This window comes from Paenibacillus sp. WLX1005 (assembly GCF_046603685.1).
In the GTDB taxonomy this organism is placed as follows: Bacteria; Bacillota; Bacilli; order Paenibacillales; family Paenibacillaceae; genus Saccharibacillus.
The window spans coordinates 1,747,303-1,804,973 of sequence record NZ_CP176756.1; the positions used below are offsets into that span (position 1 = coordinate 1,747,303).

38 protein-coding genes, 2 tRNA genes and 1 riboswitch (2 of these 41 only partly in view) are annotated in these 57,671 nt (G+C 47.3%); of the genes, 27 read left to right on the forward strand and 13 right to left on the reverse strand.

All coding sequences use genetic code 11. The annotated features are described in order from the left end of the window. From polA to nrdR, 5 genes are all read left to right on the forward strand, one after another. A protein-coding gene (polA, locus tag ACE3MZ_RS07590; RefSeq protein ID WP_411345847.1) for a DNA polymerase I crosses the window boundary here: on the forward strand, positions 1 to 2,197 show its 3' portion. 494 nt of this gene lie to the left of the window's left edge; the window shows 2,197 of its 2,691 coding nt (coding positions 495-2,691); the start codon falls outside the window, past its left edge; its stop codon occupies positions 2,195 to 2,197. A 58-nt stretch (positions 2,198 to 2,255) separates the two neighbouring features. Then, positions 2,256 to 3,101, forward strand: a complete 846-nt coding sequence (gene mutM, locus ACE3MZ_RS07595; RefSeq protein ID WP_411345848.1) for a DNA-formamidopyrimidine glycosylase — start codon at positions 2,256 to 2,258, stop codon at positions 3,099 to 3,101. A 9-nt stretch (positions 3,102 to 3,110) separates the two neighbouring features. Beyond that, on the forward strand, positions 3,111 to 3,704 hold the full coding sequence (gene coaE, locus ACE3MZ_RS07600; protein ID WP_411345849.1) for a dephospho-CoA kinase: 594 nt from the start codon (positions 3,111 to 3,113) through the stop codon (positions 3,702 to 3,704). Continuing rightward, on the forward strand, positions 3,704 to 4,279 hold the full coding sequence (locus ACE3MZ_RS07605) for a lytic transglycosylase domain-containing protein (RefSeq protein WP_411346727.1): 576 nt from the start codon (positions 3,704 to 3,706) through the stop codon (positions 4,277 to 4,279). Before coaE ends, ACE3MZ_RS07605 begins: the two co-directional genes overlap by 1 nt. Before the next feature lie 190 nt (positions 4,280 to 4,469). Beyond that, complete coding sequence (gene nrdR, locus ACE3MZ_RS07610; protein ID WP_411345850.1) at positions 4,470 to 5,015, forward strand: transcriptional regulator NrdR; 546 nt, start codon at positions 4,470 to 4,472, stop codon at positions 5,013 to 5,015. 181 nt (positions 5,016 to 5,196) lie between these two features. On the opposite strand, the gene ACE3MZ_RS07615 is transcribed toward nrdR, so the two are convergent. The 9 genes from ACE3MZ_RS07615 to ACE3MZ_RS07655 all read right to left on the reverse strand — a co-directional run bounded on the left by ACE3MZ_RS07615 (position 5,197) and on the right by ACE3MZ_RS07655 (position 13,849). Continuing rightward, the gene (locus ACE3MZ_RS07615) at positions 5,197 to 7,341 is read right to left on the reverse strand and encodes a serine hydrolase domain-containing protein (RefSeq protein ID WP_411345851.1); all 2,145 of its coding nucleotides are present in this window, start codon (positions 7,339 to 7,341) and stop codon (positions 5,197 to 5,199) included. Between the two features lie 184 nt (positions 7,342 to 7,525). Further along, entirely contained in the window at positions 7,526 to 8,818 is a 1,293-nt protein-coding gene (locus ACE3MZ_RS07620) for a GHKL domain-containing protein (protein ID WP_411345852.1), read from the reverse strand. Between the two features lie 16 nt (positions 8,819 to 8,834). Then, positions 8,835 to 9,575 (reverse strand): LytR/AlgR family response regulator transcription factor, encoded by a 741-nt coding sequence (locus ACE3MZ_RS07625; RefSeq protein ID WP_411345853.1) that lies wholly within the window; start codon positions 9,573 to 9,575, stop codon positions 8,835 to 8,837. A 331-nt stretch (positions 9,576 to 9,906) separates the two neighbouring features. After that, a tRNA-Leu gene (locus tag ACE3MZ_RS07630) sits at positions 9,907 to 9,990 on the reverse strand. Between the two features lie 232 nt (positions 9,991 to 10,222). Continuing rightward, positions 10,223 to 11,197, reverse strand: a complete 975-nt coding sequence (locus ACE3MZ_RS07635; RefSeq protein WP_411345854.1) for an ABC transporter substrate-binding protein — start codon at positions 11,195 to 11,197, stop codon at positions 10,223 to 10,225. 418 nt (positions 11,198 to 11,615) lie between these two features. After that, a complete protein-coding gene (locus tag ACE3MZ_RS07640) occupies positions 11,616 to 12,164 on the reverse strand; it encodes a phage tail protein (protein ID WP_411345855.1) in 549 nt (182 codons plus the stop codon). Between the two features lie 89 nt (positions 12,165 to 12,253). Further along, positions 12,254 to 12,772 (reverse strand): phage tail protein, encoded by a 519-nt coding sequence (locus ACE3MZ_RS07645; protein ID WP_411345856.1) that lies wholly within the window; start codon positions 12,770 to 12,772, stop codon positions 12,254 to 12,256. Between the two features lie 26 nt (positions 12,773 to 12,798). Beyond that, complete coding sequence (locus tag ACE3MZ_RS07650; RefSeq protein WP_411345857.1) at positions 12,799 to 13,320, reverse strand: phage tail protein; 522 nt, start codon at positions 13,318 to 13,320, stop codon at positions 12,799 to 12,801. Positions 13,321 to 13,360: 40 nt separating this feature from the next. After that, entirely contained in the window at positions 13,361 to 13,849 is a 489-nt protein-coding gene (locus tag ACE3MZ_RS07655; protein WP_411345858.1) for a GNAT family N-acetyltransferase, read from the reverse strand. Between the two features lie 200 nt (positions 13,850 to 14,049). On the opposite strand from ACE3MZ_RS07655, the gene ACE3MZ_RS07660 reads away from it, so the two are divergent. The 9 genes from ACE3MZ_RS07660 to ACE3MZ_RS07700 all read left to right on the forward strand — a co-directional run bounded on the left by ACE3MZ_RS07660 (position 14,050) and on the right by ACE3MZ_RS07700 (position 31,497). Further along, positions 14,050 to 19,605 (forward strand): cadherin-like beta sandwich domain-containing protein, encoded by a 5,556-nt coding sequence (locus ACE3MZ_RS07660; protein ID WP_411345859.1) that lies wholly within the window; start codon positions 14,050 to 14,052, stop codon positions 19,603 to 19,605. Positions 19,606 to 19,993: 388 nt separating this feature from the next. After that, positions 19,994 to 20,066 (forward strand) — tRNA-Ala (locus ACE3MZ_RS07665). A gap of 500 nt (positions 20,067 to 20,566) precedes the next feature. Next, positions 20,567 to 21,403, forward strand: coding sequence for a BglG family transcription antiterminator LicT (gene licT / locus ACE3MZ_RS07670; RefSeq protein ID WP_411345860.1), 837 nt, complete (start codon positions 20,567 to 20,569; stop codon positions 21,401 to 21,403). A gap of 126 nt (positions 21,404 to 21,529) precedes the next feature. Further along, positions 21,530 to 23,434 (forward strand): beta-glucoside-specific PTS transporter subunit IIABC, encoded by a 1,905-nt coding sequence (locus tag ACE3MZ_RS07675; protein ID WP_411345861.1) that lies wholly within the window; start codon positions 21,530 to 21,532, stop codon positions 23,432 to 23,434. Between the two features lie 283 nt (positions 23,435 to 23,717). Then, positions 23,718 to 25,196, forward strand: coding sequence for a glycoside hydrolase family 1 protein (locus tag ACE3MZ_RS07680; RefSeq protein ID WP_411345862.1), 1,479 nt, complete (start codon positions 23,718 to 23,720; stop codon positions 25,194 to 25,196). 252 nt (positions 25,197 to 25,448) lie between these two features. Further along, on the forward strand, positions 25,449 to 27,239 hold the full coding sequence (locus ACE3MZ_RS07685; protein ID WP_411345863.1) for a phosphatase PAP2 family protein: 1,791 nt from the start codon (positions 25,449 to 25,451) through the stop codon (positions 27,237 to 27,239). Positions 27,240 to 27,428: 189 nt separating this feature from the next. After that, positions 27,429 to 27,788, forward strand: coding sequence for a hypothetical protein (locus ACE3MZ_RS07690; protein ID WP_411345864.1), 360 nt, complete (start codon positions 27,429 to 27,431; stop codon positions 27,786 to 27,788). A 195-nt stretch (positions 27,789 to 27,983) separates the two neighbouring features. After that, on the forward strand, positions 27,984 to 28,820 hold the full coding sequence (locus ACE3MZ_RS07695) for a VOC family protein (protein ID WP_411345865.1): 837 nt from the start codon (positions 27,984 to 27,986) through the stop codon (positions 28,818 to 28,820). Between the two features lie 511 nt (positions 28,821 to 29,331). Continuing rightward, on the forward strand, positions 29,332 to 31,497 hold the full coding sequence (locus ACE3MZ_RS07700) for an AAA family ATPase (protein ID WP_411345866.1): 2,166 nt from the start codon (positions 29,332 to 29,334) through the stop codon (positions 31,495 to 31,497). 151 nt (positions 31,498 to 31,648) lie between these two features. On the opposite strand, the gene ACE3MZ_RS07705 is transcribed toward ACE3MZ_RS07700, so the two are convergent. Both ACE3MZ_RS07705 and ACE3MZ_RS07710 read right to left on the reverse strand, forming a co-directional pair. Then, positions 31,649 to 32,734, reverse strand: coding sequence for a polysaccharide deacetylase family protein (locus ACE3MZ_RS07705; RefSeq protein ID WP_411345867.1), 1,086 nt, complete (start codon positions 32,732 to 32,734; stop codon positions 31,649 to 31,651). Between the two features lie 123 nt (positions 32,735 to 32,857). Further along, the gene (locus ACE3MZ_RS07710) at positions 32,858 to 34,771 is read right to left on the reverse strand and encodes an adenine deaminase (protein WP_411345868.1); all 1,914 of its coding nucleotides are present in this window, start codon (positions 34,769 to 34,771) and stop codon (positions 32,858 to 32,860) included. A 159-nt stretch (positions 34,772 to 34,930) separates the two neighbouring features. Further along, positions 34,931 to 35,030: riboswitch (purine riboswitch) on the reverse strand. A gap of 486 nt (positions 35,031 to 35,516) precedes the next feature. On the opposite strand from ACE3MZ_RS07710, the gene ACE3MZ_RS07715 reads away from it, so the two are divergent. Next, complete coding sequence (locus ACE3MZ_RS07715; protein WP_411345869.1) at positions 35,517 to 36,941, forward strand: NAD(P)-binding domain-containing protein; 1,425 nt, start codon at positions 35,517 to 35,519, stop codon at positions 36,939 to 36,941. Between the two features lie 291 nt (positions 36,942 to 37,232). Here ACE3MZ_RS07715 and ACE3MZ_RS07720 read toward each other — a convergent pair whose 3' ends face one another. Next, positions 37,233 to 38,879, reverse strand: coding sequence for a GDSL-type esterase/lipase family protein (locus tag ACE3MZ_RS07720; RefSeq protein ID WP_411345870.1), 1,647 nt, complete (start codon positions 38,877 to 38,879; stop codon positions 37,233 to 37,235). A gap of 493 nt (positions 38,880 to 39,372) precedes the next feature. Between ACE3MZ_RS07720 and ACE3MZ_RS07725 the strand changes: the two genes are divergently transcribed. Further along, the gene (locus tag ACE3MZ_RS07725) at positions 39,373 to 41,616 is read left to right on the forward strand and encodes an AraC family transcriptional regulator (protein ID WP_411346728.1); all 2,244 of its coding nucleotides are present in this window, start codon (positions 39,373 to 39,375) and stop codon (positions 41,614 to 41,616) included. A 1,041-nt stretch (positions 41,617 to 42,657) separates the two neighbouring features. On the opposite strand, the gene ACE3MZ_RS07730 is transcribed toward ACE3MZ_RS07725, so the two are convergent. Continuing rightward, positions 42,658 to 43,542, reverse strand: a complete 885-nt coding sequence (locus ACE3MZ_RS07730) for a carbohydrate ABC transporter permease (RefSeq protein WP_411345871.1) — start codon at positions 43,540 to 43,542, stop codon at positions 42,658 to 42,660. 292 nt (positions 43,543 to 43,834) lie between these two features. Between ACE3MZ_RS07730 and ACE3MZ_RS07735 the strand changes: the two genes are divergently transcribed. The 11 genes from ACE3MZ_RS07735 to ACE3MZ_RS07785 all read left to right on the forward strand — a co-directional run. Beyond that, complete coding sequence (locus tag ACE3MZ_RS07735) at positions 43,835 to 44,794, forward strand: ABC transporter permease (protein ID WP_411346729.1); 960 nt, start codon at positions 43,835 to 43,837, stop codon at positions 44,792 to 44,794. 44 nt (positions 44,795 to 44,838) lie between these two features. After that, on the forward strand, positions 44,839 to 46,341 hold the full coding sequence (locus tag ACE3MZ_RS07740; protein WP_411345872.1) for an extracellular solute-binding protein: 1,503 nt from the start codon (positions 44,839 to 44,841) through the stop codon (positions 46,339 to 46,341). A gap of 22 nt (positions 46,342 to 46,363) precedes the next feature. Beyond that, positions 46,364 to 47,878: an extracellular solute-binding protein gene (locus ACE3MZ_RS07745; RefSeq protein WP_411345873.1), complete on the forward strand. Its 1,515-nt coding sequence runs from the start codon at positions 46,364 to 46,366 to the stop codon at positions 47,876 to 47,878. A 38-nt stretch (positions 47,879 to 47,916) separates the two neighbouring features. Beyond that, positions 47,917 to 49,110: a glycoside hydrolase family 105 protein gene (locus ACE3MZ_RS07750; protein WP_411345874.1), complete on the forward strand. Its 1,194-nt coding sequence runs from the start codon at positions 47,917 to 47,919 to the stop codon at positions 49,108 to 49,110. 1 nt (position 49,111) lies between these two features. Then, a complete protein-coding gene (locus ACE3MZ_RS07755) occupies positions 49,112 to 50,470 on the forward strand; it encodes a glycoside hydrolase family 28 protein (protein WP_411345875.1) in 1,359 nt (452 codons plus the stop codon). Between the two features lie 211 nt (positions 50,471 to 50,681). Continuing rightward, on the forward strand, positions 50,682 to 51,578 hold the full coding sequence (locus ACE3MZ_RS07760; protein ID WP_411345876.1) for a dienelactone hydrolase family protein: 897 nt from the start codon (positions 50,682 to 50,684) through the stop codon (positions 51,576 to 51,578). A 186-nt stretch (positions 51,579 to 51,764) separates the two neighbouring features. Further along, positions 51,765 to 52,745, forward strand: coding sequence for a pectinesterase family protein (locus ACE3MZ_RS07765; RefSeq protein ID WP_411346730.1), 981 nt, complete (start codon positions 51,765 to 51,767; stop codon positions 52,743 to 52,745). Next, on the forward strand, positions 52,733 to 54,463 hold the full coding sequence (locus ACE3MZ_RS07770; RefSeq protein ID WP_411345877.1) for a glycoside hydrolase family 43 protein: 1,731 nt from the start codon (positions 52,733 to 52,735) through the stop codon (positions 54,461 to 54,463). Before ACE3MZ_RS07765 ends, ACE3MZ_RS07770 begins: the two co-directional genes overlap by 13 nt. A 317-nt stretch (positions 54,464 to 54,780) precedes the next feature. After that, a complete protein-coding gene (locus ACE3MZ_RS07775; RefSeq protein WP_411345878.1) occupies positions 54,781 to 56,391 on the forward strand; it encodes an ABC transporter substrate-binding protein in 1,611 nt (536 codons plus the stop codon). A 76-nt stretch (positions 56,392 to 56,467) separates the two neighbouring features. Next, a complete protein-coding gene (locus tag ACE3MZ_RS07780) occupies positions 56,468 to 57,418 on the forward strand; it encodes an ABC transporter permease (RefSeq protein ID WP_411345879.1) in 951 nt (316 codons plus the stop codon). Positions 57,419 to 57,422: 4 nt separating this feature from the next. Beyond that, positions 57,423 to 57,671 carry the beginning of an ABC transporter permease gene (locus tag ACE3MZ_RS07785; RefSeq protein WP_411345880.1) on the forward strand. The gene runs 597 nt beyond the window's last position, so the window shows 249 of its 846 coding nt (coding positions 1-249); its start codon is at positions 57,423 to 57,425; the stop codon falls past the right edge of the window.

Sequence of the window (57,671 nt, forward strand, 5' to 3'; positions counted from 1 at the left end):
GCAGGAGCGCTACGGCTTGACCCCTGCCCAGATTATCGATCTAAAAGGTCTGATGGGCGATGCGTCCGATAATATTCCTGGTATCCCTGGTGTCGGTGAGAAGACCGCGCTCAAGCTGCTACACCAGTTTGGTACCGTTGAAGAAGTACTGAACAATACCGATCAGCTAAAAGGCAAAATGAAGGAAAAAGTCGAAACTCATGCGGACGATGCGCGTCTGAGCAAGGAGCTGGCGACTATTTTCCGTGAAGTGCCGTTTGAAGCAGGTTGGGATAGTATGCAATACAACGGTATTCAGGCAGCAACCGCCGTGTCCGCTCTGCAAAAGCTGGAATTCAAATCGATTCTGCAACGTCTGAATCTGAATGATGTCGCTGCTCACCCGGATGCTACGCTGGATGATCTCGATCTGGACAGTATGGAAGTGATTCAGGCACCGGAATTACATGTCGTTATCATCGACGAGAATAACACCGCTGAACTGGAGCAGGTGTTGGATACAGTAGACGTTGTGCATGTCGAGAGTCATGGCGACAATCCGCATCATGCGGAGCTAGTCGGCATTTTATTTGCTACGCCGGACAATTATTACTTCCTGACCCCAGACACATTGAAAAGTGAAGCTGCTGCTGCAATTCGCACATGGCTTGCCGATAGCTCCATTTCCAAAAATGGTCACGATCTGCATCGCGCCGATCTGGTGCTGTACTGGGACGATATCGCATTTGCCGGAGCATCGTTCGATATTCAGATTGCTGCCTATCTGCTCGATCCGACCGAATCTGGTCAAAGTCTGAGCGCACTGGCGGGCAAATACGGTCTGCCGCTGCTCGCGGACGATGAGCATGTATTCGGCAAAGGTGCCAAGTACAAAGTGCCAGAGCAGGATGTGCTGAGTCATCATATGGCACTCAAAGCGCATACGATTCGTCAGCTTGTGCCTTTGCAGCGTGAACAGCTAGAGCAGAACGAGATGACTCCGCTGTTCAACGATCTAGAGATGCCGTTATCCCGTATTCTCGCGGATATGGAAAAGCAGGGCGTTGCTGTGAATACAGACGAGCTGCGTGCGCTAGGTAAGGAATTTGAGCAGAAGATTAGCCAGCTCGTATCGCAAATTTACGAAATGGCAGGCACCGAGTTCAACTTGAATTCGCCGAAGCAACTGGGCGAGATTCTATTTGATCGTCTCGGTCTGCCTGTGAAAAAGAAAACCAAAACTGGCTATTCCACCAGTGCAGATGTATTGGAGGAACTGGCGCCGTATCACGATATTGTGCAGTACATCTTGATCTACCGTCAGATTGCGAAGCTGCAATCGACGTATGTGGAAGGTCTGCTGAAGGAGATTCATCCCAAATCCGGCAAAGTGCATACGTACTTCCGCCAGACGATTACAGCAACCGGACGACTGTCCAGCCAATATCCAAATTTGCAAAATATCCCGATCCGCCTCGAAGAAGGACGCAAGCTGCGCAAAGTATTCGTGCCTTCGCAGCAGGGATGGTCTATTCTGGCAGCCGATTATTCGCAGATTGAGCTGCGTGTACTGGCAGACATTTCGAATGATCCGGGGTTGAAAGATGCGTTTGTCCACGATATGGATATTCATACGAAGACCGCGATGGACGTATTCGGCGTGAGCGAGGATGAAGTGGACGGCAATATGCGCCGTTCTGCGAAGGCGGTCAACTTCGGAATCGTATACGGCATTAGCGATTATGGATTGTCGCAAAATCTGGGAATTACGCGCAAAGAAGCAAGTGAATTTATCAATCAATACTTTGACGTATTTGGCGGTGTCCGCCAGTATATGGACGATATTGTCGGCGAAGCGAAGAAGAACGGCTACGTCAAAACGATGCTGGAACGTCGTCGCTACTTGCCAGAGATTCGGTCATCTAACTTCAATCTGCGCTCCTTTGCTGAGCGTACTGCGATGAATACACCGATTCAAGGAACTGCTGCCGATATTATCAAGCTGGCGATGGTGCATATGGATCGTGCCTTGACCGAGCAAGGGCTGAACAGCCGGATGCTGCTACAGGTGCATGATGAATTGGTATTCGAAGTGCCAGCCGATGAATTGGAGCAAATGAAAACACTGGTGCCACAGGTGATGAAGGATGCGCTCAAGCTAAGCGTACCGCTCAAAGCAGACGTTAGCTATGGCGCTAACTGGTACGAAGCCAAATAAGATGATTCGCATGTACAGGATCGTCATAACTATAGTGATAAAGGAAAGGTGAACACTTATGCCGGAATTGCCGGAAGTAGAAACTGTCAGACGCACACTAAACACACTGATCCCCGGCAAACAGATTGAACGGGTAACCGTCTCCCTGCCGCGTATTGTCCAGCGACCGGATGATCCGCAGCAATTTGCATTGGAATTGCAGGGACATACGATTGAGACTGTAGAACGTCGTGGTAAATTTTTGCGTATCATTATGGATGGACTAGTTATGGTTTCCCATTTGCGGATGGAAGGGCGTTACGGTGTCTATCCTCAGGACGAACCTGTGGAAAAGCATACGCATGTCATTTTCCATTTTACTGATGGAACAGAGCTGCGTTACAAGGATGTACGCCAATTCGGAACGATGCACCTGTTCAAAACGGGTGAGGATATGGAGTCCAAGCCACTCATGCAGCTGGGCAAAGAGCCGCTTGACCCGGACTTTACCACTGAGCAGTTTATCCAGATTATGGGCAAACGTAAAACGATGATCAAGCCGGTGCTGCTCAATCAGGCGTATGTTGTCGGAATCGGCAATATCTATGTCGATGAAGCACTGTTCCGCGCCGGTATCCACCCGGAAAGTATTGCGGGTAACCTGAACGAGGAGCAGCTGATCCGACTGCATGAAGCGATTGTATCGACATTGAACGATGCGGTTGCCGCAGGCGGCTCTTCGATCAAATCGTATGTGAACGGACAGGGCGAAATGGGGATGTTCCAGCACAGTCTGCGGATCTACGGACGCAAGGCGCAACCTTGTCATGAATGTGGAACATTGATTGAGAAAACCGTTGTTGGTGGCAGAGGCACGCATTATTGCCCAGTATGCCAGCCGTTGCCGACACGTGTGAATAGTTGAGGTGAAGCCATGAATATAGGGTTAACCGGAGGAATCGCCACTGGCAAAAGCTCGGTGGCGTCATGGCTCGTACAGCAAGGGGCGGCGCTAGTCGATGCGGATCAGATCGCGCGCGAAGTGATGATGCCCGGACATCCAGTGCTTCAGCAGGTGAGTCAGCGTTTTGGCGCAGAGATGTTACTGGCTGACGGGACGCTGGATCGCAAACGTCTGGGTGCACATATTTTCGCACATCCTGAGGAACGGCAAGCATTGGAAGGCATTACCCATCCAGCGATTCGGGAGTTAATTTACAGTCGGGTTGCACAACTGGAAGCACAGAATCCGCAGCGTCTAGTAATCGCGGATATCCCGCTACTGTATGAATCCAAGGGTGCATATACATTTGAAGACATTATGGTCGTCTACGTACCGCGAGAGGTGCAGCTACAGCGATTGATGCAGCGGGATACGCTGGATGCAGAACAAGCGGCGCTGCGACTGGCGGCACAGATGGATATTGAACAGAAAAAGCAGCTTGCTGATATCGTGATTGACAACAGCGGTACTTGGCAGCAGACAGAGGCGCAGCTACAACAGTTCTGGAATGGCAAGGCATTATGATGAGCAAGCTCAAAACTATGCTGATCCGCAAGCGTGTACTGCTGCCCTTGTTCGTCATCGTATTATTGCTGGTGCTGTTCAACACACGCTGGATGGGACTGGTATATCCAATTCAATATAAGGATGAGATTCGTGCCCATGCTGCGGCGTATCAGGTCGATCCCTTTCTGATCGCGTCAATCATTCGGGTTGAAACGAATTACCAGCCTAGTATGGAATCGAAGAAGGGAGCGCTCGGTCTGATGCAGCTCATGCCTGACACTGCCAAATGGGCGATGGAAAAGGCACATCTGAGCGATGTGACACTGGATTCAGTCAAGCATGATGTGGATCCGAATATCGAGCTAGGCACATGGTATATCAACAACCTGATGCAGCAGTTCGGCGGTAACAAGATCGCGGTCATCGCCGCGTATAATGCCGGACCCGGCAACGTCAAAAGCTGGATCAAATCCGGCAAATGGGACGGTACGCTGGAAGATGCCAAAGATATTCCTTACGGCGAAACGAGACATTACGTCCAGCGTGTATTATATTATTATAAGCAATATACAAAGCTGTATGATGAGTTCTAAGTCAGAGTATGAGATTTGACGATCCTCATTGGATCAGTGTTCCCAAAATCAATGCAGCAGACGAACGATAGATGCAGCATACGCAGCCCACAACAGGCATCCACAAACCAACACAAAACTGTACAAGTATCATGACACGCAATCCAACAAGCCAAAGAAGCATTTGTGATGAAAGGAAGGTGACACAGCGGTGAAATGCCCCTACTGTGGTCACAATGGCACCAAGGTGCTGGATTCCCGCCCGGCAAACGACAACAAGTCGATTCGTCGGAGACGGGAATGCGAAAGCTGTAGCCGCCGGTTTACCACGTTTGAGATGGTGGAAGTGACCCCTCTGATCGTGATCAAAAAAGACGGCAGCCGTGAAGAGTTCAGTCGAGACAAGCTGCTGCGCGGTCTGATCCGCGCCTGCGAGAAGCGTCCCGTATCGGTAGATCAGCTGGATGCAATCGTATCCGAAGTCGAGAAGAGTCTGTACGCTACTGCGCTCGCAGAAGTGGAAAGTCGCGCTGTCGGCGAACTGGTGATGGAACAGCTGTATCCGGTCGATGAAGTAGCATACGTGCGCTTTGCCTCGGTATACCGCCAGTTCAAGGACATCAACATGTTTATGAAAGAATTGCAAGGCTTGCTGAGCGATGAACCAAAGAGCGACAAGAAGCCGATCCGCAAGCACGAATCGAATTCTTCGGCATCCGAAACACGTCGAGATATGGAAGATATCGAACGGGACTGATCATTGTATCATTCATCAGGACAATAGCAACAAAAAAGCATCGCTGTCACGAATCTCATGTGAGAATTCGTGCAGTGATGCTTTTTTATGATGCTTTTTTTATGATGCTTTTTGTTGATTTATGATTGTAGTGCAATAGAGAGTTGCATACGATTTGAGGACATATACAACCGTATAAACGTTATTGTTTGATCTGTAATTTGAAAACGGCATTGGCGGAGGCACCTAATACGATTTTGCCGCCTTCCGGCAAGGTTACTTGTTTGTTGCCACTATTGATGGACGAGTAATACAATTGTCCGTCCGCTGTGTATACAACGAATCCGCCTTTGGTTGGGATATCGACACTAAGCTTTTTGCCAGCAGTGTCTTTGCCAATATTGAACCATGTAGCTACATGATCAGCTGGCAGCGTTACAACGGAAGAAGCCTTGTCTGGCAGTGTATCGATGTTGTCCTCGTTAATGTACGATTGTGTGGTCGATTTGACGTACTCTTTCTTTTGCTTGGTGTAGAATTCAAGATCAAAGGTATCGCGACCGTTCATCACTGGAATTTGCAAAGTATTCACACTGTGATTGCTGTCCACGATTTTGGTTGCCATCGCATAGCTTTTGCTGTTATCGAGCGTGATCGTTTTGGTCAATACCGACGGAGCGCTGTAAAAGACCGATTGAATCAATTCATCGACATTGTAATACGTTTTGCCATCGCGTTTCGCCCATGCTTGTTGAACCGATTTGTCGAGTTTTTGCACAGGTAGCTTTTGTCCGATATACATGACCATATGCGATTGGCTGAGGTTTGGCAGATTGAGATAGCCATCCAGCTTCATATACGTCAATCCATTGGTTTGCTTCTCAAAGCTCACGGTAGCCGAGCCGTCTTCGCTGCGGAATTTGCCTTTGCCAGCGTAGATATAATCCTGTTCTGGCACAAGCCCAGACATTTGTGCGGCAACATGCAGTTTGTTATTGCTGAATGCGACGTTGAATGTTTCACCAGTTACGGCATATAGACCAGCGTATTGCTTCATTTCCGCAGGCATTGCTACCGTACTAGCAGGCTTGTCGATCTGTTGATCAGGCAGGATTTTTTTGATGCTGCCTTTTTCTTGTAACAGATCCAGCATCACAGTAGTGGCATACGCCTGATCAAATATCGACGAACCACCAGCCGAAGTGACTGCCATACTCAATCGCTCGCCCGGAATCGTAACGAGGGAAGAGTGATACAGAATCGTATCGCCGCCTTTGGTCATTGCTTTCAGACCATACCGGTCAAATGGAGAGAGATTCATCGCATCCCAGCCAAGCCCATAGTTGAAAATATTAGACGTTTCCGGCACCCAGATGCCGTTGCGATATTGTGGTTTTGCCATCTCGTCGGTCGCTTCTTTGGACAGAATATCCGTACGTTGACCAGTCAATACTTCGGCAAAACGAACAATGTCTTCAGCGCTGGCATACAATCCACCGGTGCCGAGCATATTCGTATTTTCCACTGGTAAGGCATTCACACTGTCCGGTGAACTGTACGTTTTTACCAATTTTTTGCGGTCAAATGCATCCAACGGAGTTGCGGTCGATTGTAGATTGAGCGGCTCGCTAAATTTCTCGCGGACAAACTGGCTGTACGGCATCCCGCCGACTTGCTCGACCAGCTTCTCTAGCATCTGGAAGCTATCATTGGAATAGACGGAGAATGCACCTGGATTGGCTTTTAGCTTTTCCGTTTTCATATTGTCCAGTAGGCTATCATAGTTGATCGTATTGTTGTCGTTGAACATGATACTGTTGCCATAATGACTGCCATAAAAGCCGGATGAATGATCCATCAGCATACGTGGTGTAATTTGGCGATAACGCTCATCCGCCATACTGAAGTTCGGCAGGTATTGGATCAGTGGCTTGTCGATATCGATTTTGCCTTCGTCTGCTAGTAGCATCGTAGCAGCAGTCACATACATTTTGCTAGTGGAGCCGATACCGAACATGTCGGTGCTCGTGATTTTCTGTTTGCTTTTGCGGTCATTTACGCCCGCACTGCCGGATAATACAATCTGACCATGATCCATAATCGCATATTGCATTCCGCTCATCCCATATTGCTCCAGCATGCTGTTTGCTAGCTTCTGTGCACGAGCTTGTAATGCTGCGGAAGGCTGTGCTGCTTTGTTAGTGCTAGTAGCTGTGGTAGATACTGCCGTCTGCGCCGCCGTAGTAGTGGAAGCCGTGGATGTCGCTGCTCCCGCAGGTGTTACGGTAGTCAGTAGCAGACCGCTGAGCAGGACGGAACTCATGATGCGCTGAGTAGAACGTTTCATTGGTATTCCCCTTTTCGTTATGAAGTATGATGGTTTCTCTTGAACACATCCTCAGCATAACTGCAAAGCGGACAGTAGAGTAGAAGATGGGCTGAAACGACCATCAGCACCCCTGAACGACACATTTGGGTAGCAATATGAACGTACATGAATATAAGGATACAACTCTATTGCATCGTTATGATCAGACATCATAAAAAGGCAGTACAACCATATGATCCACCTGCTTATTGTGAAACTCCATCGTCATATGACCGCCATACTTCTCGCAAATTCGCGAAATATTCGTCAAGCCCAGACCGTGATATCCATCTTGGCGCTTACTACTATCCCAATCCTCAATCTGACGATCGGTATGATTGGCAATATGGATGTACAACGCCGATTCGCTGGAATGAATCTTGATCGACAGATGACGATCTTCCGCAAGACGCACCTGTTTGCTTGCTTCTATCGCATTATCGAGCAAATTGCCAAGTACAATACACAGATCATATCGCTCGATGTGCAGCTCCGGCGTATGCAATCGCAACCGGGTATCGGTGCGGACTCCGTTGGATTTGGCAATGCTGAGTGTGTTGCTGACCAGTGCATCAATGACTAGATTGCCCGTATTGACGCGGTGATACGTTTCTTCAACTTTGCCTAGTGTAATGCGGATATGCTCCAGCGCTGCTTGTGGTTCTTGACGGCGTACACATTCTTCGATATAGAGCATATGCTGATTCGTATCGTGAATGATGCGCTTGATATCCTTAAACGCATGAACGGTTTTCTCATAATTGGCATCCTGATAATCCATTTGTCGCTGTAAGTCGCTATTCTGTCCAATTAGCCGAAACCGTTCCATCAGCGTATTGAATAGGTACACGATAAATACATTTAAAAAAAGCAATCCCAACACGGATACAACATAATATCCATTGCGAATGCTGTACATATACTGCATGTTGATCTGCCATACAGATAATAAAGGGATGATCAAAAATAGCAAATAGTATCGTTGTGGCAGTGGGTAATTGCGGCGATGTGCCAGTAAACGAATGAGTTGTACTAGCATTAACATGACTAAGAATGAGAATACAATGAGTTTGAATGAACCGACATAATTGCTACGGATGACCTCGTATGGTGTCTCGACAGAATACGAGAAGAGATCGAAAAATATCTCCACTCCCAGCGCATTCACAATCGTCTGCAATACCAGATAAACAAAGGTAAACAATAACAATGTCCCTACAGGCGCACGGTAAGACAAGGACATGGACAGAATCATCAAGACCGCAATGAGCGAAGACCATGTGGTAGGTAGATTGATCAGATAATAAACCAAGTACAGCAGGATAAAAGCGATCACATAGAGATAGGTGTGCGGTCGACGATGGTTGCTTCCAATCACTACATCAAAATACAGGCGTGTCAGCCATGCAGTAGGCAAGCCAAACAACAGAATCAATAACAAATAATAGATATACATCCATCACACCTCCATTTCAGTCCAGCTCCATAATCATGAATCGGGTACATGCATCCTTCACTTCCTTCACCCGAGAGCGACCGATGGGCAGCTGCAAGCCGTTCGACATGTATACTTCATTTCCAGCAAATTTACGTGCATGCCGCATATTTATAATCGCTGAACGATGAATTTGCAAAAAGTGATGCTCACGCAGCGAAGTCGCATATGTCGCCAGAATGCCGCGACTTTCATGCACATCGGTCGTCGTAATGAAGCGCAGTCGATTTTTGAGTGTTAAACTTTTGACCGCTTCAATCGCAATCAGTTCTTCATGTCGGATCACGATCTCATCATAACCGGACTTGACCACCAGCCATTTGTGCTCTTGTGCTTGCCAGTGGCGATGCAGCGACAATAGCACTTCATCGAACCGTTCCTGCTGCACCGGCTTGATCAAATAATGAAACGTAATCACATCAAAGCTATCCACCATATATTGCGGATACGCCGTTAGGAAAATAATCTGCTCATCCCGATGATTCCATGCTCGCAGCTGCCGCGCTGTCTCAATCCCGCTGCGCCCCGGCATCTCTACATCCAGAATCCATGCGTGAAAGGAAGGAAGCTGCTGTTCATAATGTGCCAACAGTGCATCCCCGCTATGAAAAACCGTAATTTCAAATTCAATATCCGTCCGCACGGATAAGGCGGTCAGCATATGCTGTACATGATCGCGTTGCTGCTCAGAATCGTCGCAAATGGCTATTCGGTACATTTTCAGAACTCCCATCTATCTGGATAGTATACGTATGCTTCACTGACATTCTAGGTAGAAATAAGAACGGTCGTATCTGTTCTATGCCTCATGTGTAGTTGACTTACAAGAAGTAGCATAAGAACCTTTTTTATTTCAGCGATCCAGAGAGCTTTTATCGTACAAGCGACTCTCGTTTAGTGTACCATGCGAATCGTTCGCCATAAGATACATACGGCTGAAATGCACAAAAACAACCTTGAACGTTCTTTTCATACATCAGCATATAAATGGACATACAAAAAAGACCCGCAATTGCCGGAGCAATTACGGGTCGTGCGTATAATAGGTATGCGGTCGAGAGGACTCGAACCTCCACGGGGGTAAGCCCACACGGACCTGAACCGTGCGCGTCTGCCAATTCCGCCACGACCGCAAATACTATGTAACTTCCTGCCTTCGTGATGATGGTTCATGGTGTGAGATAGGAAGTGGTGAAAGAATCACCGTAATTAAGAGTATACATCGCGGCAAAAAAGAATGCAAGCTGTTTTTTGCGAACACAGCTTGCATTTTTTTTTGCAAATACAGCTTGCATATGGAATACCGATTTCATACGAATTCATAACTATTGTACTGTGCGACTGTACCATCGTCATGCAATGCTATTACTTTTTGGTTAACATTGTTTGCATCGTTTCAATCGCATACGTTTTGGCAGGTGGTGTATCGTTGAAAAAGCCCGGATCAACGATATACACATGCTTCTCCTGTACAGCTTTCAATCCGCTCCATTGCGAACCATTTGCCGTAGCTGCCATTCGTTTATTTAATGCTTCTACCGTATCGTCTTTGATACCAGTAGATATAAACAGATAATCTGGATTGAGCTGTTGCAGCTGTGCGATTGTAACTGGAGTGGAAGCAGCGCTCGTATTGATACCTGTCGGTGCTTTGAGTGCCATATCCTGATACAATACCGAACCGACACCTTGCTGCGTACTGCCAAAGATTGTCATAACATCATTTTGTACTTGTATAGCTGATACTGTACCGGAACCGATGACCGGAGCAATCGCTGACTTGGCAGCATTGGAAACTTTCTGGTAGGCATTCATGTACTGTCTGGCAGCGGTGTCGCGATCCAGAAACGTGCTGTACATGTACAGCTCACTACGCCAGTCCAGCGTTGGATCGATATACACAGTCGGTGCAATCTTGGTCAGCGCATCATAGGTTGCGCGATCGCCGTTATCGGTGAAAATGATATCCGGTTTGGAGCCGGACAATGCGCTTGGATCAAGCGATCCGTCTGCTGTTTCGATCACTGTCAGACTTTCTTGTTGTTCCTGCTCGGTGTAAGCAGGGAATGTATAACTGCCACCAGCCGGTTTGGCTGCCAATGATACCTGAGCATCCAACGCATTTAAATAATCCATCGCAAACTGATCTGTTACTGCGATGCGTTTAGGCGAAATCGGCACATTGACCATCTGTCCAAACGAATCCCGCACCGGCATTACTTTTATCCCATTTGGATTGAAAATATCCGCCCGTGTTTCTTTCGGTTGCCCGCAAGCAGTTAGAAAAACAAGAACCATCAGCAGTCCAAGTCCTGCTCTGGCAAGAGCTTTGTGTTTCAAAGTATCCGCCTCTTTTCCCAATGTATCGGTATGTCCGAATCGGATCATGCTCAATTTCATTCGCGAAAACAGATCCCAAATGAGAAGAAAACTGCATGATCGCCCTCCGGTTTGTTATGAAAAAATACCCAATATCATTATTATACCAGTACTCGCAGAACGGAAGTCAACGCAATGTTCTAACTGTCACCGGCTTGTCACACAGTGGGGAGAATGGAGTGAGGAAATGTAAAGATTGGCATAGCGAAGAGGTATATTACGCGCTGTACATGGATACAGCAAAAAACCTTTATCGGAGTCATTGAAGTTGATATACCCTCTCAATGTCGATAAAGGTTTTGCTAAGTCAGTAGTTTACTACATATATGGAATATGCAATCAAGATAGGTGATGAATCCGTTTTGAGTTAAAAAATGTATTAAGGACGCATAGGGTACTCACCGTTATAACAAATAATGAAATTAAGTGCCAGGTAAGGCTGCATATTGTTATGAGCTTGACCGCTACCAACAGGTTGTATAATCGTGGGATCCATAGCTGTGGTAGAACCAGCTGGTCCATATACATTGATCTGTGATTGAGACGGACCTACTTTTGGAGACTGTGACCACAAAGCGCCGTTTGGCGAAGTCACATTACCAGGCGTTGCTCTTCCTTGCGGATTATGTGTATGAGAAGGGATTTGCAATGGGGTTAATGTTACCGTTTCTGTTCCCGTTTTACTTCCCAGCGTCCGATTGGTCAATGTTGGATTAGCGCCTGTCCCTTGATGAATCGGTATATTGCCTTGCAAGTTAGGTAATTTAAATACGGATGAACTGGAAGGCGTACCATACGTATTGAGAACAATAGTATACAGCTGCTGATAGCTATTGATACTAAGTTCTTGCCCCTGACAAAAAAACCAGTTTTGCGGAGCGAAGTTTCCGGCAAATATACGAATTTCACCTACAAACGGATCAGCCATAATTGTATACCTCCATAAGTGATAGAATCATTGGTTTTGTAACGTAGATATATCTCTATGCTCATTTGCTTGGACGACAAACCATAATATCAAGAACGAGAAGGAAAAATACCAACTGTTGCAATACAAATCGTCAATCCAAGGAAAGGTTGCATATTGTTATGCCCTGTACTAGAGCCTGTAATAGCTAGTGCTTCTGTAGCTAGTGTAGTTGCGGTTGAACTGGCGCGCGGTTTATAGACATTGGGGGTAGGAACAGCCCAAGAGCTTCCGGTTGGTGTTTTGGAAGAGGCGGTTGCAGAAGAAGCAGATACTGTGTGAGTATGACTAGGGATTTCATTGACAGTCAACGTATGAGCAGCTTCGCCTGCTTTTTGTCCCCATGTATAGGCGATGCCAGAAGTGGAAGTTCCTACTGCAAGTGGAACTTGTCCCTGTAGATCAGGTAAGCCAAATGTATTTCTTCCATCTCCACCGAATGTTGTACCTAGTAATGCAAACAATGCTGTGTTTTGACTAATTGACAACAATTGTCCATTACAGGCCATCCATCCTCTAGGAATAAAACCATACGTGAAAATACGAAGCTCGCCCAAAAACGGATCCATAACATACTCCTCCTTTAAAATAAAAATTAAGGTCTTGGCGGGAATGTTCCTTGACTTACATTGATGATAAAAGAAATTGTGAGGGAAGGCATCATATTGTCATGTAATTGACTACCTCCAACGGAGGAGATTGCAGATGGATCCATTACGCTTGGAGCTATCGCCGCTGCATTGGAGTAAAGGTTTGTAGATGTTGTAGCCCAGGTGTTACCAGCTGGATTTGCAGATGTAGCAGGATCCGAAGTGGCTATTACTGGATGTGTATGAGAAGGAAGTTCACCTGTTTGTAAGGTGACTGTTTCTGTGCCTGATTTTTGACCTAACGTATATGTGTTGCCTGCATATGTTCCGATATGAAGAGGAACCCGACCACGCAAATCGGGTAAACCAAACGTAGTACGTCCATCTCCACCATAAGTAGTACCGATCAGCGAGAAGAGTGCTTCATTACCAGCGATATTCAATAGTTGACCATTGCAAAAAGCCCAGTTTTCCGGTGCATACGTACCTGCAAACATTCGAATTTCTCCTGTGAATGCCTCGCTCATTCTATTCACTCCTGGCTTTTGAATTTAGTAAACTCTTGTCTTAATTAGTGAGTTGTGTAAATGAAAGAGAATTCGGTAGCCATTGCATGGATAAATATACAGAGTCTTGTTGATAAACATAAAATCCCATTCGTTCATATAATCGTTTTGCTGCATTATTCAGTGCAACATGAAGACGAAGAGGAACGTTTTGCTGAGAAGCGTCGCTTTGCAATTGTTTTAAAAGAAGTGTACCAATACCGAGATTGCGGAAAGATGGGGAGATCAAAATATCGATGATGTGTATTTCCTGAAGTGTGTCATTCGTGACGAGTGAACCGACAGGTTCATTGTTGTGCATAATAATAAAATGCTTCATACCGGGGAAAGTTTGAAGATAACTTTGATTTCTGGCATTCCATTGCATAGAAATAATGCTGTTTTTAAGAGAAGGTTCCAAGTGATCCAGACCAAGTTCTGCTATTTTCTGAGATGCAAACAATTCGAATAAAAAGCTCGCATCTTGCTCTGTTGCGGCTTTTACATTCATCTGTTTATCTCTCCTTTCCGTAGGATAAACTCATTCTAATCAAAAATTCAAAAATATTCCACTAGTTACAAAATATATTTTTTGAAAACATATTCTTTTTTTAGCAAAAATAACTTATCTTATATGTAAGCTTATTTTCTAAGTCGTTGTTTGTAGTATTTTGAAGCATTACTGATCGATTAGGAAGGGGTATGGCATTGGTGAAGACAAAGAATCTCAGACAGAAAAAAATGGTATGTGTTTTGCTTGTCTTTGTACTCGTTTTTACATCATTCGGATTGATTGGTAATCAATCGGCATCTGCTGCAACAACATGGTCCTCAGCAACATCAAATACAACGAATCCTATTTATAAAGTCGCTTATGGGAATGGAATGTGGGTAGGCGCCGCTGCTAGTGGAAAAGTAGTAACGTCTACTGATGCGTCTACATGGACCGAACGAACAGTCGATTCGAGTTTTACGGATACGTTTCTAAATATCACCTACGGCGGCGGAAAATGGGTTGTTGTGGGTAGTCAGAGTCGTGTATATACATCAACAGATGCTATTACTTGGACTCGAAGTACGATTACTACAAGTTCAGTTATTAATTTTAGTGGTGTCGTGTATGCTAATTCTACCTATGTGATTGCAGCCAACGAGGGTAATATTTATTATTCCTCTGATGCGACAACATGGACGAATGTGAAACCGGCTACAGAGGATTTGCTCGGAATTGCATACGGCAATAGTCTGTTCGTAGCCGTAGGTAATAATGGTGTCGCCTATACATCGCCGGATGCAGCTACATGGACGAGTAGAGGACCTATTGCCAGCGGTAATAATTTGTACGCTGTGCGATATTTGAATGGATCCTTTTACGCAACCAGTGACGGATTAATAGCAACTTCTACTAACGGTACAAGTTGGACTACGCAGTCGATCAGTGCTTCTTCTGGAGTACCTTTATATGATATTAGTTATAGCAATAGTAAGTATGTCATCGTTGGCGGAGCAGTATCTTCAAGCGGTCTAATCCTTGTATCGTCTAACGCAACCTCATGGACTACTGAAGCATCAAATACCGATCTGGATTTATATGGTATAGCTACCAATGATAATTTATTTGTCATCGTAGGAAGTTCGTCAGGAAGTGCGGGAGTCATACGAACGCAGGCTATAACAGTTTCCACTGATGCAACCCTCAGTAATCTCGCCATCAACCAAGGTGCACTAAACCCAACCTTCGCTTCTGGTACAACCAGCTACTCAGCAAGTGTTGATTATGGTGTAACCAGCATCAATGTAACCCCAACCGCCAATCAGGCGAATGCCACAATCAAAGTCAACGGTACAACGACCACGAGTGGAAGCGCTCAAGCTGTATCACTCAGCGTGGGCAGCAATTCCATTCCAGTTGTTGTCACCGCTCAGGATGGCAGTACGACCAAAACCTACACAATCAACGTGACGCGTGCAGCGGCTTCAACCGATGCGACGCTCAGCGCTCTCACTATTAATCAAGGAACACTCACTCCAACCTTTGCTTCTGGAACAACGAGCTATTCGGCGACCGTTGATTATACGGTAACTAGCATCAACGTAACCCCAACCGCCAATCAGGCAAATGCCACAATCAAAGTGAACGGCACTACGACCACGAGCGGAAGTGCACAGGCAGTTTCTCTGTCGGTGGGCAGCAACTCCATTCCAGTTGTAGTTACGGCGCAAGATGGAAGCACGACCCAAACGTACACGATCACGGTCACACGCGCTTCCGCGAGTACAAACGCGAATTTGAGCAATTTTACAATTAGTGCAGGTACGTTGACGCCTACATTTGACGCAGGTACAACCAGCTACACGGCAAGTGTAACCAATGCAACAACAAGCATCACGGTAACGCCGACCACCTCCAGCACGAATGCTACGGTAACAGTTAACGGAACAACCGTTACGAGCGGTAGTGCATCCAGCTCTATTCCGCTAGCAAGTGGTAACAATACAATTAGTACGGTAGTTACAGCACAAGATGGATCAACGACCAAAACCTACACATTAACGGTCACACGCGCCACTGCGCCAAGCACAGATGCGACGCTCAACAATTTGGCTGTGAATCAGGGCAGTCTCACTCCGACATTTGCATCGGGAACGACTAGTTATAACGTCAGTGTCGCTTATAACGTAACCAGTATCAGCATCACGCCAACCGTGAATCAGGGAAATGCAACGGTAACCGTGAACGGCTCTACAACCACGAGCGGAAGTGCGCATGCAGTCAATATCAGCGTTGGTAGCAATTCGATTCCGGTCGTCGTGACCGCGCAGGATGGATCCACCACCAAAACGTATACGATTACGGTGACGCGTGCCGCAGCAAGTACAGATGCTACTCTCAGCGGTCTGGCAGTGAACCAGGGCACCTTGGCGCCAACGTTTGCGTCCAATACAGTGAACTATTCCGTCAATGTAGTTAACAGCGTATCCAGCATTAACATTACGCCAACCGTCAATCAGGCAAATGCGACGGTAACAGTAAATGGATCCTCGACAACAAGCGGAAGTGCGCAAAGTGTACCGCTGGCAGTTGGTAGCAACTCTGTACCGATTATTGTCACAGCGCAGGATGGATCAACGACCAAGACGTATACGATCATCGTAACGCGTGCGGCAAGTGCCAATGCCACCTTGAGCGCTCTATCAATCAGCGCGGGCACCTTAGCACCGACCTTTAGCTCAACGACAACGAATTACTCGTCCAATGTAACCAATTCGACGACCAGTACGACCATTACACCAACATCGTCAGACAGCAACGCGACGATTACGGTAAATGGTACCGCAACGACGAGCGGTAGCAGTTCAAGCAGCATTCCACTCGCTGTAGGTACTAATACTGTGCAGGTAGCCGTTACCGCGCAGGATGGTAACACAACCAAAACGTATACGATTAGCATCACGAGAGCAGCCAGTTCCAATGCGAATCTGAGCGGTCTGACGATTAGTGCAGGTACACTGTCACCAGTGTTCGCATCAGGCACAACCAGCTATACAGCTACCGTTGAGAATGGAACAACTGGTCTGACTGTAACGCCGACCGTAGCAGACAATAATGCTACAGTTACTGTTAATGGCAACAGCGTGAATAGTGGAACGTCATCCGGCAATATTACACTGAGTACTGGCACGAATACGATTACGGTCGTCGTAACGGCGCAAAATTCGGCTACCCAAACGTACACGATTCAAATTACACGTTTGCAGAATCCGAATTTGAGTAATTTGACGATTAGTGCAGGCACACTGTCACCGACCTTTGACACAAATCAAACGCTATATTCGGCAACCGTTGAATATGCGTCATCCAGTATTCAAATAACCCCAACCACAGTCGCAACACCGCAGACACTGACGGTTGCCGGTACTAGTACAACAAGCGGCAGCGCAGTAACGATTCCTTTGTCTGTAGGAAGCAATACGATTCCTGTTGTTATTACGATGTCAGACGGAGCTACCCAAACGTACAGCATCAAAGTAGAACGCAATGACATCACAGATGCAGATGCCGTTAGCCAAACGTATGACGCGTTACAAATCGGCTATGCAACGGGAGATAGCAGCAATTCCGTCACCCAAAATCTGAATCTGCTGCTTAATGGGGACCATGCAACGATGATCTCATGGGTTAGCAGCAACCCAGATGTGATCCAGAACGATGGTACAGTTACCCGACCTTCCTATCCAAGTTCGGATGCAACCGTCACACTCAATGCTCTGATTCAGAAAGGCTCATCGCTGAAAGTCAAAACATTTACCGTTCTCGTCAAAGCATTGGCGATTACTGATCAACAGGCGGTCGATGAAGATACAGCAGCATTGCAAGTCCAGTATGCACCGGGAGATAGTGCTGCCTTTGTAACGCAAAATGTAGGACTGTCCACCACAGGCAGTAACAATACAACGATCACTTGGGATTCAAGCAATACGCAAAGAATTAGCAATAACGGTACGGTGACTCGTAGCACGTATAATGAAGGAGATCAGACCGTTCGTCTGACTGTCAAAGTTACTCGTGGCAGTGCAGTGAACAGCAAAACATTCGATCTGACAGTCAAAGCGAAATCCGCTTCCAGTCTGGCAGATTTGAAAGCATTGACTGTGAATGGTGTGACACTTAGCCCTGCTTTTGATCCACAGATTACGAATTACGCTATGACGGTAAACAATTCCGTTAATAGCGTGACGGTAACAGCTTCCGTATACAGCCCGGATGCGAAGATCACGATCAATGGCAATGCGCTGGCAGATGGTGGAACTTCCGATCCTATTACACTATCCGTTGGAACGAATGTCATCACCATTGTCGTAACAGCGCAAAATGGTACAACCGAAACGTACACCATTACGATCAAACGCGACAAAAAATCCGATTCCAGCAGCGGTAGCAGCGGCGGCAATAGCTCCGGCGGTTCCGATACTGGCACAAATACTGGTGGCGGTACAGGTACTGGCGGAACGACTCCACCAACGCCAAACGATTTTGAGATTATCGTTAATGGACGCCAAATTGAACAAATCGCCACAGGTACACTCAATCAACAAAGCGGTCAAGCTGTATTCACCGCTACGGTCGATACCGACAAGCTGGGAACCTTACTGGCGAATGAAGGCAATGCACCACAAGTAATCATTCCGGTGCGTGCAAGCGCAGATCAGATCAATACCGTACTGACTGGCGAAGCGGTACAGATTCTGGCTGGTGCACAAGCAACACTGCGCATCGAAACTGGTCTTGGTAACTATACTTTGCCATCTTCGCAATTGCGCGTACAGCAACTGGCAGGGGAATTGGGCGGCAATGCCAATCCCGATCAGCTAAACGTGAATATCGCGATTACCCGCAGTACAGATGCGGTAACGACGGCATTTACCAATCGTGCAAGCCGCGATAACTTTACCGTCGTACAACCGCCGGTGGATTTCACAATTACCGCGTCCTTGAACGGACAGACGTCGGCAGTTAGTGAGTTTACCACGTATGTGAAACGCGAACTGCCGATTCCGTCAGATTACGATCCCAATCGCATCACTACAGCGATTGTCGTAGATGAGCAGGGCAATATCCATCACGTCCCGACCGCTGTTTCCCAACAAGGCGAGCAATATTATGCGGTTGTGAACAGCTTGACCAACAGTAACTACGGCTTGATCTGGAATCCAAAAGAATTCGCAGATGTCGCCAATCACTGGTCGAAGACGGCGGTAAATGATATGGCTTCGCGTCTGGTCGTAAACGGCGTGGACAGCACACATTTCAATCCGAATAGCAACGTGACCAGAGCGGAGTTTGCAGCAATTCTAGTACGAGCACTCGGTCTGTCGGATACAGGCACTACGTCCAAATTTACCGATGTGCAATCATCTGATTGGTATATGGGTGCCGTAGCGACAGCAACCAAATACAATTTGATCACTGGTTATGAAAATGGCACATTCCGTCCGACCCAAACGATTTCTCGTCAGGAAGCATTCGTTGTTCTGCAACGGGCGATGGATATCGTGAAGCTGCAACAGAACACCGGCAGCGCTACACTGAGCGCTTATACCGATCAGAGCAAAGTCGCTTCCTGGGCACAGTCGGCAACACAGGCAGCCTTGTCTTCTGGAGTCGTTCAGGGAAATGGCAAACTGCTGAATCCCACTGGGCAAATGAGTAGAGCGGAGACAGCTACTGTGATGCAGCGCTTGCTGAAACTAGCGAAGTTGATCTAAGCAGCATAGTTGAGACGAATGAGAGTGGTCGCATTTTGTAGTTTGTAGTTGAATGTGGTTTGAGCATGATTGATTTGAATGTAGTTGAAAAGAATGTGCTGACCGCTCGAATGGATTCTATTTATCACGGTTTACAATCAAAGTGAAGAAGCCTTTGGCATACAGGTAATTTTCTGTATAGCCAAAGGTTTCTTTATTTATTAATGCTACTAGCTGGATCATATATAGTAATGTAGTATGTTCTATGTAATAGAATATGTTCAATTGCGTGGAACGATTCACATTGATTATAGAGATACGATCCTATAGCTATAAAGGCAGTATTGACCGAGTTAAGAGCATGTGATATATTATAGAAGTTGATCAACAGTATAATAATTACATATGAGGGGCCTTAGCTCAGCTGGGAGAGCGCATCGCTGGCAGCGATGAGGTCAGGGGTTCGATCCCCCTAGGCTCCATACGATAAAACCAACATGTACAATGAATGTTGGTTTTTTATTTTGCCAAAATATGCCCTTATATTCCTATCCAATTTGTATCAAAAATCATATAACAATACCGAAAATCTCCATATAAAAAAATGTTACTTCAAAATAAAAGAAAGCGCTTGCCAAATGATTCAATCGGTGTTATTCTAACCTTGGGATTGTTACTGAAAAGGCAAAACCCAGTGCATGTACAGCTTGTTTGGAGCTATTTTACATGTGTTGGGTTTTGCCTTTTTCAATATCTAGTCCTGGCAGGCTGAGGATTCCATTCCCGCCCATTTCACAACGGAAAGAGTGATGTGCAGATACAGTTACATGATCTCATCATACGCTTGTATTGGACGCCAGGAAGATTGCATGACATGAATAATAAGGACCTTGCTGATCTTCATACTTCAAGCTGTAACTGAACGTTCGTCCGGCATCTGAGTCCTGATGTACACCTATACGGGATAAGGAGGGCAGCCTGGATGATTATCCAGAAAATTTTCAACAATAATGCCATCATTGCTAGTGATCCGGGCAAACGGGAATTTGTCGTTATGGGACGTGGAATCGCTTTTAAGAAGAGCGCCGGTGAGCCGGTAGACAAGAGCCTGATTGAGAAAATCTTCGTGCTGCAACAAAAGGAAGCCTCTGAGAAGTTCAAGCTACTACTGGAAGACGTACCGCCGGAATACATTTCCGTCTGCTACGACATTATCGAGTACGGCAAGAACAATCTGGAAGGCACATTGAGCGATTACATCTACGTGACGCTCACCGACCATATGAACAACGCACTGCGCATGTATGATGAAGGCATCTTCAATACGAACCCGCTCAGCTGGGAGATCCGGCGCTTTTATCCTAAAGAGTATCGGGTCGGTGTGAAGGCGCTGGAATTCATCGAATCGACTCTCGGCAAGAAGCTCCCGGAGGACGAAGCTGCCAACATTGCGCTTCATCTGGTCAACGCCGAACTGAACGGTTCAAGTAACAAGTTCAACAATGTCGCCGTTCAGGCGGAGAAAATTCAAGACATTCTCAACATTATCAAGTACACGTACAATATTGAACTGGATGAGCAGTCGATCAGCTACGAGCGATTCATTACGCATCTGAAATTCTTCTTTCAACGGCTGACACAGCCCCATAAACGGGTGCTGGAAGATGACTTCCTGCTTCGCCAGGTCAAAAGTAAATACAAACCCGCCTACCAGTGCATGCTGAAGGTGGAGAAATATCTCAATACCGAATTGACGGATGAGGAGAAGCTATACCTCACCATTCATATTCAGCGAATCACCAACGATACAACTGAATAAAATCATTGGATTGTTACTGGTAATGCAGGCGAAACCAACACGAGACGCTGTAAGGGTCATGCCCTTATAGAAGATCTGTTTGGTTTCGCCTTTTTATATGGAACTTCATTCAGGGAGGAATATACGATGAAATACGAACAACTCGCAAAGGATATTATCCAAAATGTCGGCGGCAAAGAAAATGTAAACAGTCTCGCTCACTGTATCACCCGCCTGCGCTTCAAACTGAAAGACGAAAGCAAAGCCAACACCGATGTACTCAAAAATATGGATGGCGTTGTAACTGTGATCCAAAGTGGCGGACAATACCAAGTCGTCATCGGCAACCATGTGCCTGACGTATATGCAGATGTGAATGCAGTCGGTGGTTTTGGTGGTGAGAGTTCTACAAATGTAAGCGATTCCGGCGAGAAAGTGAGTCTGTTCAACCGTTTCATCGATATGATCTCTGGCGTATTCGCACCAACACTGGGCGTACTGGCAGCGACTGGTATGATCAAAGGTTTGACTGCACTGTTCGTATCGCTCGGCTGGCTGGTGAACACATCCGGTACGTATATTATTTTAAATGCCATTGGTGACTGTCTGTTCTACTTCTTCCCGATCTTCCTCGGCTACACGTCGGCGAAGAAATTCAATGCCAACATATTTATCGGTATGGCGATTGGTGCGGCGCTTGTGTACCCAACGTTGACCGCAGTCACTGCTGGCGATCCACTATATACGCTGTTTACCGGTACACCGTTTGAGTCACCGGTTCATATTACATTCCTAGGTATTCCCGTCATTCTGATGACATATTCATCCAGCGTTATTCCAATCATTTTGTCGACGTATCTCGGTTCCAAAATTGAAGCATTTTTCAAACGCATCATTCCAAGTGTTGTTCGTACGTTCATGGTTCCGTTCTGCACGCTGTTGATTACGATTCCACTGGCATTCATCATTATCGGTCCAATCGCAACATGGGCAGGTCACCTGATCGGTGCAGGCTTCCTGGCGATCTACAACCTGAGTCCAATTGTAGCTGGTCTGCTGCTGGGCGCGTTCTGGCAAGTGTTCGTTATCTTCGGTCTGCACTGGGGCTTCGTGCCAATCGCGATCAACAACTTGACCAGCCTCGGTTACGATCCGATTCTGGCTGGTATGTTCGGCGCATCGTTCGCACAAACAGGTGTTGTACTCGCTATTCTGATCAAAGCAAAAAGCACCAAACTCAAATCATTGTCGATTCCAGCATTCATTTCCGGTATCTTCGGTGTTACAGAACCAGCGATTTACGGTATTACCTTACCGCGTAAACGTCCATTCGTACTGAGCTGTATTGCAGGTGCTATCGGTGGTGCGATCATCGGTGTAATGGGTACGAAAGCATATATTATCGGTGGTCTCGGTGTATTCGGTATCCCATCCTATATCGGTCCGAACGGTTTCGATTCCGGTTTCTATGGCGCCCTGATCGGTATGGTTGTCAGCTTCATCTTCGGTTTCGTGTTCATGTTCTTCACTAAACTGACAGACGACGCACCAGACGATGCTGCCAAAACGAATGTACAAACAACCGAAGTACTCGTAAAACAAGAAACAGTATTCAGCCCGCTGAAAGGCGATGTTATCGCTCTGTCTCAAGTAAAAGACGAAGCATTCTCCACTGGCGCACTGGGTAAAGGTATTGCAATTGAGCCAATCGAAGGCAAAGTATATTCTCCGGTAGATGGCGTACTGACATCGCTGTTCTCTTCCGGTCACGCAATCGGTATTACGAGCAACAACGGTGTCGATATTCTGATCCACGTCGGTCAAGACACCGTCAAATTGAAAGGTAAATTCTTCACCCCGCATGTCAAACAAGGCGATACTGTCAAACAAGGTGATCTGCTGATGGAGTTTGATGTCGCAGAGATCAAAGCAGCCGGTTATGTGCTGACAACTCCGATCATTATCTCTAACTCCGGCAACTATCTGGATGTAATCGAAACGGAGAAAAAATCGGTGAGTTATCAAGAGGATCTGCTGACGGTTGTGATCTAATCGAACGCATTCAACGTTATCCTTTCATCCAACGATTGAATCAAATCAAACGCATCAAATCGTCTATATGGCGAATCTATAGCAGCATAACTATACAATAAAACCAGCTATGTATCGTGGTGTATGACAGCATAATCGTCATGCATCACGATCATTGCTTTGCCTATCTGCATCATGAATAGACACAGTATACATTGCGGATCAGATCGGTATGTGATCCGGCATACCTCATTACGATACTTACCGCTATCTTCTATTACCATACAACCAAGGAGGAATTTGTATGAACACATTTGTGAAGAAGTTTCCTGAGAATTTCCTATGGGGCGGAGCGACCGCAGCCAACCAGCTGGAAGGCGGTTATAACGAAGCAGGCAAAGGACTGAGCACATCGGATATGCTGACTGCAGGCACGCACACGACGCGTCGCCGGGTTACATTGGAACAAGAAGTTGGTAGCAACTATCCAAGTCATGAGGCGATTGATTATTATCATCGTTATGCGGAAGATATTGCACTGTTCGGTGAGATGGGCTTTAAAGTATTCCGTATGTCTATCGCTTGGTCGCGTATTTTCCCGAATGGCGATGATACGGAGCCGAATGAAGAAGGTTTGCAATTTTATGATCGTGTCTTCGCTGAATTGAAAAAGCACAATATCGAACCACTGGTCACGATTAGCCACTATGAAGCTCCGTTTGCACTGGCGAAAACGTACAACGGCTGGACGAATCGCCAGTTGGTGGATTTCTATGTTCGTTACTGTGAAACATTGTTCAACCGGTACAAAGACACTGTGAAATACTGGCTGACTTTTAACGAGATCAATATTCTCACGATGCCATTTGGCTCGTTTCTTGCTGGAGCGATTCCGCCGGAGCAAAGTGAAGAACTGGGTGCTGGACCGGATGATGAGCAGAAGCGATATCAGGCGCTGCATCATCAGTTTATCGCAAGTGCCAAAGCGGTCAAGCTCGGTCATGAGATCAACCCGGATTTTCAAATTGGTTGTATGATCGCTTATCTCTGTTCATATCCGCTGACAGCGAACCCGGACGATGTGCTACTCGCTCAGCAAAAGGACAATCTGACTAACTTCCTATGCTCAGATGTACAGGTGCGTGGTGCATATCCTGGCTTTGCGAAGCGGTATTTTGCCGAGCAGGGATTGAATATTGTGATGGAAGCAGGCGACGAGCAGATTCTGCGTGACGGTCGTGTGGACTTTTACACATGCAGCTATTATTCATCCACCTGCGTGAGTGCCGATCCAGAGCAAGAGCAGATCGGTGGCAACTTGTCGATGGGTCTGAAAAATCCGTATCTCAAAGCAAGCGAGTGGGAGTGGCAGATCGATCCGCAAGGGCTGCGCTGGTCAATGAACAATATTTACAACCGATATGGCATTCCAATCATGGTGGTTGAAAATGGTCTTGGTGCAGTTGATACGGTCGAAGCGGACGGCTCCATTCATGATGCGTACCGAATCGATTATCTCAAGCAGCATATCGAAGCGATGAAAGAAGCGATTGCCGATGGAGTCGAGTTGGTCGGGTACACGCCTTGGGGCTGTATCGATCTGGTGAGTGCCGGAACAGGTGAGATGAAGAAACGCTACGGCTTCATCCATGTGGACAAAGATAACGATGGCAATGGTACATTGAACCGCTCTCGCAAGGATAGTTTCCACTGGTACAAACAAGTGATCGCTAGCAACGGCGAACAGCTCGACCCAGCAACGGTAGAAGCGCTGAAAGCTTGATTTCTATTGATTCTGTATTTATTGTAATACAGTAAGTATGTGTCATGAATGATGGCTGAGATGACTAACAAAGGATATGAAAAAAGCCGGATGGTGCGAGTCAGTCGCATCTTCCGGCTTTTTCTTTTCGACAAAATGTGATGAAAAATGGGACAGTTAACATTGTGCCAATCAACCCCCTGTATAGCGTTAACAAATCTGCCGTACGATGATCAAGGTACATCCATTCAGATATAGGGGGAATCATCCAGTATGAAATCATCTACATCCAACATTATGAAGCTTTCGCTCACTTTGTCCGTACTGGCAGGTGTGTTTGGCAGTACGTATGGCGGTACATATGTACATGCGGCGAATCAGCCATCCGATGTCAATCCGGTGAAGCCGGAATGGGGCTATTTTGTCGATACATATCAGAATAATATAAAGGACAAGCTGACTGTGGATAGCAATCCGGTCATTGGTACTTTGTCCGGGTTTAACAAGCTATGGGCACCGGGACAGAGCTGGGATTCCGGCACTAAGTTGAACGATTCTATTTTGAATATGAATATTCAGAAGGTGATCAATATCGCCAGTAAACGCACGGCTGCACAAGAGCAGCAGGCATATCTGGATGATCGCCGCAATCAGAGCTATAGCGTGATGGACGGGCTTGGCACGCTAACTGATATCTATCGTCAAGAAGCGGGCGCCACGACTACGATTACTGACGTCGCCGCAGATGCAACTAGTCAGAAGTATGACGATGAAGGCAACAATGCGGGCGACCCCAATTCCAGTCTAGGCAGCGTCGTTGGTCTAGTAAACAAGCTGCGTGGCGATTATTCATCCAGCAACCCGGCGAAAAGTTATTTCAGCTACAAGCGCCCATTCCGCTGGAGTCCAGAAGCATCGGTCATCCCGACATTAGTGCCACAGATCAAGTCCGATCCGTCCAGTGATGGCGGCTATCCGAGCGGACATACGAATGCGGCGTACTTGAGTGCGTTTGCGATGGCATATGCGATACCGGAGCGTTATCAGGAGCTGTTGACGAGAGCATCCGAGCTGGGGAATGACCGGATCGTTGCTGGAATGCATTCTCCATTCGATGTGATGGGTGGCAGAGTGATGGCAACGGCATTGGCAGCGGGGATTTTGAATGATCCGGCTAACAAGGAATTGAAGCAGGCAGCATACGCTCAAGCGCAAAAGGAATTGATGAACCAGACGGGTACTGCCAAGGATCGCTTCAGCAACTACAACACGAATAAGCAAGTGTATACCGAGCGTCTGACTTATGGCTTCCCGCAAGTAGCAGCAGCCAACAAACCTGTGTCCGTACCGAAAGGTGCCGAAGTATTGCTGGAAACGCGTCAACCGTATCTGGATGATACACAGCGTCGCTGGGTACTGGCGACAACCGGATTGGCTTCCGGCTATCCGGTGCTGGATGATCCAGAGGGCTGGGGGCGACTTAATCTGTTCGCCGCAGCTGATGGTTACGGAGCGTTTGTGCAGAACGTTACTGTGACGATGGATGCGTACAAAGGCGGTTTTTATCAAGAAGATAGTTGGCGCAATGCCATTTCCGGCAAAGGCGGTCTCATCAAAAAAGGTACAGGTACTCTGCATCTGACTGGTAAAAACAGCTATACTGGTACAACGACGCTGCTCGCCGGTACATTAGAAGGCGATCACGGCTATGCGTTTGGACGTGGCGATGTGCGTAATGAAGGCGGCACATTGGTTGAGAATGTCCAAGGCTGGATGGTCATCGGTGGAGATTATCAACAATCTGCCAAAGGTACATTGGAGCTGAATATCGGCAGCGCCTCCGATCTACTTAGTATCAATGGTACTGCCAGCTATGGCGGCAAGCTGAAGCTGAATTTTGCAAAAGGATACGTTCCGACAAACAATAGCAAAATCATTGTCAGCGATGCATCACCAAAGTATGGTAGGTTCACTTATATTCAAACAACAGGATTGCCAGCGGGCTACACAGTGAAGCCAGTATATAGCAATACAAGCGTGAAGCTACAAATTGTGAAGAAGTAAAACGAAAAGATAGAACAGAGCGCCAGTGCCAGCGTCTATACTACAATGATCATATACAATCCCCCTGCGAAGACATGTGCAATCTGGACTTCGCAGGGGGATCATTTGTGGAGTAAGCATGTTAGAATCATATAAACGAACTATGAAATGAGTAAATGAGCCATATCCTACATATCAGAGGGGGATTATATGGATTCTACAGTGCGTTATACACTAGAAAGTAATGGCACTACCTATGAAAATGACAGCCTGAACGGGTCACTATTCGTAGAATTGATCACCAATTTGGAGTTGCAGGATTACATCGTGCTAGAGCCATCTGAGCCGTTGCAAGGAAGCATCTATATGCAGACAGCTGCATTACAAGAGCAGGGACAGATGGTAGCTGAGATTCGTTTGCACGATGCGCAGACGAAACGTGGCTTCCGACATTACAGTTACACAACCGCAGATCCATCGGTTATTATTCAATATTTTCTGGATTACTGGGGTCGGCAGCAATTGCCGAATCTGGAAGACTGGCAGGATATTACGGATGAATTTAGCTAATGGAGAGAATAGAAAGACATTTGAATGTAGATATAAGATTTTACCGATGAAGGTGTCGTTGATTTGGATTTGGTTTATTATTGTATGAAATCGACTGCTTTTGTTGAGGGATAGATAATAGTATAGAATGAGCAGTCAGCAAGCTAATACGCAATAGAAGATGACGAGCAAACGTGAGAAGGTGAGGGATCAATCATGAGCGAACATAACGATAATCATGTAATATCTACATCAGGCAAGGCGGGACATCCGCTGCGCTGGGATCACACTGTTCATTATGTAAACAATCTCGACGAAGCCATTGATACGTTTCAGCAATATGGACTGCATGCCTTTCGCGGTGGATCTCATCCCAAATGGGGAACGTACAATGCGCTTAGTTATTTCGGGTTGGAATATGTTGAGTTTCTCGGTATTGAAGATCGCGATAAGGTACAGGCTGCTGATCCATCGCATGTAGTTGTGCGGGATGCGCTGACTGAATTGCCGGTATATCAGCGGTTTAGCCGAGTAGCTATACGAACCGATGATATTGATGCCGTGTGGCAATCGTTACAGCAGCATGAGCTACAAGTATCGGACATATTGGATGGCGAACGCCGTGATGCGTCCGGTCATTTGATTCAATGGCGTATGTTTATGATCGGCGGTGATTTTGAAGGGTTGCCGTATCCCTTTTTCATTCAATGGAGTGGGGATGATGAGCAGCGATTGGATCAATTAACCCGTACCGGTCTGGTAGCGCCACATCCTGCTGGTGACACGGAATTGCTGTCGGCTTTGTTCGGCGTAGTCAATCCAGAAGCTGCCGCTACTCACTGGCATGAGCTATTCGGACTGGAAAAGGAACAATCCGCACCGAATACACTGCGAATTGGCAAGCATTATTTTAGCTTTGTACAGGCAGTAGAGCCGGGCATCACCGCATTGACCTTCCGCACGAACGCCGAATCACTTCTAGCACGCGCGATCGAGATCGGCGGCGGGCAGTATCGGTTTATTGCATCCGAGGTAGAATTGGATAGCCTGTGATGGACGAAATGTTGTAGATGTACAAGCTGTACGTGAAATTATCATGCGAAAAGCCTCTATCGTTGTGGATAGAGGCTTTTGTGTGTGGTTATACATGTGGTGTATAGAGTTCTTGTGTATAGAGCTGTATTGTAGAAGGAATGAATTGTATGCAAATTTATTTTCGAAAACTATCTAGAATCTATTGACTTACACTACAGAAGAGTTATAATAGTCAAAGAAAGTCAAAGTCAGAACACATTGATCAAACGTCGAATTGACCTTTCCTGATCAATCAATGATCTAAGTTTGGATCATCGTTCTGCATTGTCGCAATATGATATGATTGCGCCCGCCGATCCTCACCGTGGCACAGTGTGAATATATCGTTGTTGTGCATGTCATGATAACAGCGAATACAGCATTCATCCAACCCGACGGACAGCGGTTCTATCCTTTTCGCATCATCCGGTGAATACCGGCTATCTCCCGTCTATGTACGGATTCTTATCTACGAAAGGGGCAAATCTTTATGCGTTGTCAACATTGTAATCAGAACGAAGCTACAGTAGGGCTTCAATTCACAATCAATCATACATCTGAGAAAATCGTTCTTTGTCAGGACTGCTATGCCAAAATGAACAGTGGTGTTCCATTCGCGGCAGGTTTTGGTCCTTCCAATCAAGGGATGTCGTCCATCGACGAATTATTCAAAAGTCTGTTGCAGCCTAACGCTCGTGCCAATGGCGCAGCATCCAATAACAATCCAGCACAAGGTCGCACGCAATCTTCTCACAATAGTGGTAACGGGTTACTGGATCAACTGGGACGCAATCTGAACGATGCCGCTCGCGATGGCAAAATCGATGCGGTGATCGGACGTGATGAAGAGATTGAACGTGTCATCGAAATTCTCAATCGTCGCAACAAAAACAATCCTGTGCTCATCGGTGAACCGGGCGTTGGTAAAACAGCCATCGCCGAAGGTCTGGCGCTGCGCATCACCGAGGGCAATGTCCCATCCAAGCTGCTGGGCAAAGAAGTGTATTCACTGGATGTCGCTTCACTTGTAGCTGGAACGGGTATTCGTGGACAGTTTGAAGAAAAGGTAAAACAATTGATCGCCGAGCTGCAACAGCGTGACAATATCCTGCTGTTTATCGATGAGATTCATCTGCTCGTCGGTGCTGGTTCTGCGGAAGGCTCAATGGATGCAGGCAATATTCTGAAACCAGTACTCGCTCGCGGTGATCTGCAAGTGATCGGTGCCACTACACTGAAGGAATACCGCCAGATTGAAAAAGACGCCGCACTGGAACGTCGTTTCCAACCGGTAATGGTAGATGAGCCAACCGTACAGGAGACCGTCGATATTTTGAAAGGGCTGCGTCCAAAATATGAGGAATTCCATGGGGTACGTTACTCTGATGAAGCGATTGCCGCTTGTGTACAGTTATCCCACCGCTATATTCAGGATCGTTTCCTGCCGGACAAAGCGATTGATCTGCTGGATGAGGCTGGAGCACGCTTGAATCTGAGAGCTTCCGTCGGTGACGATAGCCAGCTGCGTAGTCGTCTCGAACAGATTAAGGTTGAAAAAGAACAGGCGACTGCTGCTGAACAATATGAACGTGCTGCTGAACTGCGTGATCAGGAAGCGATTATACTGGAAAGTCTGAACAAAGGCATCAGCGCAGGCGAACCGGTGAATGTGCAAGTGGATGATATTCAGCAAATCGTAGAACGCAAAACGGGTATCCCGGTTGGCAAACTGCAACAGGACGAACAGAGCAAAATGAAAAATCTAGCTGCCCGTCTTGAACAGAAAGTCATCGGTCAGCAGGAAGCAGTGGAAAAGGTAGCAAAAGCGGTACGCCGCAGCCGCGCCGGATTGAGACAGCAACACAAACCGATTGCCTCGTTCCTGTTCGTCGGTCCAACTGGCGTCGGTAAAACGGAATTGTCCAAATCACTAGCAGAGGAGCTGTTCGGTCAGCAGGATGCGATGATCCGTCTCGATATGAGCGAATATATGGAGAAGCATTCCGTTTCCAAACTGATCGGTTCGCCTCCGGGCTATGTCGGTCATGATGAAGCTGGTCAACTGACTGAGCGTGTACGCCGCAATCCATACAGCATTATCCTGCTGGATGAGATCGAAAAAGCACACCCCGATGTCCAAAATATGTTCCTGCAAGTGCTAGACGATGGACGTTTGACTGACAGTCAGGGTCGCACCGTCAGCTTCAAGGATACAGTCATCATCATGACCTCAAACGCAGGCATGGCGGAGAAAAAAGTCACTGTCGGCTTCTCCGCACCAAAAGCTGATCAGACCCGTTCGATTCTTAGCTCGCTGGGTGCGTATTTCCGCCCTGAATTTCTGAACCGGTTTGACGCGATTATCCCATTCGTTGCGCTCAAAGCGGAAGATCTGATCCAGATTGTCGATCACATGCTCAATGATATTCAGACAACGCTGAGCGAACAGGGCATGACGCTTGATATTTCCGATGAAGCGAAACGCAAACTGTCCGAGCTTGGCTATGATCCTGCCTTTGGCGCACGTCCATTGCGTCGTGTTATTCAGCAGTATGTCGAAGATGGCATTACCGATCTGGTACTGGATGACGAGCAGGTAACTCATATTAATGTAACGGTCAACAATGACAGCATTCAGGTTACCAAAGCTGGTTAATGCAAGATTAGCCTACGATATACAAAGAAGCTTCCTATAAAATAACAAAAGCACCTTTCCGCCAACGCTTCCTGTATGGAAGACGAAGAGGAGAGGTGCTTTTTGTGATCATGAGATGCAGGTGTGATCTAACAATACAAGTATTACGGTGTTATTTGTGCACATCTGTGTCATGCACATCGACGGAGCCGATATCCTCACGACCGCTATGCTGTACCGAATCTGGGATGTACAGGTTGTGACCCGGTTGTTTGGTTTCCCAGTAGATCGAAGCAAATAGACGTTGCGGACTAACGAGCGGCGAACCACCGTTGATACGCGGAATCGCGAATGGATTGTCATCGCGTTTGGCAAGACCGAGCGTTGTTGTAAAGGCATGCTGAATACCAGCATCTTTGACCACTTGTTCCACTTCCGGTGTGTACAGACCGTACGGATAAGCAAACGTATCAATCGGATGCTCGTTGAGCGGCTTTAAGGAATCGACACAGGTGGTCAAGTCCTGACTAATGCGCGCCAAATATTGCTGGGGCGTTTCTTCGACACCATTTTTGACGAGTGGAGCGGTGAGTGCATCGGTCGTTTCGCTTGTTTTGTAATGCAGATGATTCGTATGTGGCTGTACTTCCATGTTTGGATCAGCACCAATCATTTCGGTAATCTCCTGCTTGGTCATATGCGGCGTGTTGACGATGGCATTTTTGCTAAAATCGCCGGTAATGACGAAGCTAACGCCGGAGATGTTACGCTCCTGCATAATGGGGAATGCAGTCGTATAGAAATTTTCATACCCATCGTCAAAGGTGACCAATACCGCATTTTCCGGTACAGAGCCGCCTTTCATATACGAGCGGAAATCATTTAACGAGATAAAGTTCATGCCTTTGGAACGTAAAAAGTCCAGCTGCGAAGCGAACAGATCGGGCGTGATAATATCGCCGCCTTTTTCCGTCGGGCTAATGTCGTGATACATCAGCACAGCGACACGTTCTTTGTAAAAAGTCGCTTTGGGAATGTCATTGAATTTCTCAACCGGAGGCAATTCGCTTTCCGATAAAGGGGCTGGCGTCGATGCTTGCTGAATAGAACCGGTGGTTTGCGATTGGGATTGTGTTTGGACAGGTAGACCAGCTAGCTTTTGCAGCGGTCCATTATCCAGATACAGCGCCAGAATAACAGCAGCTGCGCCTACAATCAGTCCACCAACTGTGAATAGAAGTGCTTTAACCCATACCATGCATGAATTCTCTCCTTTGACATAGACGTTGGTTTCAAGATCCTGTACTCTATATCGGTTCCATTGTTTTCCATTTTTAGAGTGAATTCATGCTGGATAGGCGATTTATTCAAGCTTCATCTATCATTCATGCACTGTTTGTACATGTGCCGCAGCTTCCACCGAAATATGCTGATTGGAAGCAAAATCAAACAATCCTAGATCGGTCAACTTTAATGTCGGGATGACCGGCAAGGCGAGGAAGGATAACATCAGAAACGGATTGAAATGACTGGCAGCACCAATCTCTAGCAATGCTTGATTCAGTCGCTTCGTCTGAGCATATACATCCTGATATGGCAGCTCGGATAATAGACCAGCGATGGAGAGCGGAACGGACGCCAGCACCTCCGTGCCGGACACGACTGCCAGCCCGCCGTTCATACCTACCACATGCTCAATCGCGAGGAGCAGCTCTTCATCTGATGCACCGGCAGCGATCAGGTTATGCGAATCATGAGCAACGGTGGAGACGATCGCTCCCTTTTTCATCTCAAAGCCTTTGACAATACCGAGTCCGATATGACCGGTTCCTTGATGACGCTCAACGACTGCCAGCTTGAGCAGATCGTTAGTTGTAGATGGAACAAAGTGTCCATTGGCGATATCGACCGTTTCCAGAGCGTGCCGAGTGACGATAGAGTTCGGAATAATCTCGATTACATTGCATAATGCTGTATGCAGCGGCAATGCTAGACAGGACAGATCAAGCGCACCAGTATTGCATGTCGAGAGCGTCGTTGATGCTGGAGACGGTGGATTCAAGCGGTTGGATGCATGCTCTATCGCAGCAATCGATGCCGAAGCTAACATTTCCGCGGTGTTCTCATCCGTTGTATGTTGTGAATCAGCAGACGAGATCGCTGCATTCGTAGCAAGTATAGGTTGCTCTGTATCAGATGTGCTTGCAGGGAATGCTGCTTCCAGCAATGCCGTGTCCTGTACGACCTGCTGCCCATGTTTGAACACGCTGCGGATCGTCAGCTGTTCCAGATCGTCGACGATCACGAGATCGGCGATGTAGCCGGGAGCAATCGCACCGCGATCACGTAGTCCGTAACATTCTGCCGTATTGAGCGTTGCCATCTGAATCGCGGTCATAGCAGGCAATCCATGACGAATCGCCAGCCTTACGTTATGATCGACGCTACCTTCATCTAACAGATCGTCGATCAGCTTGTCGTCGGTTACGAATACACAGCGACGCGAATTATACGGCGTAATTACTGGCAAAATGGCTTCCAGATCTTTGGTCGCTGTGCCTTCGCGGACAAGCACATACATACCCAGTTCTAGTCGTTGCTTGGCTTCTTCGGCGTTGATACATTCATGATCGGTACGAATACCGGCAGCAGCGTACACGCTCAGTTGTTCTTTGGCGATCCCAGCGGCATGACCGTCGACCAATTTGCCCTGTGTATGGGCGGAGGATATTTTATTCACCATCGACGAAGAAGCATGGGATAGTGCATGGAAGTCCATCACTTCTGCCAATCCAAGCACACGCGGATGATTATAAAAGTCTTCCAAATCTTCCGCTTCCAGACGAGCGGCACAGCTCTCAAACGAAGTTGCAGGTACACAGGAAGGCAGCATAATAAACTGATCCATCGGCAATCCTTCCGATTGCTCCAGCATATACCGGATACCGTCGGTTCCAGCGACACTGCCAATCTCGTGCGGATCGGTGATCACGCTAGTTACGCCATGCTGTAAGACGACTTTGGCAAATTCGCGCGGGGATAGCATCGAACTCTCAATATGCACATGACCGTCAATCAATCCGGGGATAATCCATTGTCCGTCGGCAGGAATGGTTTCAAGCCCTTCATAGCTGCCGATTCCGGCGATCACTCCATCTACAATCGCAATATCACCTTGCATAATTTCACCGGTAAAGACGTTCACAATATTGCCGCCGGTAATGACAAGATCGGCAGGGATGGCTTTGGAAGCAACCTGAATACGACGCGTAAGTGCTGCTGTGTTCATTTGCATAAGATACACTCCTTCAGAATTAGGATGGGCATGCTGTCAGCAGTGAACGGCAAAAAATTCATCTCTGAGAAAAGGGAACAACGCAGGCGGTAGCTCTAACAAGAGGGAATAAGCCGCAGGCTCCACCAAAACAGAATACAAAACTCCCGATCACAAAAAATGCATGACAGCATTTTTCGTAATCAGGAGTTTACGGTTCCTGGTAGAGACCCCCGGCCCATATTATCGGGGTTATACGAAAGATAGACAATTTAAATTAGACCTATTTTAGTAGAAACAAGCGCAATTGGCAAGTGCGATGGATACCTTTTCTCACATAACGTTCTGTTCTTCTTAAATAGAAAGCATAAATCATAAGATAATATGGAGTTATTGGTATATGAAACAAACAAATAAGTAGACAATTATGCTCTATTTACTTTACATTTAAATGAAAACGACACATCATGTTAGTTATTATCAACAAATCATCATTTTTAATTTAGGTTTTATGACAATAAAATTGACATGTACTATCAAAAAATGATCTTTCCTCGGTATAATGAGATACATTCAAGTTCTGTTCTTACCAAGCAGCAGACTTGATAAAGTAGACAATGAAAGCTCTATTCGTCTCCATAACGAACAGGCTGCACGCTACAAACCGAATTTGTCACTGTAGCGATATGAAAATGATAATGTGAGACAGTGTGACATTGTGAACGTAAGCAATACCAAATAGACGCTGGCGAAAGGTATGAGGAATATGAGTCTGGAAGCATTGAATGAGCGTGTAAAACAGGATCTAACATATCTGGCTTACGGCGGTGCAGATTGGGTTCGTCCAGTGGCGCATCCCGAAGGTCATGTATACGATGTAGTCGTGATCGGCGGCGGTCAAAGTGGGCTGGCAGCAGCATTCGGATTGCTGCGCGAACGCATTTCCAATATTGTCGTACTGGACGAGAACCCGGAAGGAACGGAAGGACCGTGGGAAACGTATGCGCGTATGGTAACGCTGCGTACTCCCAAACATCTGACTTCGGTCGATCTCGGGATTCCATCGCTGACTTTTCGCTCATGGTGGGAAGCGCAAACCGGAGCGGAAGGCTGGGAGCAGGTAGACAAAATTCCGCGTGGCAATTGGATGAATTATTTGCGCTGGTATCGGCGTGTACTGAATCTGCCCGTGATCAACGATGTTCGACTGGAGCTGATCGAACCGCTGGAGCAAGGAATTCATCGCTTACATCTTGGTGGTCATGGCGCACCGTCGCAAACGATACTGGCACGTAAAGTAGTGCTGGCTACCGGCATTCAGGGCGGTGGCGAATGGCATGTGCCGCCGATGATCAGTCAGCGGTTGCCGGAGCATCTGTATGCTCATACGTCCAAGCACATCGATTTTGATACGTTAAAAGGGAAAAAAGTCGCTGTACTCGGTGGTGGTGCTTCTGCTTTTGACAATGCCAATCATGCGCTGACGGAAGGCGTAGGCGAAGCCCATGTATTCGTACGACGTAAAGTGCTGCCAAGCGTCAATCCGATTCGGCAAATGGAAGTGTCCGGCATGATCGAACGATTCCACGCGCTGTCTGATGGGGAGAAATACGCGGCAATCTCACACTTTTTCAAATTCAATCAACCACCGACGAATGATACATTTGAACGTGCGGCAGCATGGGAAGGATTCCAGCTGCATCTGGATTCGCCGTGGTTGGATGTACAGCCGCAGGGAGAAGGTGTGCTTGTCACGACACCGCACGGGGAATTTTATTTTGACTTTCTGATCGTCAGTACTGGTCTGCTCAGCGATCCGGCACTACGCCCAGAATTGAAGATCGTTGCTGAGCATATTGCCCGTTGGAGTGATCGATACGATGCACCGCCGGACATTGCCAACGCCCTGCTGGATGCACATCCTTACTTGAGTTCCGGCTTTGCTTTTCAAAGTCGGGATGAGGAAGGGCAGAAGTTGCTGCACGGATTGTTCGTGTTCAATTATTCCGCCCTCGCTAGCTGTGGACTGTCGGCATCAGCCATCTCTGGTACGAAAAATGCGGTGCCAAAACTCGTGACTGCTGTCGCCGATCAGCTATTTTTGGATGATAAAGAGCATATTCTGAGCAGCTTCCTTGCCTACGACGAACCCGAATTTGTTGGACGTTGGCCCAAAGTGGTTACAGGCTGAGAAAGAGCTAATATATCTTTGGAATAAAAGGGAAGATGGGCAGATTTCCTATGTATATGCAAAGGACTCTTCCATAACATAGACGTAGTACAACAGTTTAGCTGAAACGGAATAGGCTAGAGACGCTTTACTTTAACAATCAACAGGCGCTTTCTTCGTGCAAATAACACGAAAGAGAGCGCCTATTGATTGTTAAAACTTATATCATGAAGATACAAGCTCGATTTATTATTTATTATTTATTATTTATTATTGGTTATTGGTTATTGGTTATTGGTTATTTGTTATTTGTTATGTCAATAGCTGTGCCAGTCGCTTCAACTGTGGATGCTCTGCAATAGCAGCAACTACCAATTCGGCAATGCGCTGTGCACCATATACAGAAAAGTGGGTATTATCCTCCACCCCTTGCGGGTAATTCGGATGCTGTCCCGGCGGTAAGTGTAACAATAGCGCTTTGGAATCTTCCACACCCAGTTGCTCATACAAATGCTGACTGGCAGTAAATATATCCAACAATGGCGTATCCGTATCGTTAGCTACCTGGCGCATCATCTCTGGATATCTGTCCAATGCCAGCGGGTCAGGCTGCCCGTGCTCCAAAAACAAACGGCGACTGACCGAAGTTAATAACACCGGTATCGCTCCATGATTACGCGCTGTCTCAATATAACGCTGCAAAAATGCCGGGTATTCCGTATCCGGGTCGGTATATCGCGTAGGATCATCGATTTTGCCATCATTATGACCAAATTGAATGAACAGATAATCGCCTGGTTGTAAATGCTCCGCAATATAATCCAGTCGCCCATCATCAATAAACGAACGTGTACTGCGCCCATTGATCGCATAATTCTCGACCTGAACCTGCTTTTGAAAATGATTGCCTAAAAACTCACCCCAGCCACTCATCGGCTTCTCAATCCCGCCCTTGATCGCCGCTGTAGAATCACCCGCGATATACAGCCGAAGCGCTTCATGAGTAGGGACAGCAGAGGAGAGAGTGGCAGTAACCCCATCAACAAGCAAGCTATCCGAGCCGTCCCAAGGATGCCCATACCCATGCTGTTCCAACCAACGCGCCGCTAGCGTCGTCCATGTGCCACAATACGGATGCTGCTCCGCCAATCCCAACCCATGTCGCCCATGCTCAAATATATGCAATTCATGCTCAATACCCGCCGCAGCCAACGCCTGTGCAAATAGCAAACTGTTCTGCACTGACACTGCCGCATCATCCGCACTGCTCCAAATAAAAGTAGGCGGCGTATGTGCATCCACACGTTGCTCAGCTGAATACTGAGCAATCTGCTGCTCCGAAGGAAATGTTCCTACTAACTGCTGCCGACTACCTTCATGCGTAACCCCTTGTTCCAACGTTATTACCGGATAAGCCAGTAATAACACATCCGGTTTCACACGTCCTGTCGTCGCAGCCAGTGCCGCCAAATGCCCACCAGCCGAAAACCCGATCAACCCAATACGCTCCGGCACTACATTCCAATGGTCCACCAACCCATGCCGCCGCACCACCAGCAAAGCCGCTTCCACCTGTCCAACAATCAACCTCGGATCAACCTTTGCCTCATCATCAGAACGCCCAGTATGATCCGTATCCGACGCTGTTCGATAATGTAGTACTGCCGCATGAATGCCCAGCCCATTCAACCATTGTGCCACCGCTGCCCCTTCATGCTCCGCCCGATGATGATACCCACCGCCCGGCAAAACCACCACACACCCACGCGCCACATCATCCCCAACCGAATACACCACCAACCGCCCCAATGGCTCATCCTCATCCAACACCAACCCATCACTCACAAACCTCTCAGCATCCCCATCCCAAACCCCACGAACCCCATCACCCTCTTGCAATCCCAATAACCGAGCACCCAACCCTTCAACACCTTCACCCAAAACCCGCAATAAAACCATCCAACCCTCACCCTTCCCTCAGTACTTTATGTAAAAACGCCAACCCCACAATTACCTAGCATCATAATACACCACGCAAGAAGCTACAAATTCTTACTCACCCACCTCAGTAAATGAACAAAATCCTCCTTGCACACATTTTGTTAGAGGGCGATTTGCAAGTACCCTAGATCCCTACCAATAATCTAATTGTACTAAGCGGAAGAAAGGAATAAGGGGAAAGGACGATTTTGGAGGGGCGGGAATCTTCATTCTTTCCCAAATCCAAAAGATTCCCGCGGCTCCACCCGAGGACGTCCCCTTATTCCTTTCTGGAGTGTTGTATATAGTTTCCACAGAGAAGAACAGCCCCCAACAACCACCGTCTAAATTTTGTTAATTTACCCCTTACCATCCATATTATGAAAAGGGTATAATAAAAATGGTCCATATCCATATCAAGATTCACATCTACACAACGTCCGCAAGATCACAGAATCGATGGGGGAATATGATGAAAAGAGGAACGATGTTTTACAAAATATTTATTCCAATTCTAGTATTGGGCATTGGATTGTCCATCAGCTTTGGCATCTATATTTATTTCAGTACCGTGCGTTCGGTGACCGACAGTATCGCCGCCAGCAAACAAACGTATATGATGCAAATGCGTAACAATCTGGAGCAAAAGATACGCAATATTGAATACGCTTTCAATACATATAGCACAACCAGTTCGTTTAGCGACGTCGTGAAGAACCCGATTACAGAGCGTGATTTTATTGCCTACCGCGATGTGAATACGCAGCTGAACTATATCGCGACGATGGGTCTGGATGGTGCGCAATATTCACTCATTAGTCTGGAACAGAATTGGAAAATCGCCAATGGACGACTTACACACCTGACCGATGTTCAGCAGCAACAGCTGTACAAGCAGTATATTCAAGGACAGGAACAAGGGTTGTTCTGGATCAAAACGGATACCGGCATTCGGTTCGTCAATACACTGCCTGTTTTCTCCACACGCAAGCAGGCGATTGCGCTATCGGACATTTCCAGTCAGACGCTGAATCGCACGCTACATACGGAAGACGATGCGCCAGTATTTATTTTAAATCGGCAAGGTGACCTGATGTATGATACGGGTGGCAATGAGACTATTTTTGCGAATACTCAGGTGCAGCAACTGCCGGGCATGATTGGGGCGGATCAGAGCACCGGGATGCTGACTTTGAATCCGACAGACCGTTCACGTGTGCAATTGATCTATGCCAAGTCAACGTACAATAACTGGATGTATTTTACCATACTTGATCCAAAAGAAATTGCTGGTGCGCTGCAAACGACGCGTTATGGTCTGATTGCGATTGAGCTGGTGCTGATTGTGCTAATTAGCGTGGTCGCATACGGCATTGCGCTCTATTTTACAAAGCCGATTCAGCGTATTCGGCATAGTCTGCCGACGACCGGGCAGATGCAGTCTGGCAATGAGATCGATTGGATTCTCTCGTCGATTAATCATATTTTGACCGAAAAGCAAAGTCTCGAAACACTCATTCAAGCAGAGCAACCGCAATTGGAAACTCAGCTTGTGCTGAATTTGTTCCGCAATCGGATCAAAGCCGACGAACTCGGCGGTCAACTGGAACGAATCGGTTATACCGGGTTGGATGGCAAAACGTATGTCGTGATGCTCGTACAGCTGGACAATATCGGTAAGCGCAGCATCGCCGACCGTGATGTGCTGATGCTCGCAATTAACAAAATCGCTGAGGAATTAATTCCAGCGCAACAGCGATTGTTGCCAATTATTTTGAACGACGATACACAGGCGACGATATTGACCTTTGCCCATGAGAATGAGCAGGAGATGCGCCGTGAGTTGCTATCTTACGCAAAATTAATGGTGCGAAGCGTTCGCGATTATCTCAAGCTATCGATCAGTGTCGGCATCAGTCGCTCGTATGACAGCCTGCTCGGTAGCAAAGAAGCGTGTGAAATGAGCAAACAAGCGCTGCATCAGCGGCTGAATCTGGGCAAGGAATCGATCATCTTTTACGAAGATATCTCTAACGTCGTCTCCGGTCCAGTGCTGCTGCATTATCCAACCGAATGGGAAGCGCGCCTATTCGATGCAATCCGTCTCGGCGATGAAGAACAAGTATCCGCTACCCTATACCCATTGATGGCGGAATTTATGAAAAAAAGCCGCAATACGATGGATCTTGAAGTCATGCTCGTGCGGCTCGTCAACAACCTGATCCAACTGGAACAGCTACTCGGATTGGAAGTACTGCTCACGAGCGGCAATCAGGCGCTATATCACCGCCTGCTCAGCATCCGCAACCCGGAAGAGATCGAACGTATTCTCGTCGAACAAGTGATTTTCCCAATGGTGCGCAGCATGAAAGAGAAAACGAACGAACAATTCCGCTGCCTATCCGAAACAATCGCCGACATCGTCCGCCGCGAATACGACCGCGAACTGTCACTCGAAATGATCGGCGATCGACTGCACTACAACCCGAACTACCTGAGCAGTATTTTCAAAAAAGAATACGGCACCACCTTCAGCGACTACCTAATGAGCTACCGCCTCGACATGGCAAAAAAGTGGCTCACCGAAACCGATCAAACAATCAAAGAAATCGCCGAACGACTACAATACCACAACCCGCAAAACTTCATCCGCTCCTTTCGCAAAAAAGAGCAGGTGACGCCGGGAACGTATCGCAAGATGCGGCAGCTGACGTAGAATGTCCACCGCTTCGGAAAGGGATAAGGGAACGGACTCCGATGGAGCAACGAGAATCTACTGGATCAGGAGTAAAGGTAGATTCTCGCATCTCCCAATCAGTAAGATATTTTGCTATGCAAACATCACTTTATATTGAACCACGTGTTTGAAGATCACAAACACTATAAGTCGTCCTTTTCCCTTATTCCCTTTCCTCCGCCTAGTGCATCTCGCATCAGTTAGCAGAAGCAGAGACAGGTAGTTGCGCAATTCCGAAGCGAATCAGTATTACGAAGCCAGACGTCAGAGGACAATTGTATTCTTGTATTCATGTATTTGCTGAATGATTGCTCAAGTGTTGGATTATACAAAAACAGCTTGTGCAATAAGTTCTTATCTTCTTGCTGCGTGCACTTATTTGTATCTCATTATTTCGATGCTTACTTTGTCATTTATACAGGTGCTAGAGCTAGCTAATGAAACTATTGTTGAGTTCAAATAAACAGGATTTTTAATGGAAATTTTGACAAATGAATCTCCCAATTCACATTAGGTTCGCGGACGCTCCAAATAAAAGTGCTCCTAACTGAATAGAGCGACAGCGATTATGAGCACTTAGCAGCTAAGTCGCTAAATAAAATATAAGTAGTTTTTTAGCGATTTCATGGTTTCTAATTGTTTGAATATACTATATATCTCTAACGACTAATTCAAAGAATCTCAAGATTCGTAAGATCTCAGGTTGGGATTCAAGATTAGTGAAATTCTCAAGGTTTTAAGAACTTTCGTTTTTTAAATCGTAAGGATATAAGATGCACTAAGCGGAGGGAAGAGAATAAGGGAAAAGGGCGACTTTGGAGGGGCGGGAATCTTCATTTTTCCCAAATCAAAAGATTCCCGCGGCTCCACCGGAGTCCCGTTCCCTTATCTCTTCCCGGAGCGCTTGTCCGCCACAGCAATTCATTTACAAAACCCAACCCATAACCCAATTGCACCACCAAGCAAACCTAAACCATGTCAGCAGACACATCAATTCCAATAGAAATCAGCCAATCAATGTCACCCCTTAACCGCACCCAACAAAGCACCTTTTGTAAAATGCTTCTGCACAAACGGATAAGCAATCAACATCGGCACCGTCGCCACCACAATAACCGCCATCTTGATCGTCTGCGCCGGAGGAATCACATCCACTGAGCTGCCTTCCGCCTGCATCCCGCTGGAGACGATAACAATCTGACGCAGCAGTACCTGAATCGGCCATTTACCCGAATCGTTCAAATACAGAATCGCATTCATATACGTATTCCAATACGTTACCGCATAAAACAGCGAGATGGTTGCAATGGACGGCAATGCCAACGGTAGCATGATTTTGAAAAACACCCCAAAGTCATTGCAACCGTCAATCTTTGCCGACTCTTCCAAACTGTCTGGCAGCGCCTGAAAGAAGTTGCGCATGATGATCAGATTGAACGCGTTGATTGCTACCGGCAGAATCATCGACCAGTACGAGTCGATCAGACCGACGCTTTTTACAATGAGAAAAGTCGGAATCATTCCGCCGCTGAACAGCATGGAGAACACAACGATAAAGTTGATGGCGTTGCGTCCGGCGAGATAGCGACGGGACAGCCCGTATGCCATGAATGCGGTCAGCGCCATACTGACGAGCGTGCCGACCAGCGTTGTGCCGATAGAGACGCCGAGTCCCTTGAAGATCGTTGGTGTGGACAGAATATAACGGTAAGCATCCAGTGAAAAGGTTGTCGGGAATAAAATGAATCGTTTGGATACGACCTCTTGCGTCGAAGCGAACGAGCTGGCAATCACGTTGACGAATGGCAATAAACAGGCGAGCGCGATCAGGATCAATAAAGTGTTATTGATGATGGTGAATAGCTTGCCTCCAAGCGAAGTGTCTTTCCGCAATGTTTGTTCCATAAACAGGAACCTCCTTCATCGTCTTGTATACATTTACTGTACCAAGCCAGTGGTGTTCCGTATATAATCCGCTGCCCAGATGATGCTTCATTTCGTCGATTGAAGCGGGATAATCATTACCTCACAACATAATCACCAGATGAGATGACCAGTCTGGAAATGGCGTAACATCAATATTTTGCAAGCGTTATCATAAGATGATTATATACGGAATGACGATGCTCCTTTAATCTGGAACACGTAAGCGAGATTGCATAGAGGAGGCTGGCATCCGGTGAAGATATCAAACGGAATGAAGATGTCCGATGCTGCGGCACTGGAATTGGAACAGGAGAACAAAGCCGTTAAGAAAAAGGGCGGCTACGGCATTATGCGTAATAAATTTTTGTATTTGATGATTTTGCCGGGCTTTATTTATTTTGTTATTTTCAAGTATTTGCCGATGGGTGGGCTGATCATTTCCTTTCAGGATTACCAGCCATATCTCGGCATCTCGGACAGTCCGTGGGTAGGGATGAAGCACTTTGTTCGGCTGTTTACAGAGCCTACCTTTTTTATGTTGTTAAGCAATACGCTCATTTTGTTTGCACTGAATATCGTCATCTTTTTCCCGTTGCCGATCATTCTAGCGCTGATGCTTAATGAAGTGAGACATCGGTATTTCAAAAATGCCATTCAGACGATTATCTACATTCCGCACTTTATGTCATGGGTCATTATCGTATCCATCACATACGTATTTCTGACGGTAGATGGCGGGGTCGTCAATGAGATGCTGGCAGCGATTGGATTGCCCAAAGTCAGCTTCCTGACGTCGCCGGAATGGCTGCGTACGATGTATATGGCGCAGATCATTTGGAAAGAGTTGGGCTGGTCGACGATCATTTATTTGGCAGCGATCACTGTGGTTGATACGCAGCTGTATGAAGCGGCTGAGATGGATGGCGCATCCCGCTGGCGCAAAACATGGCACGTCACTTTACCGGCGATTCGTCCGGTTATCATTACATTGCTGATTCTGAAGATCGGCAGCACGCTCGATCTGGGCTTTGAACATATGTATTTGCTGCTTAATTCGCTGAATCGCGAAGTAGCGGAGATCTTTGATACTTACATTTATACCGCTGGTTTGAAAAATGGACAGCTTAGCTTCAGTACAGCTGTCGGCTTGTTCAAAGGATTGGTCGGTCTCGTCTTAATCATGCTGGCGAACCGCTTGGCGAAGAAGTTTGGCGAGGACGGCGTGTATTAAATCGCATATCGTTTTATCCATTCTGGCTCATGGGGGATATAAGGATGAGAAGAAAAGCAAGTATGGTACTGGCGGCGGCATTGGCGTTAACGACTGTGTTGTCAGGTTGCGGCAATGGTAGCGAGGCAGAGGCGAATCAGACGTATGATCCGAATGCGAAGCTGAATTTTACATGGCTGAATATTCTACATACGGCTTCGCCGCCGACGGATGTAGTCAAGAACAAGCTGGAGCAGTATACCAATTCCGAGATTCAATTTAGCTGGGTTCCCGATGCGTCCAAGGAAGAACGGATCACGACCGCGCTCGCTTCTGGTCAACTGGCAGATATGGTTACGATTACGATGATGACCAATTCGACAGTGCGCAACTCGCTCAAATCGGGTCTGTTCTGGGATGTAGGACCATATCTCGACAGCTATGACAATCTGAAACAAATTCCGCAAAATGTACGTGAAGCCGCTTCAATTGAAGGACATCTGTACGGTGTTCCTTTTCAGAAAAATCTGGCGCGCTCCGGTCTGATCCTGCGCAAGGACTGGCTGGATAATCTCGGGCTGAAAGTGCCAACGACGCTGGATGAACTATACAACGTAGCGCGTGCCTTCACCGAGGATGATCCCGACGGCAACGGCAAGGATGATACGGTAGGCTTCGGCGATCGCTCTGATCTGCGATATAGCAGCTTCAAGACGCTCAGCTCCTACTTTGGCACACCGAACGGCTGGGCAGTCGATGACAGCGGCACATTCACACCAGAGTTCGATACGCCTCAATATATGGATACGCTTAACTATTCGCGTAAGCTGTATGAAAATGGCTACCTGACTCGCGACTTCGCGGTCACTGCAAAGACGGATCAGCAGCAGCAATTTGCACAAGGTCGGACAGGCATTTACACCGGTATGGTTGATATCGCCAGTCTGGAAAATATGTCACAAGGATTGCAAAAAGGCATGGAGCTAGTGCCGGTCAACAAAATCTCCAATGGCGACGGGCAGTACCATATCTGGTCGGAAGGCAGCGGTGTCGGCGGTTTGCTCGCTTTTCCTAAGTCAGAGGTGAAGTCTGAAGCTGAACTGAAACGATTACTGCAATTCGTAGACGATCTGCTGGACAAGGAAGCATTTATGTACATGACCGGCGGCATTGAAGGTGAGCATTATGAGATCGATGCAGACGGTTCCTTCAAAATTATCAATCAGGATAAATGGCAAGCAGATGTGCAGCCATTTGCCGCTTCTCGTCCGAGCGAAGTAACGTACAAGCTCAAAGATTCCAATCCGCGTAAAGAAATGGCGAACGAGCTGATCAAGGAAAACGACAAATTCGCAGTGCTTGATCCAACCGTACCGCTTGATTCACAAACGAATAACGAGCAAGGAACTGAGCTGCAAAAGGTGATCACCGATGCAACCTTCCGCTACATTATGGGCGAGATTGACGAAGCAGGCTTCAAACAAGCGGTGCAAAGCTGGAAAGATGCAGGCGGAACCAAAATCAAGGAAGAATATGAAGCCGCTTACAAAGTGGTACAGAACAAATAACCATCAGAAAAGGGGAAGATTTATGAAAAAAGCTCCGCAACACGCGATCAAAAAAGCGGCTGCTATCGTCATCAGTAGCGCATTCCTACTGACTGCCTGTGGTGGTCAAAGCGCTTCATCCGGCGAATATGATGCCAATTCCAAAGCGAATATTAGCTGGCTCAACATTTTGCATACCGCTTCGCCGCCGACAGATACCGTGCTCGACAAGCTGGAGGAGAAAACCAATTCCGATATTACATTCTCATGGATTCCAGATGCGTCCAAGGAAGAACGGATCAATACCGCACTCGCATCCGACTCGCTGGCGGATATTGTGACGCTGACGATGCTGGACAATTCCTCTGTACGTAACTCGCTCAAATCCGGTCTATTCTGGGAAGTGGAGCCGTATTTGAAGGAGTTCCCGAATCTGGCGAAGATCTCGCCGGAGACGATCAAGTCCGCATCAATCGGTGGCAAGCTGTACGGCATTCCGTTTCAAAAGGATCTGGCACGTAACGGTGTTACCATCCGCAAGGACTGGCTGGATAAGCTCGGTCTGAAAGTACCAAAAACAACCGATGAGCTGATGGAAGTTGCTAAAGCATTTACCGAAAAAGACCCGGACGGTAACGGACAGAACGATACGACTGGCTTTGTTGACCGCAACGATCTGATCTATGGAGCATTCAAGACGCTCGGCTCCTACTTCGGCACACCGAATAACTGGCAGGTTAGCTCCGACGGCAAGATGACACCGGAATTTATGACCGACGGTTATATGAAGACGATGGATTATATGAAAGAGCTGTATGATAACGGCTATATTAACAAAGACTTTGCTGTTACCGCCAAAACCGATCAGCAGCAGAAGTTTGCCCAAGGCAAAGCAGGCATTTACGTCGGCGCGCTGTTTGACAGTAAAAACCTGCTTAATATGGCAAAAGGTCTGCAAAATAATATGGAGCTGGTGATGGTTAACGATATTACATCTACCGGCAATGAAAAAGATCGCGCCATCTGGGCAGCTAACAATGGCATCGGCGGTTTGCTAGCGTTCCCACGTACCGAAGTGAAGGACGAAGCACAGCTGAAACGCATTTTACAATTCGTAAACGATCTGTTGGATGAAGATTCGTATGCGCTCATGACATATGGTATCGAGGGCACGCATTATACGGTAGATGACAAAGACGCAGTCACGATTATCAATACCGATCTGTGGCAGCAAGAAGTGCAGCCATTTGCATCCAGCCGTCCGAAGGAAAGCGGTTATCAGATCCATGATGCCGATCCACTCAAGCAACAAGCGGACAAGCTAATCAAAGAAAATGCTGATTATGCGGTATTGAACCCGGCGTATGCGTTGGATTCGGAAACGTATAATACACAAGGCTCCGAACTGCAAAAGATTATCACCGATGCGACATACAAATACATTCTGGGCGAAATCGACCGTGACGGCTTCAATCAAGCGTTGGAAAACTGGAAAAACTCCGGCGGCAACAGCATCATTTCCGAATACGAAGCCGCATATCAGCAAGTCGGCAAATAAGAGCGAAGGCAGTCATCATTCTTTGGAGGAGGACAACGATGAACAACTGGGATCAGCAATCGCAATGGGCGATCCGAACGGCAAAGTCGATTATGGAACGTCAGCCATACCTGCATGAAGATCGGGTACATCATGGCAAATGGTCGTATGATTATGGCGTGATTTTGAAAGGATTTCAGTTATTGTGGCAGCAAACAGGCGATCCAGTGTATATCGATTATATCCGCCACAATATGGATTATTTTGTACAGGAAGACGGCAGTATTCGCGGATATGCGGTAGATGAATACAATATCGATCATATTAACAACGGCAAGCTGCTATTTATGCTGCACAACAAAACCGGCGAAGAGAAGTATCGCAAAGCCGCTGATCTACTGCGTAAGCAGCTCCAATCGCATCCACGCACATCGGAAGGCGCATTCTGGCACAAGCAGATATATCCGTATCAAATCTGGCTTGATGGATTGTACATGGGCTCGCCCTTTTATCTGGAATATGCGCTGACCTACGGCGATGCAGCCGATGTGGACGATGTGACCAAGCAGTTCATTCTGTGTGAGAGTCATACGAAGGATGCACAAACTGGGCTGTTGTATCATGCGTGGGACGAGAAGCGGCAGCAGCCGTGGTGCAATGCCGATACGGGATTGTCGCAGAACTTCTGGGGACGTTCACTTGGCTGGTTTGTGATGGCGCTAGTGGATGTGCTGGAGATTCTGCCGGTAGAGCATACGCATTACGAACAATTGGAGCGTATGCTGAACGATACATTGACCGCTGTACGACGATATCAGGATGAGGAAACGGGTGTCTGGTATCAAGTACTTGATCAGGGCAAACGCAAAGGCAATTATTTGGAAGCATCGGCAAGCGCGATGTTCGTGTATGCAATCAGCAAAGGCATTCGTCTTGGCGTACTGGAACCAGACTGGCTAAAAACGGCAGACTGGGCATACGCTGGCATGATCTCCGAATTTGTATTGGAAACGAAGGAAGGCTGGATTAATTACAACAAAAACTGTCAGGTTGCTGGGCTAGGCGGTGCAGATCAGCGGGATGGCACCTTTGCCTACTATATCAGCGAGCCGATTGTGACCAATGATCAGAAAGGGCTGGGTGCATTCCTGCAAGCATGTGCTGAATATGAGCATCTGAATCAGGAGCGTCCATCTGCCCAGCATCAGCGGCAAGATTCGGTATCGTCGATTCCGAGTGGGAAGGAGCAATAATATGACCGTATACAATATCGACGATTACGGTGCAATGCGGAATTCCAGCAAGTCATCTACGGCAGCGATCTCGTCGGCAATCGAAGCAGCGGCGCGTGCAGGTGGCGGCACGGTGCATATTCCGGCGGGTACATACCGTACGGGAGCGATCTTGATGCAGAGTCATATTGAGCTGCATCTCAGCCCGGGGGCGGTGCTGTCGTTTAGCACCGATCCGGCGGACTATCCGGCAGTATCGTCACGCTGGGAAGGGGCAGAGCGACTTGTTCATGCGTCGTGCATTTACGGAGAACAGCTGACCAACATCTCGATCACTGGTAGCGGCATGATCGAGGGGAATGGGCAGACATGGTGGGATCTGTTCCGCAATGAACCAGATAAGCTGGAATATCCGCGTCCCAAGCTGATTAGCTTTGACCATTGCAGTCGTATTACGATTCGTGATGTGCAGCTGCGCAACTCGCCGAGCTGGACAGTCAATCCGATCTGCTGTACCAATGTGACGGTGGATAATATAGCTATTCTAAATCCGGCAGATTCGCCCAATACAGATGGCATCAACCCGGAATCATGCACCAATGTGCATATTAGCAATTGCCATATTGATGTCGGCGATGATTGTATTACGATCAAGTCCGGCACGGAGGATACGCCGGAACGGGTGCCATGCGAGAATATTACCGTCACTAACTGCACAATGCTGCACGGGCATGGCGGTGTGGTGATCGGCAGCGAGATGAGCGGCGATATTCGTAATGTGACGATCAGCAATTGTATTTTTAAACAGACGGATCGCGGCATTCGCTTGAAATCACGGCGTGGACGTGGCGGCACAGTGGAGGATATTCGCATTAGCAATCTTGTGATGGAGGATGTTATCTGTCCGTTTATTATGAATCTGTATTATTTCTGCGGACCGCGCGGCAAGGATAAATACGTCTGGGACAAACATCCATATCCAATCACCGCCGAGACACCACGCTTCCGTCGGATTCATTTTGCCAATATTACTGCGCGTCAGGTACATGCTGCGGCTGGATTTCTGTACGGACTGGCGGAGCAGTATGTATCGGAAGTGACCTTTTCCGATATTGACATTTCTATGGCGGAGAATGCGATTCCCGGTCGTCCAGCGATGATGGCGGGCATTGAGGATATGAACAACCGTGGTTTTTATCTGGGGAATGTGCGCGATGTTCGCTTTCACCGGGTGACGATTGAGAATCATGAAGGACCTGCCTTTTATATCGAAAATGGCGATGAGGTCGAGATCATCGATTGTCACTCCCGCAATACCGCCAAGCCAGAACAGCTGGTAGAACGGGTGACGACCGAAGTGATTGCCAATTCCCCAAGCTGATCAGTTACAATTGCGACTGATGACTGATGACTGATGACTGATGACTGATGACTGATGACTGATGACTGATGACTGATGACTGATGACTGATGACTGATGACTGATGACTGATGACTGATGACTGATGACTGATGATAAACAATGAATAATGGTCTGCCTATCTTATGCCTATCGATGAGTATCCGAATCCATCTGCGAAAGGAGTCTGCATATGCAAAAGGAGGATCAGCTGGTCAAACTGCTTGGCGATCTGCCAGCGCCAGTGCCTGTCATTGCGCAATCGCTGGAGCGTCGTCTGTATGACGGTTATCGTCTGGAGACGCTGCTGCTGGAGCTGAACGGACTGGAAAAGGTGCCTGCTTATGTGGCACTGCCCGCGGAGGGAGAAGGACCTTTTCCGCTCGTGATCTTCAATCATTCGCATGGCGGCGATTACACGAATGGTCGGCGGGAATTGATTCGCAGTAGTCCGTATTTGCAGCAGACGTCCTTTGCTTCGGTGCTCACAGGTATGGGATATGCGGTTGCTTGCATTGATATGTGGTGCTTCAATGAACGCGGTGGCAAGAGCGAGAGCGAAACGGTCAAAGAAATGCTCTGGCAGGGCAAAGTACTATGGGGCATGATGCTATACGACAATATGCGATTGCTGGATTATATGTGTACACGTCAGGAGATCGATGCCAACCGAATTGGCACGATTGGTATGTCGATGGGCGGGCTGATGGCATGGTGGTTGGCAGCGCTGGATGAGCGTATTGATGTGATCGTTGACATTAGCGCACAGGTCGATGCGCAGACGCTGATCACCAAGCGCGGCTTGGATCACCACGGCTTTTATTCCTATGTGCCCGGTTTGCTCAAGTACTATTCCACACTGGATATTCAGCAACGGATCGTCCCGCGTCCACGCATGAGTCTGGTCGGTAAGAATGATCGTCTCTGTCCGCTGGAAGGCGTGCAGTTGCTGGATACAGGCTTGCACGAGCTGTACGCCAAAGCTGGCTATCCAGAACATTGGCAACCGGTAATCGGCAGCGGTGGTCATATGGAGACGATGGAGATGCGTGCTGCGTGGCAGCCGTTTTTGAAAAAGCATCTCGGATAGCACATGGTGGATAGGATCATAGGGATTATAGGATCGTATCATGATCGGATTTGAAATCATGAGAGTCTTCATATGAATGTACAACGATGGAACAGGAAGTATGACAATCCGCGCCCGGCAGCTTTTTCCTTGTCGGGCGCTTCTATTTTGATCCCAACATCAGCAAAGGAGAATGGGCATATGCAACTGACTGTAGGCAAAGCTTCCTTTTGCGATTATTCAACAATTCAGCAGGCGGTCGATGCACTGGAGCAACATGGTGACGCTGCTGTCGACACGCTCTTTATTCTGGAAGGTACATATGAGGAAACGGTGATCATTCACCGCTCACGTCTACACATTTACGGTCTGGGTCGTGTAGAGATTACGATGAACCGACATGCACGTCAGCATAATGAACAGGGCGAGGAGATTGGCACCTTTGCAACGGCGACTGTATTTGTCGGTGGTAGTGACTTGCTGCTGGATAATCTGATCATTAGCAATACAGCAGGGCAAGGAGTCAATATTGGACAGGCAGTGGCGCTGTATGCACATTGTGATCGTTCTGTCTTCCGTCGCTGCACGCTGCGAGCATATCAGGATACGCTGTTTACCGGACCATTACCGCCCAAGCCAAAGGAACGGGCGCTTTTTGGCGGGATTGAACTGATACAGCAGCATGCACAGTATCGTCAGCTGTATGAGCATTGTTATATCGAAGGCACGATTGATTTTATATTTGGCGGAGCAACGGCGTATTTTGACCAGTGCCATATTCATAGTCTGCGTCATTATGATAATCAGTCCACCTATATCACCGCAGCATCCACGCCTCAAGGGCAACCGTACGGATATGTGTTCCATCGCTGTTTTGTAACCGGTGATGATGACATTGCGCCGGTATACTTAGGCAGACCATGGCGCGAGTATGCACAGACGGTCTGGGTGGAATGTTCACTTGGCGATCATATTCATCCGGCAGGCTGGGATAACTGGGATAATACCAACAATGAGCAGACGGTCGATTATCGAGAATATCATGCGGAATCCGCATCCATCTGGCGCTATCATCGGGTAAACTGGGCAGTCTGCGAAATCGGCGATGATAAGGATTGGCGCAAAGAAATTATATTTGACGGCGAATGCTTCTGGAAGGAAGAGGAGGAATATTCATGTCCCTTATAAATAGTGGCGATCCATCGACAACAGACATCGGCGGCGCAATGATTCGCAATCCGGTATTACGAGGATTTAATCCTGATCCGTCCATCTTACGAGTCGAAGATGTGTATTATATCGCAGTATCTTCGTTTGAATGGCTGCCCGGTGTACGGGTGTATGAGTCGCGCAATCTGGTAGATTGGCAGCATTGTACGGATATTTTGAGACATCAGGTACAGCTACAAGGCAATCCAAAAAATTGCAGCATCTGGGCGCCGCAGCTCAGTTATGCGGACGGACAATTTTACCTGCTGTATACCGATGTGAAAAGTACAAAGCGCCCGTTCAAAGATGATCACAACTATCTGATCACTGCAACCGATATTCGCGGTCCGTGGAGCGAACCAGTGTATCTGAACAGCAGTGGCTTTGATCCGTCTCTGTTTCATGATGAAGACGGTCGCAAATGGGTGCTCAATGCGCTGTGGGATTATCGGATCACCGAGGGGAATAAATCGAGTGGTATTGTTATGCAAGAATATGACCATCGTACTCGTCAGTTGATCGGCGAACCGATCAAGCTATTCGACTGCACACCGCTCAAGAAAACCGAAGCTCCGCATATATATAAACGAAACGGCTATTACTATCTGATCACCGCCGAAGGGGGAACAGGTACGGGGCATGCCGTGACAGTTGCACGCTCTCGTCATCTGACTGGCTCGTACGAAGTCGATCCGCATAATCCGATGATGACATCGAGCGGGAATGCAGAGTGGCCGCTGCAATGTGCCGGACATGGCAGTCTGGTGGAGACACCTGCGGGAGAGTGGTATATGGCGCATCTGTGTACTCGCCCACTGGACGGACAATATGCGATTCTTGGACGTGAAACCGCGATTCAGCAGGTGTATTGGGATGAACAGGGATGGCTGCGTTTGAGTAGTGGCGGGAAGTTGCCACAGCTAGCCGTACCAGCACCAAGCGGACTGGCAGCAGACTTAGACGTGCCGCATCGTTTGAACACGACCGATAGTGAAGTTGTTTCCAAGATGGAATCCATGATCCAAGCGGAACCGATGTCCTATGGTTTTGTGGCAAACAATACGCCGACGATGAATCTCGCTTCGTCCTGTGAATGTACTTTTGTCGATGAATTTGATCAGGAGACGTTGCATCCGCAATGGAATACGCTGCGCATACTGGCGGATGAGGACTGGTGCTCCCTCCGGCAGCGTCCGGGGCATTTGCGATTGTATGGCGGCGAGTCGATTCAGAGTCTGTTCCGTCATCATATCGTTGCACTCCGGCAGCGTGATCACAGCTTCCGTGCTGAAACTGCGCTGGATTATGAGCCACAGCAATATTTGCAAATGGCGGGTTTGGTATTGTATTTGAATGAAGACAATTATCTATATGCGTGTATTACGCGCGACTGTGCAGGGAAGGTTATCCGTCTGATGCGCTGTGCGGCAGATCAATTTTATGTGTATCCTGAGGTGATCGTAGTACCGGAACAGACTACGGTTTATCTAGCGGTAGAAGTGCAACAAACGACAGCCCGTTTTTATTACCGAGTGTCTGAACAAGAGCAATGGACAGCGCTATACAATGAGGAGCATATCTCGTTTCTGTCCGGCGGCTTCACTGGAAATTTTGTTGGCATCGCCGCACACGATATGTATCAATTCAAAGGCAGCTATGCCGACTTTAGTCATTTTCGCTATGAAGGACGGGAATGAATAGAGAGTTCTACACTGCCATCGTACTGGTGTGAGTTGCCAGCGATGGCAGTCTTTTTCATATAGAGAATGCTAGGGTGGGAGTGCGCAATACATATTTTTTGAAAATAAAACATGCTTCATCTCACTTGCTCCATTGGCTCACATACGCCGCCACTACTGCTTAATACCAAACTGGCATATACAAAACGATCATATTGTTATAAATAATGTCATATCAGGCAAAATTACAGCATTGTAATTCCGATTAAACCGATATACTATATTTGTTATGTACAAGCAAGAGAGCATAATTTATTGATGGGGGATAGAGAATCATGAATACCAAGTTTAAAGGTCTGGTTATCGCAATGCTGTTTACACTGCTTCTGGCAGCTTGCTCGGGCAACAGTGGCGGCACTAGCTCAACAGCGACAACCGGAAGCTCCACAGCCGCAGATAGTGGCACGCCGAAGGATGGCGGTAGCCTGATTATCGGTGTAGCATCCGATCCGGTAATTTTGAATCCATTATATGCAGGGGATCGGGTCAGCTTGACGATTGACCAGGCACTGTATGCACCACTGTTCCAAGTCAACAATGGCAAAAAGACATTTTATCTGGCTGAAAGTCTGGAACCTTCTGCCGACCAGCTTACATACACACTCAAGTTGAAAAAAGACCTGACCTGGCACGACGGGCAGAAGCTGACCGCAGATGACGTTGTGTTCACCATCGACAGTATCCTTGACGAGAAGCAGAATAGCTTCCTGCGTTCCGGCTTTATTATTAACAACAAACCGGTACAAGTATCCAAAGTGGACGATCTGACGGTGGAATTCAAGCTGCCACAAGTCAGCCCAGCATTTGAAGCATCGCTTGTACAAGTATCCCCTATTCCAAAGCATATTTTTGAAGGCGAAACCGATCTGGAAAAGAGCAGCAAAAACGATTCTCCAGTCGGCTCTGGTCCATTCCAATTTAAAGAATATAAAAACGGTGAATACGTAACACTGGATCGCTTTGATAACTACTTTGGTGGCAAACCGCATCTGGATAGCGTAACCTACCGTATCGCCAAAGATGCCAATGCTGCTAATCTAGCATTGCAAAATGGCGAGATCAACGTACAATACCTAGACCCGCGTGATGTAGCAACTATTCAAGCCAGTGGTAATTTTGATATTCAATCGTACAGTGAAGGTCGTCTGGCATATCTGATGTTCAATGCCAACAGCGACACTGGCGTCCTGTCCAAAAAAGAAGTGCGTCAGGCGCTCTCTTACGCACTGAATCGCGATGAGCTGATCAAGACAACCTATACGTCCAGCGAATATGCTGATCCTGCCAAATCATTCGAGACACCGGACGGATTGTATCAAACGAACGATGTACCAACCTACGACAACGATGCTGCCAAAGCGAAGCAAATTCTTGCTGAGCAGGGCATTACGAATCTGAAGCTGCGCATGATCGTGCAATCCGGTAACAAAGCACAGGAAGCCGTTTCCCTCTATGTACAGCAAAAGCTGAAAGAAATCGGTGTCGATGTGGAGCTGCAAAATATGGATTCCACTGCATGGGGACAAAAGTTTGTTGATCTCAAAGCGACCGATTATGAGCTGGCATTGACCGGCTACATTATGGGCTATGACCCGGATGCGTACCGGATTCTGTTTGAAACCGGATCTTCGTCCAACTATAGCCATTACTCCAACAAGCAGGTCGATCAACTGTTCGCTCAAGGTTCGGGTGAAGGCGATGCTACCAAACGCGGCGACATCTACAAACAGCTGCAAACTATCATTGCGGAAGATGCGCCAATCTATCCGATTGCGTACACCAAAACCGTCGTTGCAATCTCCAAAAACTATGGCGGTCTGGATCAAGCCGTGCTGAAACCAGTTGTTATTTTCGAAGACTTGTCCAAAATCTATCAAAAACAATAAACGTCCATGTTCATAATGAAAGCAGCAAATAAGCCGGTTTCCCGGCTTATTTGTTGTTGTGAAGGGAGTGCGGAACATGAGGCAAATGATTATCCGCCGCTTGTTGCAAACGATACCGCTGCTATTTTTTGTCTCTATCGTCTGCTTTGCTATGATCAAGCTAGCACCGGGTGATCCGGTGCTGTCGTTTGTAACGCCGAATATGCATGCCGAGGATATTGAACGAATTCGTCATAATCTCGGTCTGGATCGTCCGGCGTATGTACAATATTTGTTATGGTTGAAGCAACTGTTGCAGGGCGATCTTGGTTATTCGCTCGTCAATCACCAGCCTGTAATGAGACAGATTCTGGAGCGATTGCCTGCAACCGCAGGTCTGATGGGCAGCGCGATTGCCATCGCTGTAGTGCTGGCGATTCCGCTTGGCTTGATTGCTGGCGCGAATCGCAACCGCTGGGTAGACAAAATAATTAACTTGCTAGCGTATATCGGTATTTCGGTGCCGCTGTTCTGGCTAGCGATTTTGCTCATGTATATTTTTGCAATCAAATTATCATTATTGCCTAGTATGGGCATGCGTACGATTGGAGTGGAATCGCCGAGCGATGTGATTCGTCATGGGATTTTGCCGTGCTCAGTGCTGGCGTTTGGGTTTCTGGCAGGGTATGTGCGCTACATTCGTTCCAGCACCATCGGTCAGCTCAAGGAAGATTATGTACAGATTCAATATGCGTTTGGCTCCAATACATGGACGATACTGTTCCGTCATGTGATCAAGCATGTGATGCTGCCTGTCATTACGCTGCTCGGTATGTCGATGGGTGATCTGGTCGCTGGTGCGATCGTCACCGAGACGGTCTTTTCGTGGCCCGGTATCGGTTCGCTTGGTATGACAGCTGTCAAAGGGATGGATTATCCAATCATTATGGGCATTACGCTATTCTCGTCATTGATGCTGATTCTCGGCAATCTGGTGGCTGATATTTTATATGCTGTGGTCGATCCGCGCATCAAGGCAAAGGGGTGACACAATGAACCACAGGAAATGGAACCACTTGAAGCGCGCATTATGGGATAGCAAGCTGGGTATGACTTCGCTGTTTCTCTTAATTGTGCTGGCGCTAGGCGCAATCTTCGCCTTTCTGTCGCCGTATGATCCGAATCTGATGGATGCGACATCGCAGTTTGCCACGCCGGGACCGGCGCACTGGTTTGGAACAGACGATTATGGACGTGATTATTTTGCCCGTGCTTTATATGGCGGTAGAGTATCGCTGCTG

Excerpts from the sequence above, each read along its gene's own strand:
- ACE3MZ_RS07730 (WP_411345871.1), bottom strand. The coding sequence starts at position 43,542 with ATGGAACAAACATTGCGGAAAGACACTTCGCTTGGAGGCAAGCTATTC.
- ACE3MZ_RS07760 (WP_411345876.1), top strand. The coding sequence starts at position 50,682 with ATGCAAAAGGAGGATCAGCTGGTCAAACTGCTTGGCGATCTGCCAGCG.
- ACE3MZ_RS07745 (WP_411345873.1), top strand. The coding sequence starts at position 46,364 with ATGAAAAAAGCTCCGCAACACGCGATCAAAAAAGCGGCTGCTATCGTC.
- ACE3MZ_RS07690 (WP_411345864.1), top strand. The coding sequence starts at position 27,429 with ATGGATTCTACAGTGCGTTATACACTAGAAAGTAATGGCACTACCTAT.
- ACE3MZ_RS07620 (WP_411345852.1), bottom strand. The coding sequence starts at position 8,818 with ATGTATATCTATTATTTGTTATTGATTCTGTTGTTTGGCTTGCCTACT.
- licT (WP_411345860.1), top strand. The coding sequence starts at position 20,567 with ATGATTATCCAGAAAATTTTCAACAATAATGCCATCATTGCTAGTGAT.
- ACE3MZ_RS07715 (WP_411345869.1), top strand. The coding sequence starts at position 35,517 with ATGAGTCTGGAAGCATTGAATGAGCGTGTAAAACAGGATCTAACATAT.
- ACE3MZ_RS07680 (WP_411345862.1), top strand. The coding sequence starts at position 23,718 with ATGAACACATTTGTGAAGAAGTTTCCTGAGAATTTCCTATGGGGCGGA.
- mutM (WP_411345848.1), top strand. The coding sequence starts at position 2,256 with ATGCCGGAATTGCCGGAAGTAGAAACTGTCAGACGCACACTAAACACA.
- ACE3MZ_RS07655 (WP_411345858.1), bottom strand. The coding sequence starts at position 13,849 with ATGAATGTAAAAGCCGCAACAGAGCAAGATGCGAGCTTTTTATTCGAA.
- ACE3MZ_RS07725 (WP_411346728.1), top strand. The coding sequence starts at position 39,373 with ATGAAAAGAGGAACGATGTTTTACAAAATATTTATTCCAATTCTAGTA.
- ACE3MZ_RS07650 (WP_411345857.1), bottom strand. The coding sequence starts at position 13,320 with ATGAGCGAGGCATTCACAGGAGAAATTCGAATGTTTGCAGGTACGTAT.
- ACE3MZ_RS07780 (WP_411345879.1), top strand. The coding sequence starts at position 56,468 with ATGAGGCAAATGATTATCCGCCGCTTGTTGCAAACGATACCGCTGCTA.
- ACE3MZ_RS07625 (WP_411345853.1), bottom strand. The coding sequence starts at position 9,575 with ATGTACCGAATAGCCATTTGCGACGATTCTGAGCAGCAACGCGATCAT.
- ACE3MZ_RS07605 (WP_411346727.1), top strand. The coding sequence starts at position 3,704 with ATGAGCAAGCTCAAAACTATGCTGATCCGCAAGCGTGTACTGCTGCCC.
- ACE3MZ_RS07685 (WP_411345863.1), top strand. The coding sequence starts at position 25,449 with ATGAAATCATCTACATCCAACATTATGAAGCTTTCGCTCACTTTGTCC.
- ACE3MZ_RS07770 (WP_411345877.1), top strand. The coding sequence starts at position 52,733 with ATGTCCCTTATAAATAGTGGCGATCCATCGACAACAGACATCGGCGGC.
- ACE3MZ_RS07700 (WP_411345866.1), top strand. The coding sequence starts at position 29,332 with ATGCGTTGTCAACATTGTAATCAGAACGAAGCTACAGTAGGGCTTCAA.
- ACE3MZ_RS07640 (WP_411345855.1), bottom strand. The coding sequence starts at position 12,164 with ATGGCTGATCCGTTTGTAGGTGAAATTCGTATATTTGCCGGAAACTTC.
- ACE3MZ_RS07695 (WP_411345865.1), top strand. The coding sequence starts at position 27,984 with ATGAGCGAACATAACGATAATCATGTAATATCTACATCAGGCAAGGCG.
- ACE3MZ_RS07705 (WP_411345867.1), bottom strand. The coding sequence starts at position 32,734 with ATGGTATGGGTTAAAGCACTTCTATTCACAGTTGGTGGACTGATTGTA.
- ACE3MZ_RS07615 (WP_411345851.1), bottom strand. The coding sequence starts at position 7,341 with ATGAAACGTTCTACTCAGCGCATCATGAGTTCCGTCCTGCTCAGCGGT.
- ACE3MZ_RS07645 (WP_411345856.1), bottom strand. The coding sequence starts at position 12,772 with ATGGATCCGTTTTTGGGCGAGCTTCGTATTTTCACGTATGGTTTTATT.
- coaE (WP_411345849.1), top strand. The coding sequence starts at position 3,111 with ATGAATATAGGGTTAACCGGAGGAATCGCCACTGGCAAAAGCTCGGTG.
- ACE3MZ_RS07710 (WP_411345868.1), bottom strand. The coding sequence starts at position 34,771 with ATGCAAATGAACACAGCAGCACTTACGCGTCGTATTCAGGTTGCTTCC.
- ACE3MZ_RS07675 (WP_411345861.1), top strand. The coding sequence starts at position 21,530 with ATGAAATACGAACAACTCGCAAAGGATATTATCCAAAATGTCGGCGGC.
- ACE3MZ_RS07755 (WP_411345875.1), top strand. The coding sequence starts at position 49,112 with ATGACCGTATACAATATCGACGATTACGGTGCAATGCGGAATTCCAGC.
- ACE3MZ_RS07720 (WP_411345870.1), bottom strand. The coding sequence starts at position 38,879 with ATGGTTTTATTGCGGGTTTTGGGTGAAGGTGTTGAAGGGTTGGGTGCT.
- ACE3MZ_RS07775 (WP_411345878.1), top strand. The coding sequence starts at position 54,781 with ATGAATACCAAGTTTAAAGGTCTGGTTATCGCAATGCTGTTTACACTG.
- ACE3MZ_RS07735 (WP_411346729.1), top strand. The coding sequence starts at position 43,835 with ATGAAGATGTCCGATGCTGCGGCACTGGAATTGGAACAGGAGAACAAA.
- ACE3MZ_RS07750 (WP_411345874.1), top strand. The coding sequence starts at position 47,917 with ATGAACAACTGGGATCAGCAATCGCAATGGGCGATCCGAACGGCAAAG.
- ACE3MZ_RS07740 (WP_411345872.1), top strand. The coding sequence starts at position 44,839 with ATGAGAAGAAAAGCAAGTATGGTACTGGCGGCGGCATTGGCGTTAACG.